General features: G+C 74.2%; 51 protein-coding genes, 3 pseudogenes and 1 riboswitch (2 of these 55 cut by a window edge). Of the genes and pseudogenes, 17 read left to right on the forward strand and 37 right to left on the reverse strand.

The genetic code is table 11. From position 1 onward, the window contains the following. The 3 genes in view from M2302_RS03210 to M2302_RS03220 are tightly spaced (at most 39 nt apart) and all read left to right on the forward strand, a layout consistent with a single transcriptional unit that may run on beyond the window. On the forward strand, window positions 1-172 hold the end of the coding sequence (locus M2302_RS03210; protein ID WP_280836454.1) for a transposase. The gene continues 1250 nt to the left of window position 1, outside the view; 172 of the gene's 1422 nt are visible here — the last part of the coding sequence; its start codon lies off the left edge, out of view; it ends in the stop codon at window positions 170-172. After that, complete coding sequence (locus M2302_RS03215; RefSeq protein WP_280836455.1) at window positions 145-933, forward strand: SAM-dependent chlorinase/fluorinase; 789 nt, start codon at window positions 145-147, stop codon at window positions 931-933. Before M2302_RS03210 ends, M2302_RS03215 begins: the two co-directional genes overlap by 28 nt. Window positions 934-972: 39 nt before the next feature. Continuing rightward, window positions 973-1215 carry a CPCC family cysteine-rich protein gene (locus tag M2302_RS03220; RefSeq protein ID WP_211364581.1) on the forward strand — a complete coding sequence of 81 codons (243 nt, stop codon included), beginning with the start codon at window positions 973-975 and terminating at the stop codon, window positions 1213-1215. A gap of 124 nt (window positions 1216-1339) precedes the next feature. Here the strand turns inward: M2302_RS03220 and M2302_RS03225 are convergent, their stop codons facing one another. Further along, the gene (locus tag M2302_RS03225; RefSeq protein WP_280836456.1) at window positions 1340-2605 is read right to left on the reverse strand and encodes a hypothetical protein; all 1266 of its coding nucleotides are present in this window, start codon (window positions 2603-2605) and stop codon (window positions 1340-1342) included. A 108-nt stretch (window positions 2606-2713) separates the two neighbouring features. On the opposite strand from M2302_RS03225, the gene M2302_RS03230 reads away from it, so the two are divergent. Continuing rightward, a complete protein-coding gene (locus tag M2302_RS03230; protein ID WP_280836457.1) occupies window positions 2714-3547 on the forward strand; it encodes a zinc finger domain-containing protein in 834 nt (277 codons plus the stop codon). A 182-nt stretch (window positions 3548-3729) separates the two neighbouring features. Next, window positions 3730-7338, forward strand: coding sequence for a hypothetical protein (locus tag M2302_RS03235; protein WP_280836458.1), 3609 nt, complete (start codon window positions 3730-3732; stop codon window positions 7336-7338). A 34-nt stretch (window positions 7339-7372) separates the two neighbouring features. On the opposite strand, the gene M2302_RS03240 is transcribed toward M2302_RS03235, so the two are convergent. The 7 genes from M2302_RS03240 to M2302_RS03270 form a co-directional block, all read right to left on the reverse strand. Further along, the gene (locus M2302_RS03240; protein ID WP_280836459.1) at window positions 7373-8158 is read right to left on the reverse strand and encodes a hypothetical protein; all 786 of its coding nucleotides are present in this window, start codon (window positions 8156-8158) and stop codon (window positions 7373-7375) included. Between the two features lie 23 nt (window positions 8159-8181). Then, entirely contained in the window at window positions 8182-9066 is an 885-nt protein-coding gene (locus tag M2302_RS03245; RefSeq protein WP_280836460.1) for a PspA/IM30 family protein, read from the reverse strand. Window positions 9067-9259: 193 nt separating this feature from the next. Beyond that, window positions 9260-9706 carry a helix-turn-helix transcriptional regulator gene (locus tag M2302_RS03250; RefSeq protein WP_179803672.1) on the reverse strand — a complete coding sequence of 149 codons (447 nt, stop codon included), beginning with the start codon at window positions 9704-9706 and terminating at the stop codon, window positions 9260-9262. A gap of 161 nt (window positions 9707-9867) precedes the next feature. Continuing rightward, a complete protein-coding gene (locus M2302_RS03255; RefSeq protein WP_280836461.1) occupies window positions 9868-10431 on the reverse strand; it encodes a CinA family protein in 564 nt (187 codons plus the stop codon). A gap of 122 nt (window positions 10432-10553) precedes the next feature. Beyond that, entirely contained in the window at window positions 10554-11141 is a 588-nt protein-coding gene (gene pgsA, locus M2302_RS03260; RefSeq protein WP_280836462.1) for a CDP-diacylglycerol--glycerol-3-phosphate 3-phosphatidyltransferase, read from the reverse strand. Between the two features lie 77 nt (window positions 11142-11218). After that, window positions 11219-12712 (reverse strand): 30S ribosomal protein S12 methylthiotransferase RimO, encoded by a 1494-nt coding sequence (gene rimO / locus M2302_RS03265; RefSeq protein WP_280836463.1) that lies wholly within the window; start codon window positions 12710-12712, stop codon window positions 11219-11221. A 75-nt stretch (window positions 12713-12787) separates the two neighbouring features. After that, the gene (locus tag M2302_RS03270) at window positions 12788-13711 is read right to left on the reverse strand and encodes an ornithine cyclodeaminase family protein (RefSeq protein WP_280836542.1); all 924 of its coding nucleotides are present in this window, start codon (window positions 13709-13711) and stop codon (window positions 12788-12790) included. 91 nt (window positions 13712-13802) lie between these two features. After that, a riboswitch (guanidine-III (ykkC-III) riboswitch) is annotated at window positions 13803-13866 on the forward strand. 62 nt (window positions 13867-13928) lie between these two features. On the opposite strand from M2302_RS03270, the gene M2302_RS03275 reads away from it, so the two are divergent. Together M2302_RS03275 and M2302_RS03280 are read left to right on the forward strand one after the other, a co-directional pair. Next, window positions 13929-14243, forward strand: coding sequence for an SMR family transporter (locus tag M2302_RS03275; protein WP_280836464.1), 315 nt, complete (start codon window positions 13929-13931; stop codon window positions 14241-14243). Between the two features lie 110 nt (window positions 14244-14353). Beyond that, window positions 14354-14599 (forward strand): hypothetical protein, encoded by a 246-nt coding sequence (locus M2302_RS03280; RefSeq protein WP_154942785.1) that lies wholly within the window; start codon window positions 14354-14356, stop codon window positions 14597-14599. Window positions 14600-14755: 156 nt separating this feature from the next. Here the strand turns inward: M2302_RS03280 and M2302_RS33045 are convergent. The 3 pseudogenes from M2302_RS33045 to M2302_RS33055 all read right to left on the reverse strand — a co-directional run. Next, window positions 14756-15748 (reverse strand): annotated as a pseudogene (locus M2302_RS33045) (FtsK/SpoIIIE domain-containing protein); the annotation flags it as partial. A gap of 234 nt (window positions 15749-15982) precedes the next feature. Next, window positions 15983-17185: pseudogene (locus M2302_RS33050) on the reverse strand (LAGLIDADG family homing endonuclease); the annotation flags it as partial. A gap of 30 nt (window positions 17186-17215) precedes the next feature. Beyond that, window positions 17216-18697 (reverse strand): annotated as a pseudogene (locus M2302_RS33055) (DNA translocase FtsK 4TM domain-containing protein); the annotation flags it as partial. A gap of 113 nt (window positions 18698-18810) precedes the next feature. Between M2302_RS33055 and M2302_RS03290 the strand changes: the two are divergent. From M2302_RS03290 to M2302_RS03300, 3 genes are all read left to right on the forward strand, one after another. Then, window positions 18811-19290, forward strand: a complete 480-nt coding sequence (locus M2302_RS03290; protein ID WP_088963396.1) for a YbjN domain-containing protein — start codon at window positions 18811-18813, stop codon at window positions 19288-19290. Between the two features lie 80 nt (window positions 19291-19370). Then, complete coding sequence (locus M2302_RS03295; RefSeq protein WP_280836543.1) at window positions 19371-20891, forward strand: YbjN domain-containing protein; 1521 nt, start codon at window positions 19371-19373, stop codon at window positions 20889-20891. Window positions 20892-20953: 62 nt separating this feature from the next. Next, window positions 20954-21781 (forward strand): isocitrate lyase/phosphoenolpyruvate mutase family protein, encoded by an 828-nt coding sequence (locus M2302_RS03300; RefSeq protein ID WP_280836466.1) that lies wholly within the window; start codon window positions 20954-20956, stop codon window positions 21779-21781. A gap of 167 nt (window positions 21782-21948) precedes the next feature. On the opposite strand, the gene M2302_RS03305 is transcribed toward M2302_RS03300, so the two are convergent. The 6 genes from M2302_RS03305 to M2302_RS03330 form a co-directional block, all read right to left on the reverse strand. Then, complete coding sequence (locus tag M2302_RS03305) at window positions 21949-23520, reverse strand: S1 family peptidase (RefSeq protein WP_280836467.1); 1572 nt, start codon at window positions 23518-23520, stop codon at window positions 21949-21951. 187 nt (window positions 23521-23707) lie between these two features. Continuing rightward, window positions 23708-25396, reverse strand: coding sequence for a ribonuclease J (locus M2302_RS03310; RefSeq protein ID WP_280836468.1), 1689 nt, complete (start codon window positions 25394-25396; stop codon window positions 23708-23710). Between the two features lie 52 nt (window positions 25397-25448). Continuing rightward, window positions 25449-26375: a 4-hydroxy-tetrahydrodipicolinate synthase gene (gene dapA / locus M2302_RS03315; protein ID WP_280836469.1), complete on the reverse strand. Its 927-nt coding sequence runs from the start codon at window positions 26373-26375 to the stop codon at window positions 25449-25451. Between the two features lie 46 nt (window positions 26376-26421). Then, entirely contained in the window at window positions 26422-27165 is a 744-nt protein-coding gene (gene thyX, locus M2302_RS03320) for an FAD-dependent thymidylate synthase (protein WP_280836544.1), read from the reverse strand. 212 nt (window positions 27166-27377) lie between these two features. After that, on the reverse strand, window positions 27378-27914 hold the full coding sequence (locus tag M2302_RS03325; protein ID WP_280836545.1) for a DUF2752 domain-containing protein: 537 nt from the start codon (window positions 27912-27914) through the stop codon (window positions 27378-27380). 130 nt (window positions 27915-28044) lie between these two features. After that, a complete protein-coding gene (locus M2302_RS03330) occupies window positions 28045-29274 on the reverse strand; it encodes a crosslink repair DNA glycosylase YcaQ family protein (protein ID WP_280836471.1) in 1230 nt (409 codons plus the stop codon). A gap of 78 nt (window positions 29275-29352) precedes the next feature. Here M2302_RS03330 and M2302_RS03335 point away from each other — a divergent pair, with 78 nt between their 5' ends. Beyond that, window positions 29353-29904 carry a GNAT family N-acetyltransferase gene (locus M2302_RS03335; protein ID WP_280836472.1) on the forward strand — a complete coding sequence of 184 codons (552 nt, stop codon included), beginning with the start codon at window positions 29353-29355 and terminating at the stop codon, window positions 29902-29904. Here the strand turns inward: M2302_RS03335 and M2302_RS03340 are convergent. Beyond that, window positions 29803-31116, reverse strand: a complete 1314-nt coding sequence (locus M2302_RS03340) for a glycosyltransferase 87 family protein (protein WP_280836546.1) — start codon at window positions 31114-31116, stop codon at window positions 29803-29805. The genes M2302_RS03335 and M2302_RS03340 overlap by 102 nt on opposite strands. Window positions 31117-31151: 35 nt before the next feature. Here M2302_RS03340 and M2302_RS03345 point away from each other — a divergent pair, with 35 nt between their 5' ends. The 3 genes from M2302_RS03345 (at window position 31152) to M2302_RS03355 (ending at window position 33335) form a co-directional block, all read left to right on the forward strand. Next, window positions 31152-31733: a GNAT family N-acetyltransferase gene (locus M2302_RS03345; protein WP_280836473.1), complete on the forward strand. Its 582-nt coding sequence runs from the start codon at window positions 31152-31154 to the stop codon at window positions 31731-31733. A 59-nt stretch (window positions 31734-31792) separates the two neighbouring features. Beyond that, window positions 31793-32797: a sigma-70 family RNA polymerase sigma factor gene (locus tag M2302_RS03350; protein WP_280836474.1), complete on the forward strand. Its 1005-nt coding sequence runs from the start codon at window positions 31793-31795 to the stop codon at window positions 32795-32797. 157 nt (window positions 32798-32954) lie between these two features. After that, entirely contained in the window at window positions 32955-33335 is a 381-nt protein-coding gene (locus tag M2302_RS03355) for a VOC family protein (RefSeq protein WP_280836475.1), read from the forward strand. A 46-nt stretch (window positions 33336-33381) separates the two neighbouring features. On the opposite strand, the gene M2302_RS03360 is transcribed toward M2302_RS03355, so the two are convergent. From M2302_RS03360 to M2302_RS03375, 4 genes are read right to left on the reverse strand one after another with little or no spacing between them, the layout of a single operon-like run. Further along, window positions 33382-34275, reverse strand: coding sequence for a carbohydrate ABC transporter permease (locus tag M2302_RS03360; RefSeq protein ID WP_280836476.1), 894 nt, complete (start codon window positions 34273-34275; stop codon window positions 33382-33384). Further along, window positions 34272-35402 (reverse strand): sugar ABC transporter permease, encoded by a 1131-nt coding sequence (locus tag M2302_RS03365; RefSeq protein WP_280836478.1) that lies wholly within the window; start codon window positions 35400-35402, stop codon window positions 34272-34274. The genes M2302_RS03360 and M2302_RS03365 overlap by 4 nt, the downstream gene beginning before the upstream one ends. Window positions 35403-35458: 56 nt before the next feature. After that, window positions 35459-36709: an extracellular solute-binding protein gene (locus M2302_RS03370; protein ID WP_280836479.1), complete on the reverse strand. Its 1251-nt coding sequence runs from the start codon at window positions 36707-36709 to the stop codon at window positions 35459-35461. Between the two features lie 25 nt (window positions 36710-36734). Beyond that, window positions 36735-37748 carry a substrate-binding domain-containing protein gene (locus tag M2302_RS03375; protein ID WP_280836480.1) on the reverse strand — a complete coding sequence of 338 codons (1014 nt, stop codon included), beginning with the start codon at window positions 37746-37748 and terminating at the stop codon, window positions 36735-36737. A gap of 156 nt (window positions 37749-37904) precedes the next feature. Between M2302_RS03375 and M2302_RS03380 the strand changes: the two genes are divergently transcribed. Beyond that, a complete protein-coding gene (locus M2302_RS03380) occupies window positions 37905-40010 on the forward strand; it encodes a glycogen debranching N-terminal domain-containing protein (protein ID WP_280836481.1) in 2106 nt (701 codons plus the stop codon). A 54-nt stretch (window positions 40011-40064) separates the two neighbouring features. Here the strand turns inward: M2302_RS03380 and M2302_RS03385 are convergent, their stop codons facing one another. The 9 genes from M2302_RS03385 to truB form a co-directional block, all read right to left on the reverse strand. Further along, window positions 40065-40535 carry a GNAT family N-acetyltransferase gene (locus M2302_RS03385; RefSeq protein WP_280836482.1) on the reverse strand — a complete coding sequence of 157 codons (471 nt, stop codon included), beginning with the start codon at window positions 40533-40535 and terminating at the stop codon, window positions 40065-40067. Between the two features lie 109 nt (window positions 40536-40644). After that, window positions 40645-41418, reverse strand: a complete 774-nt coding sequence (dapB, locus tag M2302_RS03390; protein ID WP_179803649.1) for a 4-hydroxy-tetrahydrodipicolinate reductase — start codon at window positions 41416-41418, stop codon at window positions 40645-40647. Window positions 41419-41539: 121 nt separating this feature from the next. Beyond that, window positions 41540-42907: a pitrilysin family protein gene (locus tag M2302_RS03395; RefSeq protein WP_280836483.1), complete on the reverse strand. Its 1368-nt coding sequence runs from the start codon at window positions 42905-42907 to the stop codon at window positions 41540-41542. 96 nt (window positions 42908-43003) lie between these two features. Continuing rightward, window positions 43004-45409 carry a polyribonucleotide nucleotidyltransferase gene (locus M2302_RS03400; RefSeq protein ID WP_280836547.1) on the reverse strand — a complete coding sequence of 802 codons (2406 nt, stop codon included), beginning with the start codon at window positions 45407-45409 and terminating at the stop codon, window positions 43004-43006. Between the two features lie 221 nt (window positions 45410-45630). Further along, window positions 45631-45900 carry a 30S ribosomal protein S15 gene (gene rpsO, locus M2302_RS03405; RefSeq protein WP_088963411.1) on the reverse strand — a complete coding sequence of 90 codons (270 nt, stop codon included), beginning with the start codon at window positions 45898-45900 and terminating at the stop codon, window positions 45631-45633. A 193-nt stretch (window positions 45901-46093) separates the two neighbouring features. After that, a complete protein-coding gene (locus tag M2302_RS03410) occupies window positions 46094-47023 on the reverse strand; it encodes a bifunctional riboflavin kinase/FAD synthetase (protein ID WP_280836484.1) in 930 nt (309 codons plus the stop codon). An 18-nt stretch (window positions 47024-47041) separates the two neighbouring features. Next, complete coding sequence (locus M2302_RS03415; protein ID WP_280836485.1) at window positions 47042-48463, reverse strand: transposase; 1422 nt, start codon at window positions 48461-48463, stop codon at window positions 47042-47044. Next, a complete protein-coding gene (locus M2302_RS03420) occupies window positions 48460-49071 on the reverse strand; it encodes an IS607 family transposase (protein WP_280836486.1) in 612 nt (203 codons plus the stop codon). The genes M2302_RS03415 and M2302_RS03420 overlap by 4 nt, the downstream gene beginning before the upstream one ends. A 111-nt stretch (window positions 49072-49182) precedes the next feature. After that, a complete protein-coding gene (gene truB, locus M2302_RS03425; protein WP_280836487.1) occupies window positions 49183-50067 on the reverse strand; it encodes a tRNA pseudouridine(55) synthase TruB in 885 nt (294 codons plus the stop codon). 90 nt (window positions 50068-50157) lie between these two features. On the opposite strand from truB, the gene M2302_RS03430 reads away from it, so the two are divergent. Continuing rightward, a complete protein-coding gene (locus M2302_RS03430; RefSeq protein WP_179803645.1) occupies window positions 50158-50454 on the forward strand; it encodes a hypothetical protein in 297 nt (98 codons plus the stop codon). A gap of 133 nt (window positions 50455-50587) precedes the next feature. Continuing rightward, window positions 50588-50908: a hypothetical protein gene (locus tag M2302_RS03435; protein ID WP_280836488.1), complete on the forward strand. Its 321-nt coding sequence runs from the start codon at window positions 50588-50590 to the stop codon at window positions 50906-50908. A gap of 42 nt (window positions 50909-50950) precedes the next feature. Here M2302_RS03435 and M2302_RS03440 read toward each other — a convergent pair whose 3' ends face one another. The 6 genes from M2302_RS03440 to rbfA all read right to left on the reverse strand — a co-directional run. Continuing rightward, a complete protein-coding gene (locus M2302_RS03440; protein ID WP_280836489.1) occupies window positions 50951-52279 on the reverse strand; it encodes an MATE family efflux transporter in 1329 nt (442 codons plus the stop codon). Between the two features lie 446 nt (window positions 52280-52725). Further along, entirely contained in the window at window positions 52726-52992 is a 267-nt protein-coding gene (locus M2302_RS03445) for a hypothetical protein (RefSeq protein WP_280836490.1), read from the reverse strand. Between the two features lie 774 nt (window positions 52993-53766). Further along, on the reverse strand, window positions 53767-53976 hold the full coding sequence (locus M2302_RS03450; protein WP_179806287.1) for a DUF6186 family protein: 210 nt from the start codon (window positions 53974-53976) through the stop codon (window positions 53767-53769). Then, on the reverse strand, window positions 53976-54383 hold the full coding sequence (locus M2302_RS03455; RefSeq protein ID WP_280836491.1) for a hypothetical protein: 408 nt from the start codon (window positions 54381-54383) through the stop codon (window positions 53976-53978). The genes M2302_RS03450 and M2302_RS03455 overlap by 1 nt, the downstream gene beginning before the upstream one ends. A gap of 63 nt (window positions 54384-54446) precedes the next feature. Further along, window positions 54447-55478, reverse strand: a complete 1032-nt coding sequence (locus tag M2302_RS03460) for a bifunctional oligoribonuclease/PAP phosphatase NrnA (RefSeq protein WP_280836549.1) — start codon at window positions 55476-55478, stop codon at window positions 54447-54449. Between the two features lie 26 nt (window positions 55479-55504). Continuing rightward, on the reverse strand, window positions 55505-55857 hold the 3' portion of the coding sequence (gene rbfA, locus M2302_RS03465) for a 30S ribosome-binding factor RbfA (protein ID WP_280836492.1). Its footprint extends 130 nt past the window's final position; the window shows 353 of its 483 coding nt (coding positions 131-483); the start codon falls outside the window, past its right edge; the stop codon is at window positions 55505-55507.

Raw genomic sequence — 55857 nt, forward strand, 5'->3', positions numbered from 1 at the left:
GCATCACCGGCGGCGTGCGGGTCCAGTTGGCCCGCGGAGGCCGCCCCACCACCCGGTGGGGAGTCGCTCGCCCCACGGCGAGGATCCACAACGCCCAACCGGAAACCCGGCGAACGTTGGTGGACACCGCACTAGCCTGCTGCCATGGCCCCGACCGCCTGGATCTCGCTGACCACCGACTACGGCCTCGCCGACGGCTTCGTGGCCGCCTGCCACGGGGTGATCGCCCGGCTCGCCCCGGCGGTGCGGGTCGTCGACGTGACCCACCTGGTGCCGGCGGGCGACGTACGGCGCGGGTCGGCGGTGCTGGCGCAGACGGTGCCGTCCCTGCCGTACGCGGTGCACGTGGCCGTGGTCGACCCGGGTGTCGGCACCGCCCGGCGCGGGATCGCGCTGGTCACCCCGGGCGGGCTGCTGGTCGGGCCGGACAACGGCCTGCTGCTGGCCGCCGCCGAGGCCCTGGGCGGGCTCACCGCGGCCGTCGAGCTGACCAATCCGGAGTGGCTGGCCCCGGAGGTGTCCGGCACCTTCCACGGCCGGGACGTCTTCGCCCCGGTCGCGGCCCGGCTCGCCCTCGGCGCCCCGCCCGCCGACGCGGGGCCGCCGGTGGACCCGGCCTCCCTGGTCCGCCTGCCCGAACCGGTGCTGCGGCGGGACGCCGACGGATTCACCGCCGAGGTGCTGACCGTCGACCACTTCGGCAACGTCCAGCTCGCCGCCGGGGCAGACCTGCTGGCCACGGTGCCTCCCACCGCGCGCGTGGCCGGGCGGGCCGCCGTCCGCGGGCGGACCTTCGCCGACGCGCCGGCCGGGGCGCTGGTGCTCTTCGTGGACTCCGCCAACCTGCTGGCGGTGGCGGTGAACGGCGGCCGGGCGGCGGACCTGCTCGGGGTGGCGCCGGGCGACGTGGTCACGGTGTGCGGGCAGCGCTGACCCTGCCGCCGCGCCGTCCGGTGTGGAATGCTGCTCGGCGTGGGTGAGCTATGGGTACCGGTCGCCTGTCCCTGCTGCGCCGCGCGGACCGGCGGGGGCACCTGCCCGGTCTGCTTCTGGACCGACGACGGTCAGGCCGACGGGGACGCCGACGAGGTACGCGGCGGCCCGAACGGCGACCTCAGCCTCAGCCACGCCCGGCTGAACTTCGCCGTCTACGGCGCCAGCCACCCCCGCTACCAGGACATGGTCCGCTCCCCCCGCCCCGACGAGCGGCCCTGACGCGAAAGCCTTGACCGCGCGGCCCTGACGGGGCGGCCCGCACGGGCGGCCCGGGCGACCCGCACCGGGCAAGTGGAGCGCGCGGACCGGCGGGACGTCCGCGCCCCGCCGGTCCCGAGCCGGGTCAGCAGAGCGACACGGTCCCGCCGTAGACGGCGGAGATGTACGCGTGGCTGACGTACTGGCCGCCGGCCAGCCGGTTCCACCGGTTGGTGGTGCGGTACGGCCCGGTCACCGTCTGCCCGACGACGTAGCACTGGATCGGCACGTTGGCGTACCTGGCGGCGAGCCCGCGCAGGCCGTACCCGGTGCCGGGGCCGGTACGGACGTTGAGCGGCCCGTCGCCGACCACGCCCCGGGGTCCGGTCCCGGTCCACAGGTACGCCACGTCGACCCAGGCGTTGTCGGTCAGCCGCAGCCCGTCCCAGAACGTGCCGTCGGCCAGGTCGATGCCGGCCGGGTTGCGCACGGTGCGCCCGAACTGGTCCCGCCCGCCGTTGTAGCCCGACTGGTACGCCGCCTGTGCCTCCGGCCGCCCCTGTGGCAGGTCCTTCCAGTTCTCCCGGACCGCGCTGGGGTTCCAGTAGTCGTCCCGGGTGTTCCACGGCCCGACGTCCCAGACCGGGGCGTACTCGCAGCGGCTGCCGCTGGTGGTGCAGACCCGCACCGTGTAGTCGCCGGTGTTGAGCGGGGAGAGCGCGCGCCGGCTGGGCAGCGCCACGAAGTGGTCCCGGGCCTGGATGATCCGGCCGTTGGCGGTCTGCCCGCCGACCGACCCCTCGCGGGTGGCGAAGACCCGGTAGACGCGGCCGGCGGTGGCGGCCGAGACGGTGGCGACGGTGTCGGCGGTGAGCTCGACGGCGCGTACCGACGCGGTGGCGCGGGGGTCGCGGGCGGTGAGCAGCACCCGGGTCTGGACCTGGGTGACCGGCCGGTCGAAGACGGCGCCGGCGCCGGCGGCCTCCCGCCACTCGGTCCAGCCGGCGGCCCGCCAGCCCCGCACCTGGGCCTGCACCCCGCCGCCCCCCGCCACCTCGGCGGTGACCTGGGCGCGTACTCGGGTGGCCGGGCGGGCCAGGGTGCGCGGCGCGGCCAGCAGGGCGCCCTCGGCGACCGGCCCGCCGACGGCGGCGGGCCGGGTGCGGGCGGCCGGCCGGGTGTCGGCGAGCCGCAGCCGGCCGGCGCTCCAGCGGACGTTGACGTCGTCGCCACCGGCGACGGCGAGGTCGGCGGACCAGCGCTCGGTGCCCGGCCCGGCGGCGGTGGCGGGGACGGTGGGAACGGTCCGGGGCGCGGCGAGCGCGGCGGCGGGGGCGAGGCTCGCGGCGGCGGTGGCGGTCAGCACGCCCGCGAGCAGGGAAGACAGGGTACGAGATGGGGGACAGCCCATGGCATTCTCCTCAGAACCTCCTGATAGTGCGTTGTCAAGACATGAAGGGGAAGCACCGTACAAATAGCGACACATGCGAATTCGGCTCGGGCGAGGGAGGATGGTCGGGTGCCCGAAGGCGACACCGTCTGGAACACCGCCCGCGTCCTGCACCGGGCGCTGGCCGGCGCTGCCCTGACCGGAAGCGACTTCCGGGTGCCGCAGCTGGCCACCACCGACCTCACCGGGTGGACGGTGCGCGAGTCCGCCAGCCGCGGCAAGCACCTGCTGCTGCGCCTGGCCGCGCCCGAGGAACGGTCGGACGTCCGGCACTGGACGCTGCACTCGCACCTGCGGATGGACGGCGCCTGGCGGGCGTACGCGCCGGGGGAACGCTGGGGGGCGCGGCCCGCGCACCTGATCCGGGTGGTGCTGCGCGCCCCGAGCGCGGTGGCCGTCGGCTACCACCTGCACGAGCTGGCCCTGCTGCCGACAGCCGAGGAGGAGTCTCTGGTGGGGCACCTCGGCCCCGACCTGCTCGGCCCGGACTGGGATGCGGCCGAGGCGGTCCGCCGGCTCGCCGCCCACCCGGAGGCCACCATCGGCGAGGCGCTGCTGGACCAGCGCAACCTCGCCGGGGTGGGCAACCTCTACAAGTGCGAGGTGCTCTTCCTGCGCGGCGTCTCGCCGTGGACCCCGCTCGGGGCGGTGCCCGACCTGGCCGGCACGGTGGCGCTGGCCCAGCGGCTGCTCGCGGCCAACCGGGGCCGCTGGACGCAGAGCACCACCGGCTCGCTGCACCGGGGCCGGACCAGCTACGTCTACGGCCGGCGCGCGCAGCCCTGCCGGCGCTGCGGCACCGCCATCCGCAAGGAGGAGTTGGGCGAGCGGGTCACCTACTGGTGCCCGAGGTGCCAGCCGGGACCCGACCCGGCACAGAGCCCGGACCCGACACAGCCCTGACCCGGCCCGACCCGACACGCCGGTCCGACGGGACACGTACCGGATTGGGACGATTGGGTAGTTCCTAACCGGCCTTTCAGGTCGCATGCTGCGGTTGAGTGCTCACCGCTCGTCACTGCCGGGCGCGACCACCCGCCACGTCGAGGTGGCGGCCGTCGTGCCCCCAGGCCCCGGGGAGAGCCATGGCCCTGTTCCGCAGACTGCGCTCCAACTGGCCGGTCCGCGCGGTCCGCACCGACCGCCTCGGTGGACCGACGGTGCCGGCGGCGCGTACCGGCGAGCCGGCCGGACCGGCGCCGGCCAGCCTGGACCCGGCCGCCGTCCCACGCTGCTTCGGGCCGGTACCGAACTTCGCGCACAGCCCGCTGCCGGCGCTCGACGGGCACGGCCGGGTGGTGCCGGGGACCGGCATCCGCAAGTTCGTCGACGCGCTGCCGCTGCCCGGCCCGCTCGGGCGCAACGGGCTGGGCGCGCACCTGCCGGTGGCCGTGCCGGACACCATCAGCTACCCGGGCTGCGACTACTACGAGATCGGGCTCTGCGAGTACACCCAGCGGCTGCACCGCGACCTGCCCACCACCCGGCTGCGCGGCTACCGGCAGCTCAACCTCGGCACCGACCCCGACGGGCACAACACCGTCGCCCCGCCGGAACGGCCGTACCACCTGGGGCCGATGATCATCGCGCGGCGGGGGCGGCCGGTGCGGGTCAAGTTCATCAACCAGCTGCCCACCGGGCGGGCCGGCGAGCTCTTCCTTCCGGTCGACACCACCCTGGACGGTGCCGGCATCGGGCCGCTGGACGGGCCGGCGCCGTACCCGCAGAACCGGGCCGTGCCGCACCTGGCCGGCGCGCAGACCGGCTGGACCAGCGCCGGGAACCCGTGGCAGTGGGTGACGCCGGCGGGCGAGATCACCCCGTACCCGAACGGGCCGGGGCTGAGCCACGTGCCGGACATGCCGCCTCCCGGCCTGGGCGCCACCACGCTCTACTTCCCGAACGAGCAGAGCGGGCGGCTGATGTGGCTGCACGACAACACCCTCGGGCTGTCCCGGCTGACCGTCTACTCCGGACAACTGGCCCCCTACCTGCTCACCGACCCGGCCGAGGAGCGGTTGGCGGCCGACGGGGTCCTGCCCGCCGAGCAGTTCCCGCTGGTGATCCAGGACAAGACGTTCGTCCCCGACGACGCCCAGCTCGCCGCCGAGGACCCGACCTGGGACCGGGATCGGTGGGGGGCCCGGGGCAACCTCTGGCACCCGCACGTCTACCAGCCCCGGCAGAACCCGTACGTCGCCTCCGGGCGCAACCCGACTGGGCGGTGGGACTACGGCCCCTGGGTACCCGGTTCGGGCGGCGACGACCCGCTCTGGGTCGGCCCGGTGGACAACCCGCACCACGACCCGGTCGCCGCCCCGGAGGAGCCGCCCCGCGCGCCGGGCCTGCCGCACCCGAGCGCGGTGCCCGAGGCGTACGGGGACACCGCGCTGGTCAACGGGGCCGCGTACCCGTACCTGAAGGTGCAGCCGAAGGCGTACCGGTTCCGGATCCTCAACGCCTGCGCCGACCGCAGCCTCAACCTGGCGCTCTACCGGGCCCGCTCGAACGCCGCCATGTGGCACCCGGACGGCGCGCTGGCCGACGCCGGGGCCGGCGAGGTGCCGATGGTGGAGGCGATGCGCGCCTCGGGACGGCCCGCCGACTGGCCCACCGACGGGCGGGAGGGTGGCGTGCCCGACCCCCGGGCGGCCGGGCCCCGCATGATCCGGATCGGCAACGAGTGCGGCCTGCTCCCCGCGCCGGTGGTGGTGCCGAACCGGCCGGTCGGCTACCGCTACGACCGGCGCGACCCGACCGTGCTCAACGTGGACACCCACGCGCTGCTGCTCGCCCCCGGCGAACGGGCCGACGTGGTGGTGGACTTCTCCACCGTCCCGCCCGGCGGCACGCTGATCCTCTACAACGACGCCCCGGCTCCGCTGCCCTGCTTCGACCCCCGCTACGACCAGCACAGCGACGCGCCGGACCGCAGCGCCGAGGGCGGTGTCGCCGGCACCCGCCCCGGGTACGGCCCGAACACCCGCACCCTGCTCCAGTTCCGGGTGGCCGGCACCCCGGCCGAGCCGTACGACCTGGGCCGGCTGGTCGAGCGGCTGCCCGGGGCGTACGCGGCCAGCCAGCGACCGCCGATCGTGCCGCAGCCGGAGTACGACGCGGCCTTCGGCACCCGTACCGCCGGGCGGACGCTGGTGCCGGTGCACGCCACCACGGTCAGCTTCACCCCGGCCGGCGCCACCGCCCCGGTGACGCTGCCGATCCAGGTGAAGACGGTCGGGCAGGTCTTCGAGCCGGGGCACGGCCGGCAGGCCGGACGGCTCGGCGTCGCCCACCCGCACGCGGGGCCGCTCGGCCCGGCGTCCCTGCCACTGGGCCCGGCCGACCCGGCGACCGAGGTGCTGGTCGCCGCCGAGCCGGACGGGCCCCCGGGCGCGGCGGCCGACGGCACCCAGGTGTGGCGGATCAGCGGCACCGGCCGGCAGACCCACGTGGTGCGGATCAGCGGCTGCGACGTGCAGCTGGTCAACCGGGTCGGCTGGGACGGCACCGTCCGGCCCCCGGACGGCGGGGAGCTGGGCTGGAAGGAGACCATCCGGGTGAACCCGGCCGAGGACGTGGTGGTGGCGCTGCGCCCGGTGGTGCCCCCGCTGCCGTTCAAGATCGGCGACAGTCTCCGGCTGCTCCACCCGACCCGCCCGGCCGGCGCCCGGGTCGGCTCCACCCCGGTCAGCCCGCTCGACGGGCGCCCGGCGACGGTGGTCAACCAGCTGGTCAACCTGGGCTGGGAGTACCGCTGGTCCAGCGGCGCCGCCGGCCACCGCGACCTGGGGATGAGCCGGCCGCTGGTGCTGCGGGTCTCCCCCCGCGGGCCGAGCGGGCTCACCGCGACGCCGCTGCCCGGCTCGGCGACGGCGCTGCCGGCGATCGCCCTGGCCTGGACCGGCAACGGCAGCCGCCCGCCGGCCAGCAGCCACCTGCTCCAGCGGGCCACCGACCCGGCCTTCACCGAGGGGCTGACCACGATCACCGTGGCAGCCACCGCCACCCGGTACACCGACGCGACGGTCACCCCCGGCGTCACCTACCACTACCGGATCCGCGCGGAGAACGCGGTGAGCTGCTCCGCCTGGTCCAACGGCGTCCCCGCGTCGGTACGGCTCAGCGCGCCGACCGGGATCGCCGCCGCCGTCCCGCCGGCCGCGCCGCTGCGGATCGCGCTGCGCTGGACGAACCGCTCCTTCGCCACCGGGATCGACGTGCAGCGGGCGACCAACCCCACCTTCACCAGCGGGCCGGCCACCACCGCGGTCGGCGTGGCGGACAACCACCTCGACCCGGCCGTCGCCCCGGACACCACGTACTACTACCGGGTGCGCACCACGTACCTCGGCGCGGCGTCGCCGTGGTCGACGGTGGCCACGGTGACCACCCCGCCGGCTCCGACGGTGCCGACCGGGGTGACCGCCACCCCGAGCACCCCCGCGCCGGACACGGCCACGGTGGTGCTGAACTGGGCGGCCGGTACGCCGAACGGGCCGGGCGCGGGCTTCACCGTGCAGCGGGCGCTCGACCCGTCCTTCACCAAGGAGGTGGCCACCTTCACCGTCACCGGCCGGTGCTTCACCAACACCGGGCTGGCCCGGGGCGTGACGTACCACTACCGGATCCGCTCGTTCAACGTGGTGGGCAGCTCGCCGTTCACCGGCCCGATGCCGGTGACCACGCCGGACTGAGGCGCTCGGGCAGCGGTCTGCCCGGGCGGGCCGGTCAGCGGGTGGGGGCGCGCAGTGGCTCGCCGACGGCACGCAGCTCGGCCAGGGCCGACGCCACGCCGTGCAGCAGGTCGGTCGCCTCGGTCAGCCGGGAGGCCGCCGGATGCTCGGTGCTGGGGCGGGCGTCCTCGGCGACGTAGCCGGCCGCCGCCGCCACCAGCCCCTCGTACGCGGCCACCCCGCTGTCGAGCTGGCCGATCAGCGTCCGGTGCGCCTCGGCGAGGCGGGGTCGAGCTTCGGCCGGGGCCAGCTTGAGGGCGCGTTCCACGCTGGCCGCCCGGCCGGCCAGGTCCCGCAGCGAGCGGTCGGCCGCGGCGGCCTCCAGCACCGCCGGCTCGGCCAGCCCGGTCAGCCGGGGCGCCATCCCGGCGAGGGTGAGCGCCGCCCGATCCAGCCGGGCCCACGCCTGCGCGGCGGTGGTGCCGCGCAGCGCCAACCGGGACCGGACCCGGCGCACCTCGGCCAGCACCCCCGGGCCGACCGGAAGGCGCTCCACGGCGGCGACCAGCCGGGCCCGCGAGCGGGCGGCGGCCTCGGCCGGGTCGAGGGCGGGCGGCGCCGGCTGGGCGGCGAGGGCCCGCAGGTCGACCCAGCGCCAGGCGGCCAGCGCCACCGCGCTGCCCGCGGCGCCGGCCCAGGCCGCATCGGGCAGCCCGAGCCCCGCGTACGGGGTCAGCACCGCCGCCGCGCCGCCGAGCCCACCGGCCAGGACGCTCCACCGTCGGGCCGAACGCCGCAACCGGCGCAGCCGACGGAAGTGTCGTGCTCGCTCGTCCGCCACCCGTACCTCCTCGTGCCGTCCGCTCAGCCGGCGGCGGTGGTGTCCCCCGTGCCGCGGTCGCGGGTCATGTTCGCCCGGATCTCGTCGAGCCGGGCGGCGGCGGCCGGGTCGGCCGCCGGGGCGGCCGGCTGGGCGGCCGGCTGGGTCTGCTGCTGCACGCCCGGTCGTTCCTGCTTGCCGAGCTGGTCACCGGCCATGCTGGCGCGGATCTGCTCCAGCCGGGACGAACCGGCGCTGTCCAGCGTCGACTTCTGGATCTCCAGCATCCGCCCCTCGACGGAGTTGCCGGCCAGCTCGGCGCGGCCCATCGCGTTGGCGTAGCGGCGCTCGATGCGGTCGCGCACCTCGTCCAGCGAGGGGGTGTTGCCGGGGGCGGTGACCGCGGACATCGACTCCAGCGAGCGGGCCACGCTCTCCTGCATCTTGGCCTGCTCCAGCTGGCTGAGCAGCTTGGTGCGCTCGGCGAGCTTCTGCTGGAGGATCATCGAGTTGTTCTCGACCGCGCGGCGGGCCTGGGCGGCGGCGCCGAGCGCCTGGTCGTGCAGGGTCTTCAGGTCCTCGGTGGCCTGCTCGGCGGAGACCAGCTGGGTGGCCAGCACCTGGGCGGACTGCTCGTAGCGGCCGGCCTCGGTCTCGTCGCCCCGGGCGCGGGCCTGGTCGGCGAGGACCAGCGCCTGCCGGGCGTTGGCCTGGAGCCGTTCGACCTCGGACATCTGCCGGGAGAGCTTCATCTCCAGCTGGCGCTGGTTGCCGATCACCGCGGCCGCCTGCTGGACCAGCGCCTGGTGCTGGCGCTGCGCCTCCTCGATGGCCTGCTGGATCTGCACCTTCGGATCGGCGTGCTCGTCGATCTTGGCACCGAAGAGCGCCATCAGGTAGTGCCAGCCCTTGACGAACGGGTTCGCCATCTCCGCGGTATCCCCTCAGTAGCGTCGCTGCGCCTCGACCGGAGCCGGACCGGCCGACCGGCCACGCGGTGTGCTCCCATCGTGGCAGCCGGACGCCAGTCGGGCATCCGCACCGCGGGGGTACGCCGTACGGCCTGCGATCAACCCTACGCGGCGGGGGCGAACCCGGCCATGCGTCGCGGCGGGCGGGAGGTCAGGCGGCGCAGACCACGTCCCGCTCGGCGGGACGGACCCGGGTGCTGCGCAGGGTGGCCTTCAGCGGCGAGTCCTGGCGGACCGAGACGGCCACCTTGCCGTCCGAGGTGACCTGGCGGACGCCCCGGTTGGTGGCCTTGCGCACGGCCACCTGGGCCGGCGTCGGCTCGGCGGGCTCGTCCTGCATCGGCACCAGCACGCCCGGCAGCTGCTCGGCGAGGGCCACCGTGTCGCTGACCTCGCGCAGCAGCTCGGAGAGCCGGGCGCCGAGGGCGTCGCAGATCGCGGCCAGCAGCTCGCTGGAGGGCTCCTTCTGGCCGCGTTCGATCTCGGACAGGTAGCCGAGGCTGACGTTGGCGGCGGTCGAGACCTCACGCAGGGTGCGGTGCTGACCCTGCCGGCGCGCCCGCAGAGCGTCGCCGATCACGCGGCGTAGCAGGACCATCGCACCTCCCCCTGACGGGAATCCCTCTCGCCCGGGCATCCGCCCGCGCCGCACACGGTCACCCGCGCCGTCGCCGGCGTCGCGCGCCGGAGCCTTCCCGCAACCGTACCCGTTGCCCGCCCCGCCGACATCCCACCCCGCCCGGCAAATCCGATCTCCGGTCACCGCCGGCCGGCCGCCGCGGCGGCGGCATCGTCGTCCACGGCCGCCCCGGCCGGGTCGTCGGCGGCCTGGATCCGCTCGACCAGCAGCCGCAGCGCCGCGATCACCGCGGCGGCGCGGATGTGGTCCCGGCCACCGTCAAGGTCCAGCTGGCGGACGACCGTGCCGGCCGGCCCGGCCGCCGCTACGTAGACCAGCCCGACCGGCTTGCCGTCCTGCGGCTCCGGCCCGGCCACGCCGGTGGTGGCCAGCCCCCAGTCCGCCCCGCAGCGCCGCCGCCCGCCCTCGGCGAGCGCCCGCGCCACGTCCGGGTCGACCGGCCCGCGCTCCGCCAGCAGCTCCGCCGGTACGCCGGCCAGCTCCGACTTCAGCTCGGTGGCGTACGTGACCAGGCCGCCCCGGTAGACCCCGCTGACCCCGGCGATCTCCACGATCGAGGCGGAGAGCAGCCCACCGGTCAGGGACTCGACGGTGGCCAGCGTCTCGTGCCGCTCGTGCAGGCTGTGCACCACGGCCGCCGCCGGACTCCCGGCGGGCCGCTCGTTGTTCGCATCCGTCCCCATGTCCCGCTTCCCTTCCCCGCCGGCCGGCGCCTACTCGTCCTCCGCCCGGAGGCGCTGGTCACGCTGTTGCGGCGACCCGCCGGACCCCGCCCCGGCGACCACGAGGTCGGCAGGGGTGCTCCTCAGCGGGCGGGGCGGCGCAGGCGCAGCGCCTGGGCGACGTAGTCGAAGCCGGTGACCACGGTGACCACCACGGCGGCGGCCATGATCCACGGGCCGACGGTGGCGAGGTCGGCCGGCAGCGGCCAGAGGTACCAGGTGATCGCGAGGATCTGCAGCGCCGTCTTGATCTTGCCGCCCCGGCTGGCCGCGATCACGCCGCGCCGGATCACCCAGAAGCGCAGCGCGGTGACGCCCCACTCCCGCACCAGGATCACCGCCGTCACCCACCAGGGCAGCCGGTCGTACCAGGAGAGCAGCACCAGGGCGGCGCCGGTGAGCGCCTTGTCGGCGATCGGGTCGGCGACCTTGCCGACCGAGGTGACGAGCTTGAACCGGCGGGCGATCCAGCCGTCGACCAGGTCGGTCGCGGAGGCGACCACGAAGATCAGACAGGCGGCCATCTGCCAGCCGGCGTGGGTCGTCCCGGAGACGATCACCGACGCCGCGAAGACCGGCACCAGCACCAGCCGCAGGGCGGTCAGCGCGTTGGCCGCGTTGAGCACCGGCACCCGGGCGACCACCGGCGCCGACTCCGTCGCCCCGGTCACGGCCGCACCCCGTTCGGGCCGCCGGGGCGTACCAGGCACCGCACCACGTGGCTCCCCCGCTTCCTCCGGACCCGCCGTCACCGTTCCGCGCCGGGCGCCGCCGAGATCATCTCATCCGGCACGGCGATCAGGTCGACACCCTCGGTCGCGGTGACCGTCGCCCGGACCAGGTCGCCGGGGCGCAGCGCGGCCAGGTCGACCCCGCCGACCGGCGCGACCAGCGTGGTCGAGCCGTCGACCTCGGGAGCCTGGTGGGCCGCCCGCCCCTCGACCACGCCGCCGTCGACCGAGTCGACCAGCACCTCGACGGTCGACCCGAGCCGCTCCTCGGCCCGCTGCGAGCAGAGCTCGTCGGCGAGCGCGCTGAGCTTGTCGTAGCGGCGCTTGACGGTGGCGGCGGAGACCTTGCCGGGCAGGCCGGCGGCCTCGGTGCCGTCCTCGTCGCTGTAGTCGAACATGCCGATCGCGTCGAGGCGCGCCTCGGTCAGGAACCGGACCAGCTCGTCGACGTCGGCGCGGGTCTCGCCGGGGAAGCCGACGATGAAGTTGCTCCGCGCGCCGGCCTCCGGCGCCAGGGCACGGGCCCCCGCCAGCAGCTCCAGGAACCGGTCGGTGGAGCCGAAACGGCGCATCCGGCGCAGCACCGGCTCGCTGGAGTGCTGGAAGGACAGGTCGAAGTAGGGCGCCACGCCGGGCGTGGTGGCGATCGCCTCGACCAGACCGGGCCGGGTCTCGGCGGGCTGGAGGTAGCTCGCCCGCACCCGGACGATGCCGTCGATGGCGGCCAGCTGCGGCAGCAGCTTCTCCAGCGCCCGGGGGTCGCCCAGGTCCTTGCCGTACGAGGTGGAGTTCTCGCTGACCAGCACCAGCTCACGGACGCCGGTCTTGGCCAGCCACTCCGCCTCGGCCAGCAGCTCGTCCGGCGTACGCGAGACGAAGGCGCCGCGGAAGGCGGGGATGGCGCAGAACGCGCAGCGCCGGTCGCAGCCGCTGGCCAGCTTCAGCGAGGCGACCGGGCCGGTGTCGAGCCGGCGGCGCAGCACCTGGCGCAGGTGGGCCGGGGTGTGCTCGTCGGTCTCGGTGACACCCCGGGCGGGGGTCCCGTGCCCGGGCAGCGAGACCGCGCTGTCCCGGCGGGAGACCGGGGTGAGCGGCAGCAGCTCGCGCCGGTCGCGCGGGGTGTGCGCGGCGACCGCCTCGCCGGCGACGACCGCGTTCAGCCGGGCGGAGATCTCCGGGTAGTCGTCGAAGCTGAGCACCGCCTGCGCCTCGGGGAGGCTGTCGGCCAGCTCACGCCCGTACCGCTCGGCCATGCAGCCGGCCGCGACCACCTTGGCGCCGGTGTCGGCGGCGGCGAGCAGGGTCTGGATGGAGTCCTGCTTCGCCTTCTCCACGAAGCCGCAGGTGTTGACGACCACCACGTCGGCGCCCTCGCCGTCGGTGGTGACCTGCCAGCCGTCGGCGTGCAGCCGGGCGGCCAGCTCCTCCGAGTCGACCTCGTTGCGGGCACAGCCCAGGGTCAGCAGGGCGACGCGGCGGCCGTCGGAGGCAGGGGAGGTGGCAGACACCATCCGAGGGTACCGGGCGGCGGGGCGGGGGCCGGCAACGGCGGGCCGCCGCATCGGCCGGCTCACATCCGCGACCGGTCAGACCGCCGCCGCGCCCACCCGCACCACCCGGTCGAGGAGGAAGACCTCCGTGCCGGCCAGGCCGGTGGAGCAGAAGAGGGAGACCTGGTCCGCGCCGGTCCGGCCGGGGACCGCGCCGGCCAGCACCGCGCCCAGGTCGCGCAGCCGGCCCGCGTACGGCTCGACGGCGGCGAGCATCGGCGGGGAGTAGGCGTCCGCCTGGGCCGGCGAGTCGGTGACCAGCAGATCGGCGCGGTCCAGCAGGTCGCAGCCGAACTCGTGCCGGTCGGCCTGCTTGAAGCCGACGGCGTTGACGTGGGTGCCCGGGGCGAGGTCGGTGGCGTCCAGCACCGGCGTGGTGCTGGTGGTGGCGAGCACCACCACGTCCCGGTCCCGTACCGCCGACCGGGCCGAGTCGACCGCGCGGGCCGGCACCCTCAGCTCGGCGCGGACCCGGGCCGCGAACGCCTCCCGGCGGGCGGCCGAGCGGCTGTGCACGGTCACCTCGCGCAGCGGGCGTACCGCCGCGGCGGCCCAGACCTGGGTCCAGGCCTGCCGGCCGGAGCCGATCACCCCGAGGGTGGCCGCGTCCGGCCGCGCCAGCGCGTCCACCGCGACCCCGCCCAATCCCCCGGTACGCCGGGAGCCCAGCTCCTCGCCGACCGCCACCGCCCGCACCGCCCCGGTACGCCCGTCGTGCAGCACGACCAGCTGCTCGGACTCCGGCAACCCGAAGGTGTCGTACGACCGGAAGCCGTACCACTCGCCGGTGAGGTGGCCGGCGGTGAGCACCATCCGCCCGCCGGCCAGCGGGGCGGCCGCCCGGGGCGGGGCGACGAGCCGGCCGGCGTGGGCGGCCAGCAGCGCGTCCCGCATCGCCGCGACGGTCGCCGAAGCGTCCAGGGCGGCGGCGACCTCCCGGTCGGTGAAGATCAGCGTCATGCTCGCCATCCTGCAACCTGAAGTCAGGTTCAGCTCAACCGGTGGTGCGCGAGATCACCACCCGCCCGCCCCGGGCGGTGTTAGCGTCGGCGGTGGCGGCCCCGGCCGTCCCGGACGAGTGGTGGGCGTACCCGGTCAGGCCAAGACGCCCCGCGACAGGCAGACCGACTCGTCCCGGGCCGCGAGGGTCCGGGCCCGCTTCGCGAGGTGATGACCCGTGGCCTGGATCGTGCTGGTGCTCTCCGGCCTGCTGGAGACCGCGTGGGCGGTGTCGCTCGACCGCAGCGCCGGCTTCAGCCGCCCCCTCCCCTCCGTCGTCTTCCTGGTCACCCTGGTGCTCAGCATGCTCGGGCTGGCGTACGCGCTGCGCGAGATCCCGGTCGGCACCGGCTACGCGATCTGGGTCGGCATCGGCGCGGTCGGCACCGCCGCGTACGGGATGGCGGCGCTCGGCGAGTCGGCCAGCCTCGCCCGGATCGTCTGCCTGCTGCTGGTGGTCGCCGGCGTGGTGGGACTCAAGCTCTACCACTGAACCCCCGAAGGGGCGCCGGGACGAGCGGTATCGGCCCTGATGAGTAGTCCGAGGCCGGAGTGGGTAGACAGCGGCCGGACACCCAAGAGGCTCTCACCACGGAGGACGTCATGGCCGACATGCACGCGACCGCCCGCCCGCGCAGCAACGCCGCCCGGATCTGCACGATCCTGGCCTTCGTCTTCGCCGTCGTCGCCATCTTCGTGGCGCCGGTGATCTTCGGTATCGCCGGCCTGGTGCTCGGCATCGTCGGCGCGGTGCTCGGCGACAAGCCACTCGGCTGGTACGCCGCCGCCGCCAGCGTCGTGGGCGCCATCATCGGTGTCGCCCTCGTCGCCGCGATCATCAACAACTGACCTCACGGATTCCCCGACGAGGCCCGCCGGCCCACCGGCGGGCCTCCTCGCGTCCCGGGCCGTGTGCCCGCCGTGGTGACGCCGACGTGGCGGTGTCCCGGGCCGGAAAACACCGCCACCTCGCCGGAACGGAGTCGATCAGCCTGAGGCGGGGGGTCAGTCCTCGGCGCCGCGCAGGCCGACCAGGACCTCATCCAGCTCGTCCGGCTTGACCAGCACGTCGCGGGCCTTCGAACCCTCGGACGGGCCGACCACGCCCCGGGTCTCCATCAGGTCCATCAGCCGGCCCGCCTTGGCGAAGCCGACCCGCAGCTTGCGCTGGAGCATCGAGGTCGAGCCGAACTGCGAGGTGACCACCAGCTCGACCGCCTGCACCAGCAGGCCCAGGTCGTCGCCGATGTCCTCGTCGATCTTCTTCTTGCTGTCCTGCGCGGGGGCCAGCACGTCCGGGCGGAACTCCGGCTCGCGCTGGTCCTTGCAGAACTTCACCACGTCGGCGATCTCGCGCTCGGTCACCCAGGCGCCCTGAATGCGCACCGGCTTGGAGGCGCCCATCGGCAGGAAGAGCCCGTCGCCCCGGCCGAGCAGCTTCTCCGCGCCCGGCTGGTCGAGGATGACCCGCGAGTCGGCCAGCGAGGAGGTGGCGAACGCCAGCCGGGACGGCACGTTCGCCTTGATCAGACCGGTGACCACGTCGACCGAGGGGCGCTGGGTGGCCAGCACCAGGTGGATGCCGGCCGCGCGGGCCAGCTGGGTGATCCGGACGACCGAGTCCTCCACGTCGCGCGGGGCGACCATCATCAGGTCGGCCAACTCGTCGACGATCACCAGCAGGTACGGGTACGGGCGCATCTCCCGCTCGCTGCCCGGCGGGGCCTTGATCTCGCCGTTGCGCACCTTGCGGTTGAAGTCGTCGATGTGCCGGACCCCGTTGGCGGCGAGGTCGTCGTAGCGCATGTCCATCTCGCGGACGACCCAGTCCAGCGAGTCGGCCGCCTTCTTCGCGTTGGTCACGATCGGCGTGACCAGGTGCGGGATGCCCTCGTAGCCGGTCAGCTCGACCCGCTTCGGGTCGACCAGCAACAGCCGTACCTCGTCCGGGGTGGCCCGGGTCAGGATCGACACCAGCAGCGAGTTGAGCAGGCTGGAGTTGTGAGTCGGGACGAGGGTGCGACCGGCCAGGAAGAGACGGCTCGGGCTGTCCACCTCGATGCACCGCACCGGGACCGACGGCACCGGTCGCACATCCACGATGTAGCGCCGTGAGGTGCTGGGACGGCACTCCGTCACCTGACGGACCAGCTTCCTGGTAAGTCGGAATACCTTGTCCTGTGGCGTGAAGTGGATCCGGTAACAGGTCGAGGTCTCGAGGCGTCCGCCCTTGACCGCCTTCGTGGTTATGGTCGCCTGGTAGCCCAGGCCGAGGACGAGATCGAGGGCGTCGTGGGCGAGCCGTTCGCAGGTGAGTGCGAGTTCGACCCCGCCGCGCTTCGACACGGTGCCGTCGGTGTCCAACAATCCGGCCAGCAGCGCCCGTCGCTGGCTCTCGGACGCCCGCAGGTAGGCCGGCGGAATGTGCTTCTCGCCGATTTGTCGGAACAGGGCGCGCATCGTGCGGTACGGCGCCCGATTCAGGATCCGTACCGGGTCGGCCGGCAGGTCGCCCTGTGGCATCCCCCCCTTGCGGGCCAGGTACACAGCAGTGACAGACACCCCGACCCGTCGGGCTGCGGCCGGCCCGCTCATGCCCTGCGACACCAGCCTCAGAGCTTCCAGGACGCGGAGCTTGCGTTCCTGGCGGTTGGAGATCGTGTAGTGGATCCGGCCGCTGGGTTGTCTGATGACCTCGTAACCATCCAGCCGGATCTGATCCAGGATCTCGTCGTCGGCACAGGTGAAACCGGCGGTGCCTGTCGTCCCGTCCCCCAACCAGCAGCCCAGGGTGTAAGGCGCGATGGGCAACTCCTGCTCCGGGCAGAAAAGCGGCCGAGCCACGTCAACCGCGTGGTTCGCCCACTGGCCCTTGGGGCCGACGCGAAGGCTCTCCGCGATCTCCCGGGTTGTCACCGTCCTCTCGTCGTGAGCTTTCCTGCCGCCGGACCGGCCGGGGGCGAGGATCCGCTGGGACAGCGCCTCATACACGCGGTGGCGGGAGTAGGTCGGCACCCATCGGGTGATCCGGCGGCCGCCACGGTGGTAGGGCATCCGGCCGAGCGCCTGCTCCTTCGGTACCTCCCGGAGCACCTGGTAGAGGACGTTTCGGAACTGCTCGCCGAGATCCGTCACCACCTCGCTGGTGGATACGGGCCGATCAGGCTCGTCCAGCACCTCACGAGTCCGACGAGAGATCAGCTCGTGGTCAGCTTCCGCCCAGTAGGAACCGTCCTTCCACCGATGCCTGCGCTGGGTGCGCCCGGCCCGGGTCGTCGTCCGCCACTCGTGGCTGGCATCGGCCACGATGACCGTGCCGTCGGAGAACTCGACCTCGTAACACGGGCGACCGTGCATGACAGGGGTCGCCGCGACCACGTCGCACGGGCGCCCCTGTTCGTCGAACACCTGATCACCCACGCGCAGGTCACCCATGGTGGACCAACCGGCGGGCGTGGCAATCGGCGTGTCCAGGGCCAGAGCCTTACCGGCTCCGGTCGCGCCTGCCACGAGAATGTGCGGCATCTTGGCCAGGTTGGCGACGACGTAACCGCCCTCGATGTCCTTGCCCAGCCCGACCACCATCGGGTGGTGGTCGCTGGTGGCGGCCCGCGAGCGCAGCACGTCGCCGAGTGCGACGTTCTCCGGGTCGGTGTTCGGGATCTCCACGCCGACCGCGCTCTTGCCCGGGATCGGGCTGAGGATCCGCACGTCCGGCGACTTCACCGCGTACGCGATGTTGCGGGAGAGCTGGGTGATCCGCTCGACCTTGACCCCGTGCCCGAGTTCCACCTCGTAGCGGGTGACCGTCGGGCCCCGGGTGAAGCCGGTGACCGCGGCGTCCACGTCGAACTGCTCGAAGACGCCGGTCAGCGCCGCGATCACCTCGTCGTTGGCCTTGCTGCGGGTCTTCGGCGCGGCGCCGCCGCTGAGCATGTTCGCCGGCGGCAGCGTGTAGTCGCCGGCCAGCCCGGTGAGCGCGAGCTGCTCGGCGCGGGTGGGCGCGGGCGAGTGCTCTGGCGGCTCGACCGGCTTCCGGCTGGCGGGCACCTTCGCCGGCGGCTTGCGCGGCAGCACCAGGGTGTCCTGGAGGTTGACCGCGTCCTCGTCGTCCAGGTCGTCCGGGTCCAGCGGCGGCGGCGCGGTCCGCTTCGCCGGCCGGCGGCGGGCCGGCTTCGCGGCCGGGTCCTCCTCCGCCTCCGGGTCGGGCGGCGGCGCGACCAGCGTGCCGGCGAGCAGGCCGAGCCGCTCGGGGATCTTGTTGATCGGGGTCGCGGTGACCACCAGCAGACCGAAGACGAGCAGCAGGATGAGCAGCGGCACCGCCACCCAGGCGGTGACCGCCGCCTCCAGCAGGTCGCCGACCCCGGCGCCGATCAGCCCGCCGGCGTAGTCCCGCTGCACCGGGTCGACCGGGTCCTGTCCGATGTGCAGCATCGCCGCCGTGGCCACCAGCATCGAACCCCAGCCCACCAGGCCACGGCCCCGGTGTTCCGGGTCGGCGGGCGTGCGCATGAGCCGCCAGGCGCCGATCATCAGCAGCACCGGCACCACGATCGCGATCGCGCCGAGGAAGAGCCGGACGGTGTCGGCCAGCCGGGCGCCGAGCGGGCCGGCGCCGGAGAACCAGATCCCCACCCCGCTCAGGATGGCCAGGCCGAACAGCAGCAGCCCGGCGCCGTCGCGGCGGTGTTCCGGGTCGAGGTCGCGGGCGGAGGCGGCCTGCCGGCCGGCGGCGCGGACCGCCCAGCCCACGCCGTGCGCCAGTCCCATCCACAGTGCACCGACCGCGCGTCCGAGGTAGACCGCCGGGCCGGGCCGGGCCGCCGTTCGCCGCCGGGCGGTCGCCCGGGTGGCCTTCTTCGCCGGCTGGCGGGCACGGCTGTTCGTGGTACCGCGCGGCGACGCGCCGCGTCGCCGGCTCGCCTGAGAGGTACGGCCCGCCATACAGTCACCGTAACGGCGTGACCCGGGAGATCGCCGCTTTCCGGGTCGTGTCCGCGCGTCGCAGCACGGACCACGCCCACAGACGTGTTATTTGCCTCAGGAAGGGATGCCCGATGGCGTCGCCTGCTTTCGAGGACGGTCCGGACGACCCCCTGGCCGGGCACCCGCAGGCCCTGCGGCCGTTGACCGGCGAACTGATCGCCGCGGTGCTCGGCAACCGCGGGTACGCCTTCTCCGCCGACGCCGACGGCGACCTGGTCGGCCGCTGGGACGACAACCTCATCTGGTTCCTGCGCCCCGGCGAGGCCGGCGAGCTGCTCCAGGTCCGCACCATGGCCGCCCCGGCCTTCGGCATCGAGTACGTCCCGACGCTCTACGCCTTCTGCAACTCCTGGAACCACGACCGGCTCTGGCCCAAGGCGTTCGTGCACGTCGACGACGAGGGGGTGGCCCGGGTCTGCGGTGAGGTGATCACCGACCTGGAACGGGGGGTGACCCCGCACCAGCTCGACCAGCTCCTCGACTGCGGCATCTCCACCGGCTGCCAGCTGGCCGCCGCCGTCGCCCAGCTTCCCGGCGGGACGACCCGGTGACCGGCCGGGGCGAGCCCGTCGGGCGCGGACTGACCGGCCGCGTCCCGGAGCTGGTCGCGACGCTGGCCGACGCCCGGGACATGCCCGACGGCGAGGCCCGCTTCGCCGAGTTGGACCGGATCGCCGCCCGGGCCGACGCGCTGGGCGACGCGCACTCCGGGCTGGATGCCCGGTTCGCGCTGGTCGAGGCGTACCTGCTGCACGGGGAGCGGTGGCGCCTGGCCGAGCCGGTGCGGCGCTGCCTGGCCGCCGTCGACCGGTCCCCCGGCCTGCTGACCGAACGCCCCGGCGACGCCGAGCTGCTGCGCCGGCACCAGCGCCACGCGGTCGAGGCGGCGATCGGCACCCCGCGGGTCGGCCTGGACCAGGGCCGGGCCCTCCTCGACGACCTGGCGCGGCGGGCCGGCGAGCGGACCGGGCTCGTCGCCCAGCTGCGCTGCCGGCTCGCCGACCACCTCGGCGACGAGCCCACCGCCCGCCGCCGGTACGACGACTGGGCCGCCGCCGAGCCCGACCCGACCGCCGGCTGCCCCGGCTGCCTGCCGGCCCGCCGGGCGGAGCTGCTCGCCGGGTGGGGCGACGACCAGGCGGCGCTGGACACCTTGCGTCCCGTCCTCGACGGCGCGGTGGACTGCACCGACTCGCCCGAGCGGGCGCTGGCCGTGGCGCTGCTGCCGTGGCTGCGCACCGGCGAGGCGGAGCGGGCCGGGCAGGCGCACCTGCGGGCGTACCGGCGGCACCGGCGGGAGCGGGGGGCCTTCCCGTACCTCGCCGCACACTTGCGCTTCTGCGGGCTGGCCGGGCACCCCGGCCGGGGGCTGGACATCCTCGCCGAGCAGCTGCCCCGGCTGGACCACCCGTACGACGACCTCTCCGCGATGGAGTTCGCCGCCGCCGGGGCGCTGGTCTGCGCCCTCGCCGCCGAGGCGGGGCTGGCCGGGCGGCGGGTGCACCGCCCGGCGCACGGCGGCCGGCCGGCGGCCGAGGTGGACGTGGAGACCCTCGGCACCGACCTGCTGACCCTGGCCACCGGGCTGGCCGGCAGCTTCGACGCGCGCAACGGCACCGGGCACCAGTCCGGCCGGATCGCCTCCTGGCTGGCGGAGCGGCCGCTGGCCACGCCGGTGCCGCTGCCCGACGAGGAGACCGGCGACGACCCGGCGACGGACCCGCCGTTCGCCCCGGCGGCCGACGAGCTGGCCCCGCTGAGCCTGTCGATGATCATCGCGGTGCTGGACCGTCGGGGCGACGTCTACGCCGTGGACGCCGGTCCGGTGGTGGTCGGACGCTGGCACGAGGCGGTGATCCAGTTCCGGCAGGTCGGGCGGCGCGGCGAGATCCTGCACGCCCGGGTGGTGGCGGCGCGGCGACTCCCGGTGGCCCGGCTGACCGAGGCGTACGGGTTCTGCAACGCCTGGAACCACGACCGGCTGCTGCCGAAGGCGTACGTGCACGACCTGGGCGAGGGCGAGCTGGTGCTGGCCGGCGACGTGACCACCGACCTGGAGCACGGGGTGGCCCCGGCGCAGCTCGGCGTCCTGGTCGACGCGGCGGTCGCCACCGGCGTCGCGTACGCGGACGCGGTCGCCGCGCTGCCCTGAGCGGCGGGGGTGGGGTCCGAAAGCCGCCGGACGCCGACGCGCCGCGCTGGTGGACTTGCCGCATGACGACACCACAGCAGCGGGCCGCCCGGCTGCGCGCCCTGCACCGGCCCGGTACACCGCTCGTCCTGCCCAACGCGTGGGACGTGGCCAGCGCCCGCCTGGTCGAGGAGTGCGGGGCCGCGGCGGTGGCCACCACCAGCGCCGGCATCGCCTGGGCCCTCGGCGTCGCCGACGGCGGGGCGCTGGACCGCGGCCGGGCGCTCAGGCCACTGGCCCGGATCGCCGCGGCGGTGACGGTGCCGGTCACCGCCGACATCGAGGACGGGTACGCCGCCGACCCGGCCGGCGTCGCCCGGACCGTCACCGAGGTGCTGGCCGCCGGCGCGGTGGGAGTCAACATCGAGGACGCCGACCCGGACGACCCGACCCGACTGCGCCCCACGACGGAGCAGTGCGCCCGGATCGCCGCCGCCCGCCAGGCCGCCGAGGCCGCCGGGGTGGCGCTCTTCGTCAACGCCCGGATCGACACCTACCTGCGGGCGGTCGGCGACCCGGCGCAGCGACTCGCCGAGACCCTGCGCCGGGCCGAGGCGTTCCTGGCGGCCGGGGCGGACGGCGTCTTCGTGCCGGGGGTGGTCGACGTGGCGAGCATCGGCGCGCTGGTGTCCGGGGTGGACGGGCCGGTGAACGTGCTCGCCGGCCCGGGCGCACCCACCGTGACCACCCTGGCCGACCTGGGCGTGGCCCGGGTCAGCCTCGGCTCGTCCCTGGCCGAGGCCGCGTACGGCCTGGTCCGGCGGGCCGCCACCGAGGCACTGACCGGCGGCACCTACACCGCCCTCACCCCCGCCACCTCCTACGGCGAACTGAACGCCCTCCTCCGCTGACCGCACAGCCCCCACCCCAGCGCGCACTTTCCGAGAAAGCGTGGCCATTCCGCGCGCCATGGCCACTCTTTCTCGGAAAGAGCGGCCATGGGTCAGGGGGGTCGGGTGAGCGCGGAGCGGCCCCCGACCACCGGGCGGTGGGGGTCGGGGGCCGCGGCCGGGGTGGGTCAGCTCGCCGAGAAGGCGAGGGTGTAGCTGCCGGAGCCGCTCAGGGCGGTGACCCGGTAGCGGTAGGCGCCGGCCGAGCCCTCGGCCTCCAGCTTCGCCACGCCGTCGGCGGTGGCGGCCCGGGCCACGGTCCGGAAGCCGGTGCCGGTCCAGCGCTGGAGTTCCAGCACCAGCTGGGCGCCGTCGGGGGCGTCCAGGCAGGCGCTCTGGGCGCCGCCGTCGGCGACGAACCAGCGGCCGTCGGGCTGCGCCTGGGACCGGCCGGCGGCGATGGCGCCGGAGCGGCTGACGTCGCCGGTGCAGACCGAGGAGTCACCGGCCGGCGGGGCGGTGGGGGCGGCGGTCGCGGGCGGGGCGGTGGCGTTGCCGCCGGCGGGCGGCTCGGCGGGGGCCGCCCGGCTCTCCGCGGTGACCAGGGTCAGGTTGTTGCGCTGGAGGATCTCGTTGACCGGCTGGAAGAACGTGAGGCCGCCGGCGGTGCAGTCGCCCGACCCGCCGGAGGTGACGCCCTGCGCCTGGTCGCCGGAGAGCCACGCCCCGCCCGAGTCCCCGGGCTCGGCGCAGACGTTGGTCCGGGTGAGCCCGGTGACCGTGCCCTCCGGGTAGTTCACGGTGGCGTTCTTGGCCTGGACCACCCCGCAGCGGGTGCCGGTGGTGGAGCCGGAGCGGCAGATCGAGGCGCCGACCGGGGCCTCGGTGGAGCCGTTGACCGGCACCGTGCCGCCGTTGAAGTCGTTCACCACGCCCTGCGGCGTCCACTGGTTGTTGACCTGGACGAACGCCCAGTCGTCGCCGGGGAACGAGGACGCGGCGAAGGTGCCCTGGGCGACCCGGTTCGTGCCGGTGGTGCGGTCCCCCGGCTGGCCGCAGTGCCCGGCGGTGACGAAGCCGCCGACCACGGAGAAGCCGACCGAGCAGCGGCCGGCGTTGTTGATGAAGTACGCGTCACCGCCCCGCACGTCGAACAGCGGCCGGGGCGACTCGGTGGAGGCGGTCACCCGTACCGCCCCGGGCGGCGCGCCGGTCGCCGCCGCGAACCGGCGTCCGGCCTCCTCCGCGCCCGGCTTGGCGAGCACCACCACCGAGTTGGTGGCGACGTCGACGTACCAGCCGGCGATGTCCGGGGTGGCCCGGCCACCGGCCGAGTCGAGCCGGCCCTTGACCGCGTCCAGCTCCCGCACGCCCCGGTCGACCTCCTTCGGCACCGCACCGGCGGCGCGGACCCGGTCCGCCTGCGCCGGGTCGGCGACCGCCACGGTCAGCGTGGCGCCGTCGGCGCTGAGCCAGCTGCCGCCGTACGCCGCGCCCAGCTCGGCGCGCAGCCGGCCGAGGGTGCCGGTGGCCCGCCGCTCGGCCGCCAACCGCCGTACCGCCTGCTCTCGGCTGAGCGAGAGGTCGCGGCTCATCGCGTCCAGCACCTCGGGGGCCACCCCGCCGGTGGCGTTCGCCCCGGCCGGTCCACCGGCTCGCGGGGCGGCGTTCTCACCGGCGAACGACGGCAGGGTCACCGCCGCCGTCAATCCCGCCGCCGCCACCACGACACCGATGGCTGTCATCCGTCTGCGGTCCATCCGCCAAGCTCCTCCCGGCCGGCGCGGGTACGCCTGCCGGAAGGGAGTACGGAGACGACGGCCGATCGGTTGACCCGGATCCGGACCTTTCAGCGCAGCGTGTCCGGGTGGTCACTCGCCGGGGCGTACCCGGACACGACGACGCCGGCCCACCGCGGACGGTGGACCGGCGTGCGGAGCCGGTGGGTCAGACCTCGACGACCGTCGGGACGATCATCGGGCGGCGCCGGTACTTGTCGTTGACCCAGCGTCCGACGGTGCGCCGGACGATCTGCTGGAGCTGGTGCGGGTCGGTGATGCCGTCCGCCGCGGCCCGGTTGAGCGCCTCGGTGACCAGCGGGACGACCGGGTTGAACGCCTCCGGGTCCTCGGAGAAGCCCTTCGCCGAGAGGGTGGGGCCGCCGACCACCTTGCCGGTGACCGAGTCGACCACCACGGTGGTGGCGATGAAGCCGCCGTCGCCGAGGATCCGCCGCTCGGTGAGCAGCGACTCGCTGACGTCGCCGACGGCGAGCCCGTCGACGTAGACGTAGCGGCTCTTCACGTGCCCGACCAGGCTGGCCCGGCCCTCGACCAGGTCGACCACGTCGCCGTCCTCGCAGAGCACCACCCGGTCGGGGGCGACGCCGGACTCGACGCCGAGGCGGGCGTGCGCCCGCAGGTGCCGCCACTCGCCGTGCACCGGCATCAGGTTGCTCGGGCGGACCATGTTGAGCAGGTAGAGCAGCTCGCCGGCGGGGGCGTGGCCGGAGACGTGCACCTTGGCCACGTCCTTGTGCACGACCACCGCGCCGGCGCGGGCCAGCCGGTTGATCACCCGGTAGACGGAGGTCTCGTTGCCCGGCACCAGCGAACTGGCCAGCACCACCGTGTCGCCGGGGGCGATGGTGATGTGCCGGTGGTCGCCGCTGGCCATCCGGCCGAGCGCGCTCATCGGCTCGCCCTGGGAGCCGGTGGACATCAGCAGGATCTGCTCGGGCGGCAGCGTGGTGGCCTCCTCCAGCCCGACCACCAGGCCGGGCGGGATGTTGAGCAGGCCGAGGTCGCGGGCGATGCCCATGTTGCGCACCATCGACCGGCCGATCAGCGCCACCTTGCGGCCGTGCTCGATCGCCGAGTCGAAGACCTGCTGCACCCGGTGCACGTGCGAGGCGAACGAGGCGACGATGATCCGCCCCCGCGCCTTGGCGAAGATCGAGTCGAGCACCGGCCCGATCTCGCGCTCGGGGGTGACGAAGCCGGGGATCTCCGCGTTGGTGGAGTCCGACAGCAGCAGGTCGACGCCCTCCGCGCCGAGCCGGGCGAAGCCGGCCAGGTCGGTGATCCGGCCGTCCAGCGGGAGCTGGTCCATCTTGAAGTCGCCGGTGTGCAGCACCAGCCCGGCCGGGGTGCGGATGGCCACGGCGAGGGCGTCCGGGATCGAGTGGTTGACCGCGAAGAACTCGCACTCGAACGGGCCCAGCCGCTCCCGGCCGCCCTCCCGCACGGTCAGCGTGTACGGCTGGATCCGCCGCTCGGCCAGCTTCGCCTCGACCAGGGCCAGGGTGAACTGGGAACCGACCAGCGGAATGTCCGGCTTGTGGGCGAGCAGGTACGGCACCGCGCCGATGTGGTCCTCGTGACCGTGGGTGAGCACGATCGCCTGGACGTCGTTCAGCCGGTCCAGGATCGGGCCGAAGTCCGGCAGGATCAGGTCGACGCCCGGCTGCTCGACGTCGGGGAAGAGCACCCCGCAGTCGACGATGAGCAGCTTGCCGTCGTACTCGAAGACGGTCATGTTCCGACCGATGGCGCCGAGCCCGCCGAGCGGGATGATCCGCAGGCCGCCCTCCGGCAGCGGCGGGGGCAGCTCACCCTCGATGTGCGCCTCGGTCACGCGTCCACCTCAATCTGCGACGCCGTTACCCGGCGTCCGTCGTGTCGTTCGATCATTCGGGCAGTTCCAGGCCCGCCGCGGCGCAGTCGGCGCGCAGCTGGGCGAGTTCGTCGGCGGTGGCGTCCGCCAGCGGCGGCCGCACCGGGCCGGCCGGCAGGCCCTTGGCCGCGAGGCCGGCCTTCACCAGGATCACGCCCTGGGTACGGAAGATTCCGGTGAACAGCGGCAGCAGCCGCCGGTGCAGGCCGAGCGCGGTCGCCGTGTCCCCCGCGTCGTACGCCTCGATCATCTGCTTGGCGGGTGCGCCGATGAAGTGCGTCGACGTGCCCACCAGGCCGACCCCACCGACGGCCAGCGTCGGCAGGGTGAGCGCGTCCTCCCCGCTGTAGAAGGCGAGGTCGCTGCGGCTGAGCACCCAACTGGTGGCGGTCAGGTCGCCCTTGGCGTCCTTGACCGCGACGATCCGGCCGTGCTCGGCGAGGCGCACCAGCGTGTCGGTGGCGATCGCCACCCCGGCCCGGTGCGGGATGTCGTAGAGCATGATCGGCAGCCCGGTGGCGTCGGCGACCGCGGTGAAGTGGCGCAACAGCCCGCTCTGCGGCGGCTTGTTGTAGTACGGGGTCACCACCAGCAGGCCGTGCGCGCCCGCCTTCTCGGCCGACGCGGCCAGCTCGATGGTGTGCCGGGTGTCGTTGGTGCCCACCCCGGCGACGATCCTGGCCCGGTCGCCGACCGCCTCCACCACCGCCCGAATCAGGGTCTCCTTCTCCGCGTCCGTGGTGGTCGGCGACTCACCCGTGGTGCCGTTCAGCACCAGCGCGTCGTTGCCCTGCTCGTCGACGAGGTGGGCGGCGAGCCGTACGGCGCCGTCCAGGTCCAGCGAGCCGTCGTCGGTGAACGGAGTCACCATGGCCGTGAGCAGTCGCCCGAACGGGCGGGACGCGCCCCGATCGGGGGCGGCAAGGTGGTCGTGCGTCATGTTCACAACCTAGCGGACGACCACCGGAGAGCCGGTGGGGAAGGGCTCAGGACAGCTCGGCGTGCGGGCTGGTCGCCACCTCGGTGCCGTCGGGCAGGGTGGCGATGACGAAGTCGGCGAAGACGTTCGGGGCGACCTGCTGGAGCTGGCGCAGGCACTCCACCGCCAGCTCGCGGATCTCCACGTCGGCGTGCTCGGTGGCGCGCATGGCGATGAAGTGCCGCCAGGCCCGGTAGTTGCCGGTGACCACGATCCGGGTCTCGGTGGCGTTGGGCAGCACCGCGCGGGCCGCCTGCCGGGCCTGCTTGCGCCGCAGCGTCGGGTTGGGCTCGTCGACGAAGCGCTGCTCCAGCCCCTCCAGCAGCTCGCTGTACGCCCGGACGCTCGCCTCGGCGGCCTCGACGAACTTCTTGTGCAGCTCCGGGTCCTCGGCGATCACCCGGGGCTCGACCATCGCCGCGTCCCGCTCCGGGACGTAGCGCTGGGACAGCTGGGAGTACGAGAAGTGCCGGTGCCGGATCAGCTCGTGGGTGAAGGAGCGGGAGACCCCGGTGAAGTAGAAGCTCACCGAGCCGTGCTCCAGCACGCTCAGGTGGCCCACCTCGAGGATGTGCGCCAGGTAGCCGGCGTTGGTGGCGGTCGCCGGGTTCGGCTTCTTCCAGCTCTGGTAGCAGGCCCGGCCGGCGAACTCCGCCAGGGCCTGACCGCCGTCGGCGTCGGTCGACCACGGCACGTCGTCCGGGGCCTGGAACTGGGTCCATGCGATCAGCTTGACCTGGGGCTGCACCATCTCCGGCATTCCTGGGACTGTAGTTGCCCCGCACCGGTGCGCGAAAGTTGACCTCCCGGCTTCGACACCGGCCGCGAGCTGCAAATCTTGGACACCTTCCGTTCCGGGGGAACGACAAGTGTCCAAGATCTCGCAGACGGCACCGCGCGGCGGACCGTCGGGACGCGCGGCGGGGGGCGGCGCGGCGGCGCGGGCCGTCGGGTGCGGGGTGGTCAGACGTAGAGCGCGGTGAACGGGGCCCAGGGCAGGTTTCTCGCCACCGAGAAGGCCAGCCAGACGGCGAGGAACCCGGCGATCACCGGCGAGCTGATCCGCAGCTCGGGCAGGCGCCAGCCGAAGGCCTGCTTCCCGGCCCACGCCACGAAGAGGTACGCCAGGAAGGGCAGTGCGAACACGAAGACGAAGTGGTGCCGGGCGGCGGCGGGCAGATCGCCGTGCAGGACGTACCAGAGGGCGCGGGTGCCGCCGCAGCCCGGGCAGTCCAGGCCGGTGGTCAGCTTGAGCAGGCAGCTCGGGGCGGCGTCCGGGTCGCTGCGGGTGGGGTCGCTGACCAGCGCGTACGCCATCCCGATGCCGACGCAGCCGAGCGCGGCCAGCGGCGCCGCCCAGCGCGGGGAGCGCGCGTGCACCCGGAGCACGAACCGGGTGAGCCGGTCGGGCTCGACCTGCTGGTAGGCGCCGGGTGGCCAGGCGCCTTCGGCGTGCCCGTGCGGGTTGCCGTCACCGTGCGCGGCACCCTCGCCATCAATTGGCTCGCCGTGAGGCGCGGCGCCGAGGTGCGGGGCGGCCACCGCGCCGGGCCGTGCGGCCTGCGGCGCGCTGGTGTCGGGCACCTGCTGACCCGGCTGACCCGCCGAACCGTCCACGCTCGTCACGCGCTCACGGTACACCGGCCACGCCCTTCAACGCGGCGGCCAGCGGATCGGCGAGATCCCCGGCGACCGGCGGGGCCACCGCGTCCAGACCGAGCCAGCCGGCGAGCCGGTACAGCTCGGCCGCGAGCGCGACGGCGGTCTCCCCCGGATCGGCGCCCGGCTCGATCCAGGCGGCCGGCACCAGCAGCACGCCCGCCCGCCGGTCGGCCTTGAGGTCGACCCGCGCGGTGAACCGCTCCCCCTGCAGGAACGGCAGCACGTAGTAGCCGTAGACCCGCTGCGGCGCGGGCACGTAGATCTCGATCCGGTAGCTGAAGTCGAAGAGCCGCTCGGTGCGGGCCCGCTCCCAGACCAGCGGGTCGAAGGGGCTGACCAGGGTGTTGCCGCGCACCCACCGGGGCAGCCGGGCGCTCGCGTGCAGCCAGGCCGGCTGCCGCCAGCCCTGCACCGTCACCGGCCGCAGCTCACCGGCCTCGACCAGCTCGGCGATCGCCTGGCGGGCACCGGCCAGCGGGAGCCGGAAGTAGTCGCGCAGCTCCGGCTCGGCGGCCACCCCGAGCGACCGCGCGGCCATCGACACCAGCGTGCGGTACGCCTCGGCGTCGGTGGGGGTGGGCGCGGCCAGGGAAGCCGCCGGCAGCACCCGCTCGGGCAGGTCGTAGCGGCGGGCGAAGGAGGTCGTCCGGTCGGCGGCGCTCACCTCACCGGCCCAGAAGAGGAACTCCAGGGCCCGCTTCACCGCCGACCAGTTCCACCCCCAGTTGCCGGTCTCCCGGGGTGCGTCGTGCTCGATCTCGGCGGCGGTCAGCGGCCCCCGGGCGGCCACCTCGTCGCGGACCCAGGCGACGAGTTCGGGCTGCTCCTGGGCGATGCGCCGCATGCCGCCCCAGGCGTCGGAGTGGGCCTTGGCCATCCGCCAGCGCAGCGCCGCGTGCAGCCCCACCGGCACCAGCGACGCCTCGTGGCCCCAGTATTCGAAGAGCTCGCGGGGACGGCGGTAGGCGGCGGTGTCGAGCAGCGTCGTCGGGTAGGGCCCGAGCCGGCTGTAGAGCGGCAGGTAGTGCGCTCGTTGCAGCACGTTGACCGAGTCCATCTGGATCAACCCGACCCGGTCCAGCACCCGGCGCAGGTGTCGCCGGGTGGGCACGCCGGTGGGCGCCGGGTCGGCGAAGCCCTGGGCGGCCAGCGCCACCCGCCGGGCCTGGGCGAGGGAGAGTGCTTCCGGTGCGGCCATCGTCGGGCACCCTAAACCAGCGGTACGACGCCGGAGCGGACGCTGGACCGGACGCCCGGCGAGGAATAGAACGGACACATGCTCACCATCCGCCGCGAAGAGCCCGAGGACGCCGAGGCGATCGCCCGGGTGCACATCCACGGCTGGCAGGCCGGCTACGCCGGGATCATGCCCGACGAGGTGTTGCGCCGACTCAACCCGGTGGCCTGGGCGCAACGGCGTCGGGACCTGGGCACCGCCGACCCGGAGCACCCGTTCACCACGCTGCTCGCCGAGGTCGACGGGGTGTCCGCCGGGTTCGTCACCTTCGGGCCGTACCGCAACGACCAGGACCGGGGCGACCTGGACCCGGCGTACGGCGAGGTGCTGGCGACGTACGTGGAGCCGGCGCACTGGGGTGACGGCACCGCGCGGGCGCTGCTGGCCGCGGCCCGCGACGGCCTGGCGGGCCGGGGCTGGCGGGAGTACCGGCTCTGGGTGCTGGCCGAGAACACCCGGGCCCGCCGCTTCTACGAGCGGGCCGGGTTGTCAGCCGACGGGGAGCGGTCCACCTACCCGGTGCCGCTCGCCGGTGGGCGTCCCCCGGTCCGGCTCGACGAGCTGCGGTACGCCGGCCGGCTCGACGGCTGACCCGGCGGGTTCCGGACGCCCGGCGGCCGGACCGGCGGTGGCCGGGACGGCCCAGCGCCGGATCGGCAGCAGCATCAGCAGCGCCAGGCTGATCCAGACGTAGGTGTTGCTGCCCAGGAAGCCGTCCAGGCCGGTGAAGTCCTTCTCCCAGGCCCAGACGATCCGGCTGATCAGCAGCCCGTACGCGATGACCGCGAAGGCCAGCAGGGCGCGCCGCCGCGGACCGTGCGCGGGCGCGGCCATCGCGTTGTCGACCAGCAGGATCAGCGCGGGGATCAGCCAGACCAGGTGATGCACCCAGGTGACCGGGCTGACCAGGCACATCAGCGCGCCGGTCAGCGCCAGCCCGGTGGCCTCGTCGCCGACGGCCACCGCCGCCCGGGACCGCCAGGCCCAGATCCCGAGGGCGGCCAGGACCAGCAGCAGCCAGGCCAGGGTGCTCGGGTGATCGGGGTCCAGCCGGGCCACCACCCCGCGCAACGACTGGTTGGAGACGAACGCCAGCTCCCCCACCCGGCTGGTGTTCCACAGCGACGAGGTCCAGAACTCCCGCGAGGCGTCCGGGAAGAGCCCGGCGGCGAGCAGGGTCGCCACCACCGCGGCGGCCATCGAGGTGAACGCGGCCCGCCAGCGCTGGGTGATCAGCAGGTAGACGATGAAGACGCCCGGGGTCAGCTTGATCGCGGTGGCCAGCCCGATCCCCACCCCGGCCCACCGGTTGCCGGCCGGCAGCAGCCGCAGCAGGTCCAGTCCGACCAGGAAGAGCAGCAGCATGTTGACCTGGCCGAAGTTGATCGTCTCGCGCATCGGCTCGTACGCGGCGGCCAGGCAGAGTGCGACGGCCAGGGTGAACCAGCGGGACCAGCCGGCCCGGCGGGAGACCGGGTCCAGCAGCCACCAGATGAGCACCGCGCTGACCACCACGCTGGCGGCCACGCTGACGGTGATCGCCGCCGGCCACGGCAGGTACGCCATCGGGAGCATCACCAGCGCGGCGAACGGCGGGTAGGTGAAGCCGTACTGGGTGCCGGGCTTGAGGTAGTCGTAGATCTCGCCGTGGTCGTGCACCCAGAAGGTGAGCGCGCCGTAGTAGACCTTGAGGTCGAAGAAGCCGTGCCGGACGGCCGCCACGGAGAGGAAGGCCGTCACCGCGACGGCGAGCGCGACCACCCCGGCGACCTGCGCGGCCGTCCGCCTGGCACCCTGCGCCACCATCGTCACTCCCGCCCTGCGTAGGCTTCCGAACCATGGCCATGGGGTACGTCCGCCCGGCGCGTCCCGAGGACGCCGGCGAGATCGCACGCATCCAGCTCGCGACCTGGCGGGTCGCCTATCGCCGGATCCTGCCCCGGCACGTGCTCGACAACCTGGACGAGGCATGGCTCGCCCGGCGGTGGAGCGCGGCGGTGCAGGAGCCGCCCTCCGGCGCGCACCGCGTGCTGGTCGCCGTCGAACAGGCCGAGCAATCCTATCTGGTGGGGTTCGCCGCCTCCGGCCCGGCGGACGCCGAGGCGCTCGCCCCGGGTGAGCCGGCCGAGGCGCTGGCCGAGGGCATGGCCGCGGTGACGGACCTGCTGGTCGAGCCCCGCTGGGGCCGGCGCGGGCACGGCAGCCGGCTGCTCGCGGCCACCGTGGACCTGTGGCGCACCGACGGCTTCGACCGGGCGGTGGCCTGGGCGTTCGACGGCGACGAGGCGACCCGGAAGTTCCTCACCTCCACCGGCTGGGAGCCGGACGGCGCAGCGCGAGCGCTGGACGTCGACGACATGCTCGTTCCCCAGGTCCGGCTGCACGTCGCGGTCCCGGCCGAGCCGGTCGCCACCGACTGAGCGGCGGCCGGCGCGCGCCGTCGGCCACCGGTGTCGGGGGCCTCGCCTACGGTGGCCGGATGACCGCACCGACGGCGGGACCCGACGCGGGCCCGAACCGGGCCGCCCCCGGCGCGCGCCCGGCGGCCGACCCCGCCGGCCTGGAGGGGTTCCGCGTCGAGCTGACCGGCTACGCCTACCGGATGCTCGGTTCAGTCTTCGACGCCGAGGACGCGGTGCAGGAGACGATGCTGCGCGCCTGGCGCGGCCTCGACCGCTTCGACGGGCGGTCCAGCCTGCGCACCTGGCTCTACCGGATCGCCACCAACGTCTGCCTGGACCTGCTGCGGGGCCAGGGCCGGCGAGCCCTGCCGATGGACCTCGGCGAGCCGGGCGCCCCGGTGGCGGCATCGCTCGGCACGCCCGGCTCGGGCCGGGAGTGGCTGGAGCCGGCGCCGGACGCCGCCGTCCTTCCCGAGGACCCGGCCGAGCTGGCGGTGACCCGCGAGTCGGTCCGGCTGGCCTTCGTCGCCGCGTTGCAGCACCTGCCGCCGCGGCAGCGCGCGGTGCTGATCCTGCGGGACGTGCTGCGCTGGCGCGCCGGCGAGGTCGCCGAACTGCTCGACACCACCGTCGCGGCGGTGACCAGCGCGGTGCAGCGGGCCCGGGCCGCGCTGGCCGACCGGGAGGCGGGCGCGCCGGCCCCCGCGCTGGACCGGGAGCACCGGGAGCTGCTCGACCGCTACGTCCAGGTCTTCGAGCGGTACGACATCGACGCCCTGGTGGCGCTGCTGCGCGAGGACGCGGTGCACGCCATGCCGCCGTATCCGGTGTGGCTGCGGGGGGCGGCCGACATCGGCCGGTGGCTGGCCGGGCCGGGTGCCGGTTGCCGGGGTTCCCGGCTGCTGCCGGTCGCCGCCAACGGCGGCCCGGCCCTCGCGCAGTTCCGGCCCGACCCGGCCGGCGGCCACCGCGCGTTCTCGATCCAGCTGGTGGAGTCCTCCGGCGGCCGGATCACCCGGCTCACCCATTTCCTCCAGCCGCGGCTCTTCCCGCTGTTCGGCCTGCCCGACCGGCTGCCCTGAGCGGTACGGCGCCGACGGGGCCCGGGTCCGAACCGATGAGTTCCGGCCGGCGCCGGAGTCCATCCCAGGACAGCGCCCCGTCGGCGGAGGACCATGACCGGGACGGCAGCCATCCGGCGACGGTCATGCCGCCGGCCACGCAGGAACGGAGACCAGCATGTTCACGGACACCTTGGCGTTCAGTTCGTTCTCGGTGGACGACATCGGACGCGCCCAGCAGTTCTACGCCGACACCCTCGGCCTGCGGGTGTCGCGCGACGACAAGATGGGCGGCCTGCTGACCCTGCACATCGCCGGAGACCGGCCGGTGCTCGTGTATCCGAAGGCGGACCACGAGCCGGCCCGGCACACCGTGCTGAACTTCCCGGTGCCGGACGTCGACCGGGCGGTGGACGAACTGACCGCGCGGGGCGTGCGCTTCGCCCGCTACGAGGGGATGCGCCAGGACGAGAAGGGCGTGCTGCGCGGCAAAGGGCCGACGATCGCCTGGTTCACCGACCCGGCCGGCAACATCCTGTCGGTGCTCGCGCAGGACTGACCCGGTGTGGCGGTTCCCGGCGTCGGCCGGGAACCGCCACCCGTGGTCAGCCCTTCTCGGCGCCCTCGTTGGCGCCCCGCACGAAGTACCGCTGGAAGATCACGAAGAGGACCGCGACCGGGATGGTGGCCAGCAGCGCCGCCCCGAGCTTCAACGGATACTGGGTGCCCTTGCCGAGCGAGCCGCTGACCAGGTCGGCCAGGCCGCGTGGCAGGGTGAACAGGTCCGGGTCCTGCACCGAGACCAGGCTGTGCGGGAACTCGTTCCAGGACCCCTGGAAGGACAGGATGGTGAGGGTGATCAGCGCCGGCCTGGCCATCGGCAGCACCACCGACCAGTAGGTGCGGAAGACGCCGGCCCCGTCGATGCGGGCCGCCTCCTCCATGCTGACCGGGATCGACTCGAAGAACTGCTTCATGATGAACACGCCGGCCGCGTCGGCGAGCAGCGGCACCACCAGCCCGGCGTAGCTGTTGTAGATGCCGAGCTGGTTGAGCACCAGGAACTTCGGGATGAGCAGCACCACGCCGGGCACCGCCATCACCGCGATGACCGCGGCGAACAGCCCGGACCGTCCCCGGAACCGCAGCCGGGCCAGCGCGTACCCGGCGAGCGAGTCGAAGAAGACCCGGCCCAGGGTGACCAGGACGGTGACCAGCAACGAGTTGCCGAGCCAGAGCGGAAAGTTGGTGCCGGCGAAGATCCGCTCGAAGCCGGCGACGGTCAGCGGGTCCGGGATCGGCGAGAGCGGGTTGGCCGCCGCGTCCGGCTCGGTCTTGAACGAGTTGCCGAGCTGGATGACGAACGGGTAGAGGAAGACCAGCCCGAAGAGGATCAGGGTGGCGTACCCGAGGATCCGGCTGGTCAGGGTGCGGCGGCTGCGGACGCCGCGCCCGGCGGGCGACGCCGCGACCGGCGGGCGGTCGGTGAGTGCGGTCATGACGGCGACCCTTCCGGTACGCGCCGACGCCACCACCGGGCCCGCCGCGGCCGGTCGGCGTCCCGGTCGGCCATCACCCGGCGCTGCACCAGGGTGAGCACGATGATGATCAGGAACAGCACGAACGAGATGGCCGCGCCGGAGCCGTAGTCGAAGTCCCGGAACGCGGTCCGGTACGACAGGTAGGCCGGGGTGAGGGTGGTCTTGGCCGGGTCGCCCTGGCTCATCACGTACACCTGGTCGAAGACCTGCCAGGAGCCGATCAGGCCGAGAGTGAGCACCAGGAACATGGTCGGCTTGATCATCGGCAGGGTGACGTACCGGAACCGTTGCCAGCGGCTCGCGCCGTCCAGCGTGCTGGCCTCGTCCAGCGCCACCGGGACGCTCTGCAGCGCGGCCAGGAACATCAGCATGAACGTGCCGGAGGTGGTCCACACCACCAGCGTGATGATCGACATCATCGCGACGCTCGGCCCGGACAGCCATTCCCACCAGCTCAGCCCGAACGGGCCGCCGCCGGCCAGCGCGGCCGGTGCGCTGTCCACCCCGACGGCCCCGAGCAGCAGGTGCAGCACGCCGCGAGAGTCGGCGAACCACTGCGGCCCGTCGACGCCGAAGAGGCGCAGCAGCGCGTTGACCGCGCCGGAGTTGGCGAACAGGAACAGGAAGACCACGCTGATCGCCACCGAGCTGGTCACCGACGGGAAGTAGAAGGCGCTGCGGAAGAACGCCTTGCCCCTGAGCATCCGGTTGTTGACGACCAGCGCGAGCCCGAGGGCGAGCGCGGTCTGCGCGGGCACCACGATCGCGACGTAGTAGCCGTTGTTGCGGATGCTGGTCATGAAGTCCCGGCGGGCCAGCCCGTCCTCGGTGAACAGCCGGGTGTAGTTGTCGGTGCCGACGAACGGCACCTTCGACGTGAATGGGCTGCCCTGACCGTTCCAGTCGGTGAGGCTGACCCAGAGCGCCATCAGGATCGGCAGCAGCAGGAACAGGCCGAGGATCACGATGACCGGGGCGACGAAAAGCCAGCCGGCCAGGTTCTCGTCACCGCGGACGCCCCGGCCGCGTCGGCGCTCCGGGCCGCCGGTCGCGGTGGCCGGCGCGGCGAGTGCTTCGGTTGCCATCCACCCTCCTTCGACTCGCCGTGGGGCGCCACCGTGCGGTGGCGCCCCCGGGCCCGTCAGCTGCCGCCGAGCGCCGCCTTGGCGTTCTTGTCGAAGTTCGCCAGGATGGTCTTCGGGTCGCCGTTGGCCAGCCCCTGCAGGCTGGCCTCCAGGTCCCGCAGGACGCTGTCCATCTTGGGCGCGTTCACCGGGCCCTGGCCGTACGCGGCGCCGTCGATGAACGGCTTGTCCGCCGGGAAGGCGCTGGTGTACTGGTCGCGGACGGACTGGCGGGACGGCATCACGCCGAACGCCGTCGCGAAGGCCATCTGCTGCTCGCCCGCGGTCATCGCCTCGACGAACTTGATCGCCTGCTCCTTGTGCTTCGACTTCGCCGCGATTCCCCAGCACTGGGTGAAGGAGAGCGTGCCCTTGCCCTTCGGGCCGGCCGGCAGCTCGACAACCTTGTACTTGACGTTCGGGAAGTCGTTCTTGAGGGCGCCCTTGATCCAGTTGCCCTCGATCGTCATCACGGCCTTGCCCTTGCCGAACGCCTCACCGGACCAGCCCGCGTCGAGCTGCTTCGGGAAGCGGGCCAGGCCCTCGGTGACCAGCGACTTCACGTACGTGAGGGCGGCCAGGTTCTCCGCCGTGTCCGCGGTGGGCTGCTTGCCGTCCTCGCTGAGCAGCCAGCCGCCGTTCTGCACCAGGAAGGCGCCCATCCGGTCCCGGGTGTCGCCGAGGGCCAGCGGCACCTGCCCCTTCGCCTTGATCTTGCGGGCGGTGGTGGTGAGCTGGTCCCAGTTGGTCGGGACGTCGGCGTCGGTCAGGCCGGCCTTCGTCCACAGGTCGGTGTTGATCTGGAGGGCGAGGGTCGAGAAGTCCTTCGGCGCGCAGTACAGCTTGCCGTCGTAGGTGAACGTGGTGCGCAGGCTCTCGTAGAAGTCGTCCCTGTTGCTGATCTTGTCGCCGTACGGCTCCAGGGCGCCGACGCTGGCGTAGTCGGCGAACCGCGCCGCGTCGACGTAGAAGACGTCCGGCGGGGTGCCGCCGGCCAGGGCCTGGCCGAGCTGCTGGGTGAGGTCCTGGGCCGGGGTGACGGTGGCCTGGTTGCCCGACGACGAGGCCCACTTCGCGGCGGCGTCCTGCACCGCCTTGGTCTCCGCGTCGCCGGAGGAGCCGATCAGGATCTGGAGGTTGGCCGGCCCGCTGGATTGCGCGGTGCCGGACTCGTCGTCGTCGAAGCCGCTGCCGCAGGCGGCGGAGCCGAGGAGCGCGACGGCGGCGAGGCCGGCCATCGCCGCGCGGGTGAGGGTTCGAGGTGCCATCGGTTCTCCTGGGTGGGGGACGGTGTCAGGCGGTGTGCCGCAGCACCAGCGAGGGCTGGAGCAGCACGGGGGCAGGGGTCCGCGGGGGCCCGTCGAGGACCGCGGTGAGCAGGTCGACGCAGCGGGCGGCGGCGTCGCCCAGGGGTTGGCTGACGCTGGTCAGGCCGACCGCCGCGGCGACCGGGGTGTCGTCGAAGCCGATCACCGGCACGGCCGGCGCGCCGGTGTGGGCGGCCGTTCCGGTGGCCGGCGCGGCGGCGCGGGCGGCCTGGAGGGCGCCCAGGGCGAGCGAGTCGCTAGCGCAGACCAGGGCGGTCGGCGGCGACGCGGCGGCGAGCAGGTCGGCGGCCAGCCGCTCGCCCTCGGCGATGCCGTCCACCGCCTCCCGGTCCAGCCCGGTCGGGTCCACGCCCACCGCCCGCAGGGCCTCCCGCCAGCCCGCGCGGCGGTCGTCGCCGACGCCGGAGCCGGCGGGCCAGCCGATGAAGCCGATCCGGCGGTGACCGGCGGCGAGCAGGTGGCCGGTGGCCTGGGCCGTTCCGGCGGCGCCGTCCACGTCCACCCAGGGGTGGGCGTCAGGGTCGTCCCAGGGCCGGCCGAACGTCACGAACGGCACGCCCCGCTCGGCGAGCCAGGCGGTACGCGGGTCGCCGTGGTCGGTGCCGGTGAGCACGAACCCGTCCAGGTCGTACGCGCTGAGCAGGTCGTCGAAGGTGGCGATCTCGGCGGCAGCGTCGGCGGCGGTGTAGAGCATCGCGCGGTAGCCGGCCGCCTCGGCGGTCTCGGTGAGGCCGTGCAGGAAGCGGTCGAGCACCGAGCCGTTGATCCCGTCGCGGGTGGGCTCGATCCGGACGGCGATCAGCCGGGACCGGCCGGTACGCATCTGCCGGGCGGCCTGGCTGGCCCGGTAACCGAGGCTGTCGATGGCCTCCTGCACGCGCCGGCGGGTCTCCTCCCGCACGACGTGCGGCGAGTTGAGCACATTGGACACCGTCTGCCGGCTGACCTGCGCGTGCCGAGCCACCGTCGCGATGGTCACTTTTTCAGACACTTCATGCCTCTCGCCGTCTTGAACGATCCAATTCGGATACGGCAGGATTAGATCGTTCAAGTTTCTGGAATGTTTCGCACTTTGCACCGCCCCGGACGGCTTGTCAAGAGTTCGTCCACCCCCTCAGGACCTGGAGCCGCAACCGTGACCGAACGCCAGCTGCAACCCCTGCTGCACGAGCTGGTCGGGGTGGTCCTCGCCCCGACCAGCGCGCTGGGCGACCGGGCCGGGCAGATCCGCCCGGCCGGCGTCCAGGGGGTCTTCCACGCCGACGCCCGGGTGCTGTCCCGGGCGGAGCTGCGGATCGACGACCGGGAACCGGAGGCGCTGGCCCACGGCCCCGACGGCCCGCACGGCGCGCGCTTCGTCGGCCTCGCCCGCTGGCTCGGCGACCCCGGCGCGGACCCCACCGTGCGGGTGGAACGGGCTCGCCGGGCCGGCCCGCACGGCGTCGACGAGGAGATCCGCGTCGTCTCGACGGCCGCCGTGCCGGTACGGGCCACGGTCAGCGTCGACCTCGGCTGCGACCTGGCCCCGATCGAGGTCGTCAAGTCCGGCGGCGCGGCCACGCCGATCGAGGCCCGGACCGGGCAGCCGGGTGGGGTGCGCTGGGCCGCCGACGGCATCACGGTGACCGTCACCGGCGAGGGCGCCCGGGTGGACACCGGCCGGGCCACCGCGCCCCGGTTGTCCTGGCCGGTCGACCTCGGCCCCGGCGGGACCGCGGCGCTGCGCTGGCGGCTGCGGGTCGACGACCCCCGGGCCGTGGTGACCGCTCCGACCGGGGAGCCGAACTGGTCCCGGCCGGTGGTCCGGGCCGACGACCGGCGGCTGGTCCGCCTGCTCGACCGGTCCCTGGACGACCTGCGCGGGCTGCGCCTGGCCGAACCCGCCGCGCCCGCCGACGTCTTCCTCGGCGCCGGGGTGCCCTGGTTCCTCACCCTGTTCGGCCGGGACAGTCTCTGGGCGGCGCGGATGATGCTGCCGCTCGGCACCGAACTGGCCGCCGGGACACTGCGCGTGCTCGCCCGCCGGCAGGGCGCCCGGCTCGACCCGGCCACCGGTGAGGCGCCCGGCAAGATCCTGCACGAGCTGCGCCGGCACGAGTTCGCCATGGTCGGCGAGGGGCTGCGGCTGCCGCCGGCCTACTACGGGACGGTCGACGCCACCATGCTCTGGGTCGCGCTGCTGCACGACGCCTGGCGCTGGGGACTGCCCGCCGACCAGATCGAGCCGCTGCTGCCCCACCTGGAGGCGGCGCTCGGCTGGCTCGACGGGCACGCCGACGCCGACGGCGACGGTCTGGTCGAGTACGTCGACACCACCGGGCACGGCCTGACCAACCAGGGCTGGAAGGACTCCGGGGACGCCGTCCGGTTCCGCGACGGCCGGCTCGCCACGCCGCCGATCGTGCTGGCCGAGGTGCAGGGGTACGCGTACCAGGCGGCCGTCGGCGGGGCGGACCTGCTCGACGCGTTCGGGCGCCCGGGCGCCGACCGCTGGCGCGGGTACGCCGACGCACTCGCCACCCGGTTCCGCGCCGCCTTCTGGGTGGACGGCCCGCACGGCCCGCACCCGGCGCTGGCGCTGGACCGGGACAAGCGCCCCGTCGACTCGCTGACCAGCAACATCGGCCACCTGCTCGGCACCGGCCTGCTCTCCGGCGAGGAGGAGGCGCAGGTCGCCCGCCTGCTCACCGGCGACACGCTGGCCGGCGGGTTCGGGCTGCGCACCATGTCCACCGGCGACGCCGGGTTCAGCCCGCTGTCGTACCACTGCGGGTCGATCTGGGCGCACGACACCGCGATCGTGCTCGCCGGGCTGGCCCGGGCCGGTTTCCGGGAGGCCGCGCTGGGCCTGGCGGAGGGGCTGCTCGGTGCGGCGGAGGGGTTCGACCACCGGCTGCCCGAGCTCTACGGCGGCGACGACCGTACGCTGCTCGGCCGGCCGGTCCCCTACCCGGCGGCCTGCCGCCCGCAGGCCTGGTCGGCGGCGGCCGCGGTGCTGCTGCTGCACGCCGCGACCGGGCTGCACCCGGACGTGCCGAACGGTCGGGTCGCCCTCCGCCCCCTGGCCGGCCCGGAGCTGGGCGCCCTCTCCGTTCAGGGCCTGCGCGTCGCCGGCGCCCGCGTCGACGTCCACGTCGACGCCACCGGCCAGGCCACCCTCGCCAACCTCCCGCCGACCCTCACCCTGACCCCCACCGTCCCGTCCCCCCGCCACGCGCCCGACTCCGCCGTCCAGGCGTGACCGGACCGGTCCTGAGGTCGGCGGCGCGCGCCGCCGACCTCGTGGCCGACCGGGTCAGGAGGTGAGCTCGGCGACCAGTTCGTCGTCCTCCACGGCACCGGTCGGGGCGAAGCCGAGGGAGGTGTAGAGGCGGGCCGCCGGGGCGTTGTCGGGGTGGTACGAGAGGCGGACCACGCTGCCGCCGTCCTGCGCGGCGAGCCAGTCGGCCAGGGTGCGGACGGTGGCCCGCCCGACGCCCCGGTCCTGTTCGCCGGCGGCGATCACCATGCCGCCGATCCAGCGGGAGCCGTCGTCGTCCACCCCCCACATGGCGTGTCCGACCACCGTCTCGTCGGCGTAGACGGCCAGCGAGGTCCACACGTCGGAGCGCATGGTCAGCACCAGGTAACGGGCGGCCAGGGCGGGTACCCAGGCGCGCTGGTCGTCGCGGGGCGCCACGTCGGCGACATCCCGCCAGTTGTGGTCGTCGACCGGCCGCAGCGTGATGCGACGTCCGGCCCGGTCGCGCAGCCCTGAATCGATCATGACGGTCAGCCTAGGTCCCGGCCGGACCCGGTGACGAGCCGTTTCGCCCCGTGCCGCACCGGCCGGTCGTGCTCACCCGGCCCGCGGCCCGGGCCGGCCGGGAGGACGCTCAGTCGAGCAGCGAGTCCAGGCCGATGGTCAGGCCCGGGCGGGTACGCACCGCGCGGACGGCCAGCAGCACGCCGGGCATGAACGAGGCCCGGTCGTACGAGTCGTGCCGGATGGTCAGCGTCTCACCGGTGGTGCCGAAGAGCACCTCCTGGTGGGCGACCAGCCCGGTGGCCCGCACGGCGTGCACGCGTACCCCGTCGATGTCGGCGCCGCGCGCACCCGGCACCTCGTCGGAGGTGGCGTCCGGCGACGGGCCGAGACCGGCGTCGGCGCGCGCCTGGGCGATCCGGCGGGCGGTGTGGGTGGCGGTGCCGCTGGGGGCGTCGAGCTTGCGCGGGTGGTGCTGCTCGATGATCTCGACGGACTCGAAGTGCCGGGCGGCCCGCGCGGCGAACTGCATCATCAGCACCGCGCCGATGCCGAAGTTCGGGGCGATCACCACGCCGACGCCCGGCTTGCGCTCCAGCCAACCGCGCACCCGCTCGATCCGCTGCTCGGTGAAGCCGGTGGTGCCGACCACCGCGCTGATGCCCTGGTCGATGCACCAGTGCAGGTTGTCCATGACGACGTCGGGGGTGGTGAAGTCGACGACCACCTCGGCGCCCGCGTCGGAGGCGTTGAACAGCCAGTCGCCCTGGTCGACCATCGCCACCAGGTCCATGTCGGAGGCCGCGTCGACCGCCTTGCACACCTCGACGCCCATCCGGCCCCGGGCACCCAGCACGCCGACCCGGATCGGCTCGTCCAGGCCCTTCTCCTGCTCGTCAGTCACGCGGCACAACCTATCCCAATCGGGACGCGGCCACCCGCCGGGACCACCCACGTCCCACGGGACGACGGTGATCCACGCGCGGCGGACTCGGCGCGCACGCCGGCACCGCCGGCCAGGCGGGTCAGGCGGAGAAGTCGTGCTCGCCGAACGGGCCGACCACGGCCAGGGACATCGGCCGGCTCAGCAGCTCGGCGGCGAGCGCGTTCACGTCCGCCAGGGTGACCGCGTCGACCCGGGTGAGCAGCTCGTCCACCGGCATCAGGTCGCCGTAGAGCAGCTCCCCCTTGGCCAGCCGGCTCATCCGCGAGCCGGTGTCCTCCAGGCCCAGCACGAACGATCCCTTGCTCATGCCCTTGCCCCGGGCCAGCTCGGCCTCGCTGATCCCCTCGGCGGCCACCCGGGCCAGCTCGGCGCGGGTCAGCGCCAGCACCTCGTCCACCTTGCCCGGCGCGCAGCCGGCGTAGACGGCGAAGAGGCCGCTGTCGGCGTACTGGCTGGCGTACGAGTAGACCGAGTAGGCCAGGCCCCGCTGCTCGCGGATCTCCTGGAACAGCCGGCTGGACATGCCACCGCCGAGGACGTTGTTGAGCACGCCGAGGGCGAAGCGCCGCTCGTCGAGGCGGTCGATGCCGGGGCAGCCGAGGATGACGTGCGCCTGCTCGGACTCCTTCGGCTCCACCAGGGTGGCGGCCGGCCTGGTGCGTACCGCCGGGGTGGCCGGCCGGTGCGGAGCCGGGGTCGCCGGGTCGGTGTCCAGCGGGGTGCCGCGCAGCGCCTGGCGGACCAGCTTGACCACGGCGGCGTGGTCCAGGTTGCCGGCGGCGGCGATGACGATTTGCGGCGCGGTGTACCGGCGCCGGTAGAAGCTGTGGATCTGCCGCCGGGTCATCGGGGTGACCGTTTCCTCGGTGCCGGAGATCAGCCGGCCCAGGGGGTGGTCGCCGTAGACGGCGCGGGCGAAGAGGTCGTGCACCTCGTCGCCGGGCTCGTCGTCGTGCATGGCGATCTCTTCGAGGATGACGCCGCGCTCGGTCTCCACGTCGGCCGCCTCGATCACCGAGTCGGCCACCAGGTCGCACATGACGTCGATCGCCAGCGGCAGGTCCTCGTCCAGCACCCGGGCGTAGTAGCAGGTGTATTCCTTGGTGGTGAAGGCGTTGGTCTCGCCGCCCACCGCCTCGATCTCCGAGGAGATCTCCAGCGCGCCGCGCTTGTGGGTGCCCTTGAAGAGCAGGTGCTCCAGGAAGTGCGCCGCGCCGGCCTGCGGGCCGGTCTCGTCCCGCGAGCCGACCGCCACCCAGATGCCGAACGAGACGCTGCGCATCGCCGGGATCGCCTCGGTGAGCACGCGCAACCCGCTGGGCAGCACGGTACGGCGTACCGTGCCGCCCAACGGGTCGTCACTCAGCGTGCGGGTGACCGCCCGGCCCGACCCGGCGCGACCGGATTGCGTCCCGGTGGCGTGCCGGACGGCTCCGGACGGCCCCACCCCCCGTCGAGCCGCAGGAAAAGACGAACGCTGGGCCCGACTCACGGAAACCTGCTCTCAGTTGACGAGGGGTGGGTGGTGCTGTGGCGCGGTGGGTCAGCTGTGCCGGGTCCGGCGACGCGGGCGTTCGCCGCCCTCGCCGCCCTCGCCGCCCTCGCCGCCCTCGCCGCCGCCCTGGGGCCGGTCGCCGCGCTCCGGGGCACGACCGCCCCGGTCGCCGCCCCGGTCGCCGCGGTCGCGCGGGCCACGGTCACCGCCGCGGTCGCCGCCCCGGCCGGCCGGACGCTCGCCACCGGCGGCCTCGCCGGCGGCCGGCGCCTCGGCGCCCTCCGGGCGGACCTTGTCCAGGTAGATCTTGCCGCGGGCGTCGATGTCCGCGATCTCGACCTCGACCTTGTCGCCGACGTTGAGGAAGTCCTCGACCTTCTCGACCCGCTTGCCGTCGCCCACCTTGGAGATGTGCAGCAGGCCGTCGCGGCCCGGCAGCAGCGAGACGAACGCGCCGAACGCGGCCGTCTTGACCACCGTGCCGAGGAACCGCTCCCCGACCTTCGGCAGGGTCGGGTTGGCGATGCCGTTGATCCGGTCCACCGCGGCCTGGGCCGACGGGCCGTTGGTCGCGCCGACGTAGATCGTGCCGTCGTCCTCGATGGAGATCTCGGCGCCGGTCTCGTCCTGGATGGCGTTGATGGTCTGGCCCTTCGGGCCGATCACCATGCCGATCTTGTCGACCGGGATCTTGACCGTGGTGACCCGCGGCGCGTAGTCCGACATCTCGGCCGGAGCCTCGATCGCCGCCTGCATCACGTCGAGGATCGTCTGCCGGGCCTCGTGCGCCTGCTGGAGCGCGGCGGCCAGCACGTCCGACGGGATGCCGTCGAGCTTGGTGTCGAGCTGCAGCGCGGTGACGAAGTCCCGGGTGCCGGCGACCTTGAAGTCCATGTCACCGAACGCGTCCTCGGCGCCGAGGATGTCGGTCAGCGTCACGTACCGGATCTTGCCCTCGACCTCGTCGGAGATGAGGCCCATGGCGATGCCGGCGACCGGCGCCTTCAGCGGCACACCGGCCGACAGCAGGCCCAGCGTCGAAGCGCAGACCGAACCCATCGAGGTGGAGCCGTTGGAGCCGAGCGCCTCGGAGACCTGCCGGATGGCGTACGGGAACTCCTCGCGCGCCGGCAGCACCGGGATCAGCGCCCGCTCGGCGAGCGCGCCGTGGCCGATCTCGCGCCGCTTCGGCGAACCGACCCGGCCGGTCTCACCGGTCGAGTACGGCGGGAAGTTGTAGTTGTGCATGTAGCGCTTGGACTTCTCCGGGGAGAGGGTGTCCAGCGACTGCTCCATGCGCAGCATGTTCAGCGTGGTGACGCCCAGGATCTGGGTCTCACCCCGCTCGAACAGCGCCGAGCCGTGCACCCGGGGCAGCACGCCGACCTCGGCGGTCAGCGGGCGGATGTCGCGCGGGCCGCGGCCGTCGATGCGGATCTGCTCGCGCAGCACCCGGTTGCGGACCTCGGACTTGGTCAGCGACCGGAAGGCGGCGCTGAGCTCCTTCTCCCGGCCCTCGAAGCGACCACCGAGCTCCTCGGCGACCCGGGCCTTGACCCGGTCCAGGGCCTCCTCGCGGGCGGCCTTGCCGGCGATGGTGAGCGCCTCGGCCACATCGGCGCGGGCCACCTCGGCCACCGCCGCGTACACGTCGTCCTGGTAGTCCAGGAAGACCGGGAACTCGGCGACCGGCTTGGCGGCCACCTCGGCCAGCTCGCTCTGCGCCCGGCACAGCTCGCGGATGGCCGGCTTGGCGGCCTCCAGGCCGCTGGCCACGACCTCCTCGGTCGGGGCCGGGGCACCGCCGGCGACCAGCGCCACGGTGTGCTCGGTGGCCTCCGCCTCGACCATCATGATCGCGACGTCGCCGTCGGGCAGCGCGCGGCCGGCCACCACCATGTCGAAGGTGGCCCGGGCCAGCTCGTCGATGGTCGGGAAGGCGACCCACTGGCCGTCGACGTGCGCCATCCGGGTGGCCCCGATCGGGCCGGAGAACGGCAGGCCGGAGAGCTTGGTCGACATCGAGGCGGCGTTGATCGCCACGACGTCGTACGGGTGCTGCGGGTCGAGCGCGAGGACGGTCTCGACGACCTGGACCTCGTTGCGCAGGCCCTTGACGAACGACGGGCGCAGCGGCCGGTCGATCAGCCGGCAGGTGAGGATCGCGTCCTCGCTGGGGCGTCCCTCGCGGCGGAAGAACGAGCCGGGGATCCGGCCCGCGGCGTACATCCGCTCCTCGACGTCGACGGTCAGCGGGAAGAAGTCGAACTGCTCCTTCGGCTGCTTGCCGGCCGTGGTGGCGGAGAGGACCACGGTCTCGCCCAGCTGGGCGACGACCGAACCGGCGGCCTGACGGGCCAGCCGGCCGGTGGAGAAGGTGATCTCACGGGTGCCGAAGGACCCGTTGTCGATCACGGCGGTACGGGATTCGGTGCCGAGGTTGGTCTCGGTCATGGTGCTGTCGTGCTCCTTCGCGTCGGGGGCCCACGACACGGGAGCTGCTCAGACGGCCGGTCTTCGATCGAAGCGCCCGGGTGACCGGCGTGATGCCGGGATGCCCGGAGGCCACTACCGGAGACCGGTACGCTGACCGGCTCCCTCTCGGGTGGTCGCGCGGCCCTGTTCTTCAGTGGTACCGGAACGGGGGAGCGGCCTCAGGCCACTCCCCCGTCACGTCACCGGCGCAGACCGAGTCGCTCGATGAGCGACCGGTAGCGGTTGATGTCCTTCTTCTGGACGTAGTTGAGCAGCCGACGGCGCCGGCCGACCAGCAGCAGCAGCCCGCGGCGGCTGTGGTGGTCGTGCTTGTGCACCTTCAGGTGCTCGGTCAGCTCGGCGATCCGCTTGGTGAGGACCGCGACCTGCACCTCCGGCGAACCGGTGTCGCCCTCGGCGGTCGCGTACTCCGCGCGGATCGTGGCCTTGGCTTCCTGGTCGAGCGCCATGTTCTCCCTGTTTCGGTGGGTTGATCACTGGTGTCCGTCGAACCGGTCAGGAGACCGGAACGGACCGGTACCTCGCACCCGCGGCGTCGTGCAGGCACGCGAGGCCCCACGTCGGTCAGCCGACGTCCCCGCCAGACTACCAGTCCGGCCCGGTCCCATCCGGTCAAGGTCGGCAAAGCCGCCCACGGCGCGCTCAGCCGACCGCCCGGCGGGTCCGCTCGACGTCCTCGGCGATCTGCGCCACGAGGGGCTCGATGCCGTCGTACCGGCGCTGCTCCCGCAGGTGCGCGACGAAGTCCAGGGCCAGCCGCTCGCCGTACAGGTCGCCGGAGAAGTCCAGCGCGTACGCCTCCACCCGCCGCTCCCGGCCGGAGAAGGTCGGGTTGGTGCCGATCGACACCGCCGCCGCCAGGGGCTCCCGCTGCCCCCGACGCACCAGCCGGGCGGCGTACACCCCGTCGGCGGGGACCGCCGCGTACCGGTGGCGGAGCAGGTTGGCGGTGGGGTAACCCAGCTCACGTCCGCGCTGGTCGCCCCGGACCACCACCCCCTCCAGCCGGTGCGGGCGGCCCAGCGCGGCGGCCGCCGCGGCCACGTCGCCCGCGTCGACGCAGGAACGGATGTACGTCGAGGAGAAGACGGTGCCCGCCTCGGCCACCAGCGGCGCGCCCTCCACCCCGAAGCCGAAGGTGCGGCCGAGCCGGGTCAGCAGCGCCACGTCGCCGGCCGCCCGGTGCCCGAACCGGAAGTTGTCCCCCACCACCACCAGCGCGGCGTGCAGGTGCTCGACCAGGACGTCGTGCACGAACGCCTCCGCCGGCAGCCGGGAGAACTCCGGGGTGAACGGCACCACGCAGAGCACGTCGACGCCGAGGGCCTCGATCAGTTCCGCCTTGCGGGCCGGCTCGGTGAGCACGGCGGGGTGCGAGCCCGGGCGGACCACCTCCGCCGGGTGCGGGTCGAAGGTGACCACCACCGACTTCAGGCCCAACTCCCGGGCCCGGGCAACGGCGTGTCCGATGGTCGCCTGGTGCCCCTTGTGCACGCCGTCGAAGACGCCGATGGTGACGACCGAACGCCCCCAGCCACCGGGCGCCGCGTCGTACCCCCGCCACCGCTGCATACCGCTCCTGCTTCCTTTTCATTGCTCACCCGTGTGCAGGGGTGAGTGTGGTCGGATGGTTCGCTCTCCGCCGTTGATAGCCCGGCTGGAGTCCTGGATCGGCAGTCTGATCCGGTGGCGATCGGTCCGCGCCTGCAAGATTTCCTTCACCCGTTTGTGGGTGGTGTGGAGGGTGATGTCGGGGTCACCGTGTCTGCGCAGGACGTTGATCGCGGCGGCATGGTCCGCCTGCCACACGACCCCGCACCGGGTGCAGTGAAGCCGATCCCCGTCACGGCGGCCGAGGCCACCGCACCGGGGACAGGCTTGTGACGTGTAGGCGGCATTGACCAGCACGAGCGCAGAACCTCTGCGCTCCGACACGTTCCGCAGCGCCTCGGCGGTGACACCTTTCGTCCACGCGGCGAGGCGCCGGTTCATGTTCTTACCGAGCTTCCTGCGCCCGGCGAAGGTTGTGGTGAGATCTTCAGCCACGACGGCCTTGGCCTTGTCGAGCACGGCGTGGACGGCGGTGAAGATCTCCGTCCGGATCTGGGCACGGTGCCGGGCGGCCTGCCGGTCCCGCTTGCGGTTGCCGAGGTTGTTCGCCTTGATCCGGGCGGCTTTGGCGTGGTCGGCGCGTAGGGCGGCGTTGTTCGCGATCGAGCGAAGTTTCGCTCGACGCCGGTTGCGCTCCTTAAGTCGGTCCGACTCGGCGGTCAGGAGCGCGCCGAGGTTGATGCCGTGGCGGTCGCCGTCGGAATCGGTCAGCGCTTCGGTATAGCCCTTGTCGACACCGATCTCCCGGTCACCGCACGGCCGCTGCGACGACGGCAGGTCCGCGGCGTCGACCTGGTAGTGGGCCTCGACCCGGCCGCCACGCAGGATCAGCCGCAGCGTTCCCGACGGGGCGATGGTCGTGGACAGCGGCACCATGATCGGCTTACGCGGTTCAAGGCCGGGGACGGCAAGCCACACCTTCCTACCGTCGGCAAGGGTATGGGTACGGACTTTGTCGGCGCGGACGACGATCTGATCACGGGTGTGGTTCTTGCCCCGCCGCCAGTGCCTGCGCATCAGTCGGGACAGGTAGGGGTCCTCGGCCCACCGGTCGGCCTTCAACAGGCTGAACAACCGCTTCCGGTCGACCGGATCGGCAGTGCGTCGGGCGACCGCACGACGGACCTGGACCTTCGCGGCCTCCCGGTTCGCGGCGATGTCGGCCATCGCATCGCGGAGGGTTTCCTTCCACGCGTTCGCCGGCACCCCGAACCGCCGTGCGTCACCGTCGGCCAGCCACTGATCGCGGACCTGCCGGTCCCGCAGCCCCGCCCCGGCGACGGAGCCGAACCGCTGCCACACCTCGGACCTGACCCGACCAAGACGCCGCGCCTGCTCCAACAGAGCGACATACTTGCCCGGATTGAGGCGAGCCGAGTAAGCGATCCGGGTAACCTTCACCGGCCACCGCCCGACAACTCGTCCCTGAGGGTCTTCTCGTAGCGGTGCAGGCCGTCAACGCGGCACGAGAACGTGCCCACAATCGCCAGTAGATCCTCAACAAGCTCCTGCCGCGGCGACAGCGACTCCTGGTTCGCCACGACGATCTCGCAGCCGTTGCGGTTCGCGACATGCTCCAGGAAGTCGAACCCGAACCTGGCCAGCCGGTCCCAGTGCGCCACCACGATCGTGCCGATTTCACCGCGGTCCACCGCGTCCATCAGCGCGACGAGCTTCTCGCGACGCAGGTTCATGCCGCCGCCGATCTCCGACACCCACTCATCCACCGCCAATCCACGGGCAAGGCAGAACTGCTCCATGGCCGCGACCTGCGAAGCGAGGTCGTTCTTCTGACCCGGTGACGACACCCGGCAATAGACGACGATCCGCCGGGCATGTTCAACAACGCCAGGTCGCAGGACTTTCCGAACGTCGCTGTCGTCGAAGTACCGCTGCCCAGACGGGCTGCGCTTGGCCACCAGGCGCCCCTCGGACTCCCAGCGGCGGACAGTGCTCACGGACCGCCCGATACGCTCCGCGAACTCACCAATCCGATACAGCCTGCCCATATCAGCTAGCTATACACAACTCTAGACAGGAAGTCACGCACTAGTCGGCCCCTCCCCTGCATTCCCGCCGCTCGGCCCGACCACCGCTGGCCGGCGCACCCGCCACCGCCGTCAGGCCGGAGCGAGCACGATCTCCGCGCGGGCCCGGCCGTCCCGCTCGCTGACGATAGCGATCAGGCCGCCGTCGGGACCGAAGACCGCGTACGGCCCGGCGATGCCGGCCGCGTCGAGCGGCCCGCCGTGGGAGAGCACCTTCGCCTCGTCGGCGCTGGCCTGCCGACGCGGGAAGAACCGGTCGGCGGCCGCGTCGAGCGGCAGGTTGACCACCTCAGGGGCGCGCTGCTCCAACTCGTCGAGGGTGGCGGCCTCGGTCAGCCGGAAGCCACCCACCGCGGTACGCCGCAGCGCGGTGAGGTGCCCACCCACCCGCAGCGCCAGGCCCGCGTCCCGCGCGATGGCCCGGATGTACGTCCCGGACGAGCAGGTCACGTCGATGTCCACGTCCAGCACGTCGGGGGCGTCCCGGCGGACGGCCAGCACGTCGAGGCGGGAGATGGTGACCCGCCGGGCGGGCAGTTCGACGCTCTCGCCCTCGCGGACCCGCTTGTAGGCCCGCTGTCCGTTGATCTTGATGGCGCTGACCGCGCTGGGCACCTGGTCGACCTCGCCGGCGAGCGCGGCGAACGCCGCCCGGACCGCCTCGTCGGTGAGCTGGCCGGCCGGGGTGGTGGCGATCACGTCGCCCTCGGCGTCGTCGGTGACGGTGGCCTGCCCGAGCCGCACCGTGGCGGTGTAGCTCTTGCCGGCGCCGATCACGTACGTCAGCAGCCGGGTCGCCCGGCCCACCCCGATCACCAGCACGCCGGTGGCCATCGGGTCGAGCGTGCCACCGTGCCCCACCCGCCGGGTCCGCGCCAGCCGGCGGATCCGCGCCACCACGTCGTGCGACGTCATGCCGCCCGGCTTGTCCACCACGATCAGCCCGTCACCGCTCACGACCGCCAAGCCTGCCAGACGGGGTCGCCGGCGCCGTCACCGCACGGCACAATGCCCCTCGCATCCCCACCACCGCCCCCCGGAGTCCCGATGAGCAACCCGCCCTCCCACGAGCACCGCGCCCGGGTCGACCTGCCGGAGTGGATGCGCAACCCCGAGCCGCCCCGCCGCACCCCGGGCCGGCTGCTCTCCGAGCTGGTCGACCGGACGCCGGTGCTGCGCGAGCTGCGGCGCGCGGTGTGGCGGTGGCGGGAGCACACCCGGTTCAGCGAGCGGCACCCGGTGCTCTCGGCGGTCGTGTCGTTCGTGTTCGTCGCGGCCGTCGCCACGGTGCTCGTCGCGGGCGCGGCCTACCTGTTCGGCAGGATGCGCGAGGGCACCCTCTGAGCCGAGCGCGTCGGCGCCGTGTGCCATTCGATCTGCGGCCGGGACGGCCGCATCCGGACAGGGGACGACGCGACGGGCCGCCGGGTGCGAAGATCATGCGCCCGCTCCCTCCACCCGACCCGGAAAGCCGCCGATGACCGACGAACAGGCCCCCGGCAACACCCACCACCGGTTCGCGGTGGCCACCGCCGACGAGCCGGTCCGCCTGCCGTCCTGGATGGCCGAGGCCGGGTCGGAGCAGGAGCTGACCGCCGCGGAACGCCGCCGGCTGACCTGGGCGCGGCACCGCGGCAAGCTCGGCGCCGGATTCCTCGTGGGCGTCGCCGTACTCCTGGTCGCGCTGACGATCGTGGTCGGCGTCGCCGTCGTCCGGCTGGTCGGCGGGGAGGGGCCGCCGGCGCCGGCGCCCACCGGCACCGTCGACGCTGCGCAGAACGGCGGCACCGACAGCTAGGACACGACCCGCCGCGCGGCACCGCACCCGGGCCGGCCGGCGTCAGCGAACCGCGCCGGTCACCGCCCACCCACCCGTGCGCAGCCGCAGCAGCAGCGCGACCAGCCGGATCACGATGAACAGGGTCAGCCCGGCCCAGATCCCGCCGAGCCCCAGGTCGAGCCCGTGGGCGAGCCAGATCGCCGGCAGGAAGCCGCCGAGCGCGGCGACGATGGTGAGGTTGCGCAGGTAGCGCACGTCGCCGGCGCCGATGAGCACGCCGTCGAGGGCGAAGACCACGCCGGCCAGCGGCTGCATCGCCACGAACCAGGGCCAGGCCACCATGGCCTGCTCGCGTACCTGCGGATCGGAGCTGAACCAGGACGGCACCACGCCGGCCCCGGCGGCGATCAGCACCGCGAAGCCGATGCCGGCGACGCCGCCGAGCAGCGCGAACCGGCGGGCGAGGGCCCGCGCCCCGGCGGCGTCGCCGGCCCCGAGCGCGGCGCCGATCAACGCCTGGGCCGCGATGGCGAGGGCGTCGAGCACCAGCGCGGTGAAGAACCACAGTTGCAGGGCGATCTGGTGGGCGCCGACGGCGGCGGCGCCGAACCGTGCGGCGACCGCGGTGGCGGAGAGGAAGCTGGCCTGGAACGCGACGCCCCGGACCAGCAGGTCGCGGCTGAGCGCCAGCTGCTGCCGGATCAGCCGGGGCCGGGGCCGCAGGGAGACCCGCTCGCGGACCAGCGCCGCGGCGAAGAGCGCGCCGGAGACGGTCTGGGCGACGGCGTTGGCCACCGCCGAGCCGGCCAGCCCAAGCCCGGCCGGGTACACCAGCAGCGGGCAGAGCAGCGCGGAGAGCAGGTTGGGCGCGAGCACGAAGACCAGCGGGCGGCGGGTGTCCTGGATGCCGCGCAACCAGCCGTTGCCGGCGGCGGCGAGGAGCAGCCCGGGCGCGCCGAGCGCCGCGATCCGCAGCCACTGCCCGGCCTCGCCGGCCACGTCGTCACCACCCCCGGCGAGGGTACGCGCCAGCGCTCCGCCGCCGACCTGCATGACGAGCGCGACGAGCACGCCCACCCCGAGGGCGAGCCAGGACGCCTGCACGCCCTCGGCCACCGCCGCCGCCCGGTCGCCGGAACCGAACCGCCGGGCCGCCCGTCCGGTGATCCCGTACGCGAGCACGGTGCCCAGCCAGGCGGTGAGGGTCATCACGGTGCCGCCGACGGCCAGCGCGGCGAGCGGCACCCGGCCGAGGTGCCCGACCACGGCCGTGTCGACCAGTACGTAGAGCGGTTCGGCGGCGAGCACCACCAGCGCGGGCAGGGCGAGGGCGGCGATCCGGCGGGGCGGCGCGATCGCGGTGGCGGTGGCGGTGGCGGTCTGACTCATCGCCGCCGATCCTGGCACGGCGAAGGTAAGGATCGCAAGACCTATCAACACTTACGCCTACGGCGGCTTCGGGTCGCTCGTTTCCGGGCTGGCGGCCCGCTGCGGCACGGGCAGCTCGACTGACGCGGACAGCTCGGCCGGTGGACATCGCGGGGAGGGCAGACCCGAGGAGCTGGACGCCAGGCGAGGGCGCGACCGGTGGTGAAACGGCGTCGACGGGTGACGGAGCTGCTCACGGAGGTCGAGTGGGCTCGCGACCAGCAAGCCGACCGCCGCCGGCCAGCGCGGTCCCTCGGCTTCGGCCCCTGGGCACGGCCGAGTGATCCACTCCAGATGCGGCGAGTCGCGGTGTCCCCGCTCCGGGAGACCGCGACACGCCGCATTCCGTGTCGATCAACGGACCGGAGCTGACCCGTCGACGGACGGGCGGAAGGGCACGGGGTGGTTCAGCGAGAGGGAAGGGCGTCGAGCCAGCGGCGGACCTGGCGGCGGCTGCGCAGCCGGACGACCGGCATTTCCGGCGCGTGGGCGGCGACCGCGGCGAAGATCCGGGGCCGGGAGCGGCCGGGATAGCGCCGGATGAAGCGCAGGAAGCCCAGGTCGAGCCGTTCGGGGCAGCCGGCGGGCAGGTCGGGGCGGTCGGCGGCGCGGCTGCCCCAGCGGCGGTGGACGACCCGGGCGAGGCAGAGCGGCCAGGGCAGGTCGACCAGCACCAACAGGTCGGGCGCGGGGCAGGCGGAGATCGAGGGTGGCGCCGTAGTTGCCGTCCATCACCCAGCGACCGCCCGCGGCGAGCGCGGCGACCTGGGCGCGGAAGGCCGCGTCGGCGGCGGGGATCCAGCCCGGTGACTCCGACAGGGTCGGGCGAGTCCGGCAGGACCGGGCAGGGCCGAGTGGGCGAGTTGGGCAGGGCTGGACAGGCGCCGGGCGGGACTCGACAGGACGAGCCGGGCAGGCGGGCCAGGCGGGCCAGGCGCCGGGCGCCGGGCGCCGGGCGGATCCGACAGGGCTGGCAGGGCGGTACCGGTAAGGGGGCCAGGTGGTGGCGCCGGGCCGGAGACTAGGGCCGAGGGGCGGTGACGTCGGCGACGCGGGACGTCGGGGGCGTCACCGCCGGTCGGGCTGCGTCACTGACGGGTGTCCATCGAGGTCTGCAGGGCGCGCCGCATCTGCTCGCGCGCCTCGTCGGTGGTCTCGGGCTTGGGCTTGGTCGGCATGGGAGTTCCCTTCCAGGGTGCGGACCACCGGGACGGCGGCCCTACGGGCGGTTCTGCTGAGCGCCCGGCGGCGGTCCGGGATCACCGGAGCGGCTCGTCTGGCAGCGTGAGCCCGGGTCGGTCTGACCCTGGAGGGAGGCGGCACCGGGTGTGGCACCACCGCCCACGACCTGCGGCGCGGCGCGGCGCCCGGTCGTTTCCCAAATTAACGTTCAGTTCCACATGCTGCCCACAGTTCCCGCCATTCGGACGTGATCGCAGCCGGGGCGCTCACCGGGCCAGGAAGTGCCAACCCAGCCACCACCAGAAGCCGAACACGCCGATCCGGCCCACCGGGACCGGCCCGACCTCGTACCGCATCACGTACGCGCAGACGTCGCCGAGCGACGGCACCCGGGAGCCCGGGCGGCGGGAGGCCCACTCGACGGCGGCGAAGAGCAGCAGGGCGGTCAGGAAGCCGGTGACGGCCAGGGTGCGCATCATCGCCGGACCAGCCCCCAGAACGCGGCCAGCCAGCCGAACCACGCGGCGGAGCGGACCAGCTCGTCGGTGAGCAGCGGGTCCGCGAGCCGGGAGAAGGTGGGGAACTCGTTACCGACCGACAGCACGAATGTGGCGGCCTCGAGGACGCCGAAGACGGCCGCCGGCAGCACCCACCAGAGCGCGCCCCGCCCGAGCCGGCGCGGCGCCGGCCGGCGGGGCACCCGGTTGCCCAGGCCGAGCCAGATCAGCGCGCCGCCGGTGCCCAGGGTCCACAGGTTGGCCTGTGTCGAGAAGGACGGCAACTGCCCACCGACCAGGGAGAGGCAGGCCAGCACCGGCACCGTGACCACCGGACGGTCCCAGGCGCGCGGCAGGTCGACGGTGAGCTCGGGGGGCTGCTCCATCCTCCGATTCTCCCCGCGCTCACACAGCGCGGGAAGACCAACACACTTCGGGGTGCGCGGAGATCAGCGGGCGATCAGCGCGCCGTCCAGCTCGGCCCGGATGGAGCGCACGACGTCCTCGACGCTGCCCGCCCCGGTGAACCCGGCGGCGAACCGGTGGCCGCCGCCGCCCAGCGCCACCGCCACGGCGCTCACGTCCACCGCGCCCTTGCTGCGCATCGACACGGCCCACTCGGCCGGGCCGACCTGCTTGAGCACGCACGCCACGTCGGCCTCGGCGGTGCACCGCACGGAGTCGATCAGCGCCTCCAGCACGTACGGGCGCTGGTCGTGCCGGGCCAGGTCGTCCTGGGTCGCGTACGTCCAGACCAGTCCGTGGCCGGCGGCGGCCGACGGCTCCAGGCGGGCCCGGCCCAGCACCTCGCCGAAGAGCCGGACGGCGCCGAACGGCCGGGTGTCGAAGACCTGGCGGGAGATGTCCCCCGGGCGGATGCCGGTGGCCAGCAGCCGGGCCGCGAACTGGTGCACGGCGGGGGTGGTGGCCTCGAACCGGAACGACCCGGTGTCGGTGGTCAACGCGACGTAGAGACACTGGGCGATCTCCGCGTCCAGCGGCACGTCGAGCCGGGTGAGCAGCTCGTCGACGACGACCGAGGTGGCCGCGGCCGCCGGATCGACCAGGTGCACCCGGCCGAACCGGGTGTTGGAGGCGTGGTGGTCGAGGACCAGCGCGTCGCCGGCGGTGTCGAGGCGGTCGACCAGCTCACCCAGCCGGGACTCGCTCGCCGCGTCGAAGCAGACCACCAGGTCCGGATCCGGGTACGCCTCGGTCGACGGCACCAGCAGGTCGAGCCCCGGCAGCCAGCGGAACGGCTCGGGCACCTCGGGCGGCCCGGGGAAGGTCGCCTGCAGGTGCCGTACGCCGAGCCGGCGCAGCCCGAGCCCGAAGCCGAGCATGCTGCCCAGCGCGTCGCCGTCCGGGTTGACGTGACAGATCAGCAGCACCCGGGCGTCGGCCGGCAGCCGGCGTACCGCCGCGACGGCGGCGGCCCAGTCGGACTCGTCCGGGCCGGTGCGGGCCGGCCCGGTGAGCAGATCGCCGGCCGCGCCCGGGGTGCCGCTCACCGCCGATCCGTGGCCGACGGGGTGCCCTCGTCGTCGTTCCGGTCGCCCTCGGCGTCCTCGTCCTCGTCGAGCCGGTACGGCTGGGCCTCGCCCGCGTACTTGGCCTGGGCCGCCAGCCGCTGCACCTCGGCGTCGGACTGGCGGGCCGCGGCGAGCAGGTCGTCGATGTGCTTGACCTGGTCCTGCACGTCGTCGAGAACGAAGGTCAGGGTCGGCGAGTGGCGCAGCCCGAGCGCCTTGCCGACGGTGCTGCGCAGCATGCCCTTGGCGCTCTCCAGGGCGGCGGCGGTGCTGGCCTGGGCGGCCGCGTCACCGAGCACGGTGTAGAAGACGGTGGCGTCGCGCAGGT

The sequence above is a fragment of the Micromonospora sp. A200 genome (assembly GCF_029893845.1).
Lineage (GTDB): Bacteria > Actinomycetota > Actinomycetes > Mycobacteriales > Micromonosporaceae > Micromonospora > Micromonospora purpureochromogenes.

What these genes read in the sequence shown, in the direction of transcription:
- M2302_RS03215 (WP_280836455.1), top strand. Translation starts at nt 145, where the DNA reads ATGGCCCCGACCGCCTGGATCTCGCTGACCACCGACTACGGCCTCGCC.
- M2302_RS03225 (WP_280836456.1), bottom strand. Translation starts at nt 2,605, where the DNA reads ATGGGCTGTCCCCCATCTCGTACCCTGTCTTCCCTGCTCGCGGGCGTG.
- M2302_RS03235 (WP_280836458.1), top strand. Translation starts at nt 3,730, where the DNA reads ATGGCCCTGTTCCGCAGACTGCGCTCCAACTGGCCGGTCCGCGCGGTC.
- M2302_RS03245 (WP_280836460.1), bottom strand. Translation starts at nt 9,066, where the DNA reads ATGGCGAACCCGTTCGTCAAGGGCTGGCACTACCTGATGGCGCTCTTC.
- M2302_RS03250 (WP_179803672.1), bottom strand. Translation starts at nt 9,706, where the DNA reads ATGGTCCTGCTACGCCGCGTGATCGGCGACGCTCTGCGGGCGCGCCGG.
- M2302_RS03255 (WP_280836461.1), bottom strand. Translation starts at nt 10,431, where the DNA reads ATGGGGACGGATGCGAACAACGAGCGGCCCGCCGGGAGTCCGGCGGCG.
- rimO (WP_280836463.1), bottom strand. Translation starts at nt 12,712, where the DNA reads ATGGTGTCTGCCACCTCCCCTGCCTCCGACGGCCGCCGCGTCGCCCTG.
- M2302_RS03270 (WP_280836542.1), bottom strand. Translation starts at nt 13,711, where the DNA reads ATGACGCTGATCTTCACCGACCGGGAGGTCGCCGCCGCCCTGGACGCT.
- M2302_RS03280 (WP_154942785.1), top strand. Translation starts at nt 14,354, where the DNA reads ATGGCCGACATGCACGCGACCGCCCGCCCGCGCAGCAACGCCGCCCGG.
- M2302_RS03290 (WP_088963396.1), top strand. Translation starts at nt 18,811, where the DNA reads ATGGCGTCGCCTGCTTTCGAGGACGGTCCGGACGACCCCCTGGCCGGG.
- M2302_RS03295 (WP_280836543.1), top strand. Translation starts at nt 19,371, where the DNA reads ATGCCCGACGGCGAGGCCCGCTTCGCCGAGTTGGACCGGATCGCCGCC.
- M2302_RS03300 (WP_280836466.1), top strand. Translation starts at nt 20,954, where the DNA reads ATGACGACACCACAGCAGCGGGCCGCCCGGCTGCGCGCCCTGCACCGG.
- M2302_RS03305 (WP_280836467.1), bottom strand. Translation starts at nt 23,520, where the DNA reads ATGGACCGCAGACGGATGACAGCCATCGGTGTCGTGGTGGCGGCGGCG.
- dapA (WP_280836469.1), bottom strand. Translation starts at nt 26,375, where the DNA reads ATGACGCACGACCACCTTGCCGCCCCCGATCGGGGCGCGTCCCGCCCG.
- thyX (WP_280836544.1), bottom strand. Translation starts at nt 27,165, where the DNA reads ATGGTGCAGCCCCAGGTCAAGCTGATCGCATGGACCCAGTTCCAGGCC.
- M2302_RS03330 (WP_280836471.1), bottom strand. Translation starts at nt 29,274, where the DNA reads ATGGCCGCACCGGAAGCACTCTCCCTCGCCCAGGCCCGGCGGGTGGCG.
- M2302_RS03335 (WP_280836472.1), top strand. Translation starts at nt 29,353, where the DNA reads ATGCTCACCATCCGCCGCGAAGAGCCCGAGGACGCCGAGGCGATCGCC.
- M2302_RS03345 (WP_280836473.1), top strand. Translation starts at nt 31,152, where the DNA reads ATGGCCATGGGGTACGTCCGCCCGGCGCGTCCCGAGGACGCCGGCGAG.
- M2302_RS03350 (WP_280836474.1), top strand. Translation starts at nt 31,793, where the DNA reads ATGACCGCACCGACGGCGGGACCCGACGCGGGCCCGAACCGGGCCGCC.
- M2302_RS03355 (WP_280836475.1), top strand. Translation starts at nt 32,955, where the DNA reads ATGTTCACGGACACCTTGGCGTTCAGTTCGTTCTCGGTGGACGACATC.
- M2302_RS03360 (WP_280836476.1), bottom strand. Translation starts at nt 34,275, where the DNA reads ATGACCGCACTCACCGACCGCCCGCCGGTCGCGGCGTCGCCCGCCGGG.
- M2302_RS03365 (WP_280836478.1), bottom strand. Translation starts at nt 35,402, where the DNA reads ATGGCAACCGAAGCACTCGCCGCGCCGGCCACCGCGACCGGCGGCCCG.
- M2302_RS03370 (WP_280836479.1), bottom strand. Translation starts at nt 36,709, where the DNA reads ATGGCACCTCGAACCCTCACCCGCGCGGCGATGGCCGGCCTCGCCGCC.
- M2302_RS03385 (WP_280836482.1), bottom strand. Translation starts at nt 40,535, where the DNA reads ATGATCGATTCAGGGCTGCGCGACCGGGCCGGACGTCGCATCACGCTG.
- M2302_RS03400 (WP_280836547.1), bottom strand. Translation starts at nt 45,409, where the DNA reads ATGACCGAGACCAACCTCGGCACCGAATCCCGTACCGCCGTGATCGAC.
- rpsO (WP_088963411.1), bottom strand. Translation starts at nt 45,900, where the DNA reads ATGGCGCTCGACCAGGAAGCCAAGGCCACGATCCGCGCGGAGTACGCG.
- M2302_RS03410 (WP_280836484.1), bottom strand. Translation starts at nt 47,023, where the DNA reads ATGCAGCGGTGGCGGGGGTACGACGCGGCGCCCGGTGGCTGGGGGCGT.
- M2302_RS03420 (WP_280836486.1), bottom strand. Translation starts at nt 49,071, where the DNA reads ATGGGCAGGCTGTATCGGATTGGTGAGTTCGCGGAGCGTATCGGGCGG.
- M2302_RS03430 (WP_179803645.1), top strand. Translation starts at nt 50,158, where the DNA reads ATGAGCAACCCGCCCTCCCACGAGCACCGCGCCCGGGTCGACCTGCCG.
- M2302_RS03435 (WP_280836488.1), top strand. Translation starts at nt 50,588, where the DNA reads ATGACCGACGAACAGGCCCCCGGCAACACCCACCACCGGTTCGCGGTG.
- M2302_RS03440 (WP_280836489.1), bottom strand. Translation starts at nt 52,279, where the DNA reads ATGAGTCAGACCGCCACCGCCACCGCCACCGCGATCGCGCCGCCCCGC.
- M2302_RS03450 (WP_179806287.1), bottom strand. Translation starts at nt 53,976, where the DNA reads ATGCGCACCCTGGCCGTCACCGGCTTCCTGACCGCCCTGCTGCTCTTC.
- M2302_RS03455 (WP_280836491.1), bottom strand. Translation starts at nt 54,383, where the DNA reads ATGGAGCAGCCCCCCGAGCTCACCGTCGACCTGCCGCGCGCCTGGGAC.